The sequence below is a fragment of the Chitinimonas koreensis genome (assembly GCF_014353015.1).
Taxonomy (GTDB): Bacteria; Pseudomonadota; Gammaproteobacteria; order Burkholderiales; family Chitinimonadaceae; genus Chitinimonas; species Chitinimonas koreensis.
In genome coordinates, this window is sequence record NZ_CP060704.1 from 3,315,413 (window position 1) to 3,372,381 (window position 56,969).

45 protein-coding genes, 1 other RNA gene, 2 pseudogenes and 1 riboswitch (1 of these 49 cut by a window edge) are annotated in these 56,969 nt (G+C 70.4%); of the genes and pseudogenes, 16 read left to right on the forward strand and 32 right to left on the reverse strand.

The features are described from left to right. Positions 1-267: the 5' portion of a carboxymuconolactone decarboxylase family protein gene (locus H9L41_RS13970; RefSeq protein WP_028446800.1), read on the reverse strand. Its footprint begins 174 nt before the window's first position; 267 of the gene's 441 nt are visible here — the first part of the coding sequence; the start codon lies at positions 265-267; its stop codon lies off the left edge, out of view. A gap of 116 nt (positions 268-383) precedes the next feature. Here H9L41_RS13970 and pdxR point away from each other — a divergent pair, with 116 nt between their 5' ends. Further along, positions 384-1,811 carry a MocR-like pyridoxine biosynthesis transcription factor PdxR gene (gene pdxR, locus H9L41_RS13975; RefSeq protein WP_028446799.1) on the forward strand — a complete coding sequence of 476 codons (1,428 nt, stop codon included), beginning with the start codon at positions 384-386 and terminating at the stop codon, positions 1,809-1,811. 7 nt (positions 1,812-1,818) lie between these two features. Here the strand turns inward: pdxR and H9L41_RS13980 are convergent, their stop codons facing one another. Together H9L41_RS13980 and H9L41_RS13985 are read right to left on the reverse strand one after the other, a co-directional pair. Beyond that, the gene (locus tag H9L41_RS13980; RefSeq protein ID WP_051319141.1) at positions 1,819-2,034 is read right to left on the reverse strand and encodes a DUF2061 domain-containing protein; all 216 of its coding nucleotides are present in this window, start codon (positions 2,032-2,034) and stop codon (positions 1,819-1,821) included. A 137-nt stretch (positions 2,035-2,171) separates the two neighbouring features. Then, entirely contained in the window at positions 2,172-3,422 is a 1,251-nt protein-coding gene (locus tag H9L41_RS13985) for a citrate/2-methylcitrate synthase (RefSeq protein ID WP_034607377.1), read from the reverse strand. An 88-nt stretch (positions 3,423-3,510) separates the two neighbouring features. On the opposite strand from H9L41_RS13985, the gene H9L41_RS13990 reads away from it, so the two are divergent. Continuing rightward, positions 3,511-4,923, forward strand: a complete 1,413-nt coding sequence (locus H9L41_RS13990) for a CoA transferase (protein WP_028446797.1) — start codon at positions 3,511-3,513, stop codon at positions 4,921-4,923. A gap of 315 nt (positions 4,924-5,238) precedes the next feature. Here the strand turns inward: H9L41_RS13990 and H9L41_RS13995 are convergent, their stop codons facing one another. Continuing rightward, the gene (locus H9L41_RS13995) at positions 5,239-6,144 is read right to left on the reverse strand and encodes a LysR family transcriptional regulator (RefSeq protein WP_028446796.1); all 906 of its coding nucleotides are present in this window, start codon (positions 6,142-6,144) and stop codon (positions 5,239-5,241) included. A 112-nt stretch (positions 6,145-6,256) separates the two neighbouring features. Between H9L41_RS13995 and H9L41_RS14000 the strand changes: the two genes are divergently transcribed. After that, positions 6,257-7,501 carry an MFS transporter gene (locus H9L41_RS14000; protein WP_051319140.1) on the forward strand — a complete coding sequence of 415 codons (1,245 nt, stop codon included), beginning with the start codon at positions 6,257-6,259 and terminating at the stop codon, positions 7,499-7,501. 222 nt (positions 7,502-7,723) lie between these two features. Here the strand turns inward: H9L41_RS14000 and H9L41_RS14005 are convergent, their stop codons facing one another. Next, positions 7,724-8,623 (reverse strand): LysR family transcriptional regulator, encoded by a 900-nt coding sequence (locus tag H9L41_RS14005; protein ID WP_028446794.1) that lies wholly within the window; start codon positions 8,621-8,623, stop codon positions 7,724-7,726. Between the two features lie 102 nt (positions 8,624-8,725). Between H9L41_RS14005 and H9L41_RS14010 the strand changes: the two genes are divergently transcribed. Both H9L41_RS14010 and dkgB read left to right on the forward strand, forming a co-directional pair. Continuing rightward, positions 8,726-9,928 (forward strand): MFS transporter, encoded by a 1,203-nt coding sequence (locus H9L41_RS14010; protein ID WP_051319139.1) that lies wholly within the window; start codon positions 8,726-8,728, stop codon positions 9,926-9,928. Positions 9,929-9,956: 28 nt separating this feature from the next. Then, entirely contained in the window at positions 9,957-10,760 is an 804-nt protein-coding gene (gene dkgB / locus H9L41_RS14015) for a 2,5-didehydrogluconate reductase DkgB (RefSeq protein ID WP_028446793.1), read from the forward strand. 124 nt (positions 10,761-10,884) lie between these two features. Here dkgB and guaA read toward each other — a convergent pair whose 3' ends face one another. The 4 genes from guaA to smpB form a co-directional block, all read right to left on the reverse strand. After that, the gene (guaA, locus tag H9L41_RS14020; RefSeq protein ID WP_028446792.1) at positions 10,885-12,459 is read right to left on the reverse strand and encodes a glutamine-hydrolyzing GMP synthase; all 1,575 of its coding nucleotides are present in this window, start codon (positions 12,457-12,459) and stop codon (positions 10,885-10,887) included. Positions 12,460-12,677: 218 nt separating this feature from the next. Continuing rightward, positions 12,678-13,853, reverse strand: a complete 1,176-nt coding sequence (locus H9L41_RS14025; protein ID WP_028446791.1) for a GGDEF domain-containing protein — start codon at positions 13,851-13,853, stop codon at positions 12,678-12,680. A 21-nt stretch (positions 13,854-13,874) separates the two neighbouring features. Continuing rightward, positions 13,875-14,243, reverse strand: a complete 369-nt coding sequence (locus tag H9L41_RS14030; protein ID WP_051319138.1) for a hypothetical protein — start codon at positions 14,241-14,243, stop codon at positions 13,875-13,877. A 403-nt stretch (positions 14,244-14,646) separates the two neighbouring features. After that, positions 14,647-15,096 (reverse strand): SsrA-binding protein SmpB, encoded by a 450-nt coding sequence (gene smpB / locus H9L41_RS14035; RefSeq protein WP_028446790.1) that lies wholly within the window; start codon positions 15,094-15,096, stop codon positions 14,647-14,649. 114 nt (positions 15,097-15,210) lie between these two features. Between smpB and H9L41_RS14040 the strand changes: the two genes are divergently transcribed. The 5 genes from H9L41_RS14040 (at position 15,211) to H9L41_RS14060 (ending at position 18,731) form a co-directional block, all read left to right on the forward strand. Further along, positions 15,211-16,230: an asparaginase domain-containing protein gene (locus H9L41_RS14040; RefSeq protein WP_028446789.1), complete on the forward strand. Its 1,020-nt coding sequence runs from the start codon at positions 15,211-15,213 to the stop codon at positions 16,228-16,230. Positions 16,231-16,254: 24 nt separating this feature from the next. Then, positions 16,255-17,538 (forward strand): sensor domain-containing phosphodiesterase, encoded by a 1,284-nt coding sequence (locus H9L41_RS14045; RefSeq protein WP_034607376.1) that lies wholly within the window; start codon positions 16,255-16,257, stop codon positions 17,536-17,538. An 85-nt stretch (positions 17,539-17,623) separates the two neighbouring features. Further along, positions 17,624-17,721: signal recognition particle sRNA small type (gene ffs / locus H9L41_RS14050), an RNA gene on the forward strand. A 100-nt stretch (positions 17,722-17,821) separates the two neighbouring features. Then, positions 17,822-18,454, forward strand: coding sequence for a TetR/AcrR family transcriptional regulator (locus H9L41_RS14055; protein ID WP_028446787.1), 633 nt, complete (start codon positions 17,822-17,824; stop codon positions 18,452-18,454). 85 nt (positions 18,455-18,539) lie between these two features. Then, the gene (locus H9L41_RS14060) at positions 18,540-18,731 is read left to right on the forward strand and encodes a YqaE/Pmp3 family membrane protein (RefSeq protein WP_028446786.1); all 192 of its coding nucleotides are present in this window, start codon (positions 18,540-18,542) and stop codon (positions 18,729-18,731) included. A gap of 70 nt (positions 18,732-18,801) precedes the next feature. Here H9L41_RS14060 and H9L41_RS14065 read toward each other — a convergent pair whose 3' ends face one another. From H9L41_RS14065 to H9L41_RS14095, 7 genes are all read right to left on the reverse strand, one after another. Beyond that, positions 18,802-20,412 carry a GMC family oxidoreductase gene (locus H9L41_RS14065; RefSeq protein ID WP_308417326.1) on the reverse strand — a complete coding sequence of 537 codons (1,611 nt, stop codon included), beginning with the start codon at positions 20,410-20,412 and terminating at the stop codon, positions 18,802-18,804. A gap of 4 nt (positions 20,413-20,416) precedes the next feature. Beyond that, a complete protein-coding gene (locus tag H9L41_RS14070; RefSeq protein ID WP_051319137.1) occupies positions 20,417-20,971 on the reverse strand; it encodes a hypothetical protein in 555 nt (184 codons plus the stop codon). Positions 20,972-21,037: 66 nt separating this feature from the next. Then, positions 21,038-22,465: a coniferyl aldehyde dehydrogenase gene (locus H9L41_RS14075; RefSeq protein WP_051319136.1), complete on the reverse strand. Its 1,428-nt coding sequence runs from the start codon at positions 22,463-22,465 to the stop codon at positions 21,038-21,040. A gap of 259 nt (positions 22,466-22,724) precedes the next feature. Next, a complete protein-coding gene (locus H9L41_RS14080; RefSeq protein ID WP_051319135.1) occupies positions 22,725-23,087 on the reverse strand; it encodes a VanZ family protein in 363 nt (120 codons plus the stop codon). Positions 23,088-23,154: 67 nt separating this feature from the next. After that, positions 23,155-23,613: a recombination regulator RecX gene (gene recX, locus H9L41_RS14085; RefSeq protein WP_028446782.1), complete on the reverse strand. Its 459-nt coding sequence runs from the start codon at positions 23,611-23,613 to the stop codon at positions 23,155-23,157. A gap of 170 nt (positions 23,614-23,783) precedes the next feature. Beyond that, positions 23,784-24,830: a recombinase RecA gene (gene recA, locus H9L41_RS14090; protein ID WP_028446781.1), complete on the reverse strand. Its 1,047-nt coding sequence runs from the start codon at positions 24,828-24,830 to the stop codon at positions 23,784-23,786. 313 nt (positions 24,831-25,143) lie between these two features. Beyond that, on the reverse strand, positions 25,144-27,003 hold the full coding sequence (locus H9L41_RS14095) for an ATP-binding protein (protein WP_051319134.1): 1,860 nt from the start codon (positions 27,001-27,003) through the stop codon (positions 25,144-25,146). Between the two features lie 176 nt (positions 27,004-27,179). On the opposite strand from H9L41_RS14095, the gene H9L41_RS14100 reads away from it, so the two are divergent. Then, positions 27,180-28,436 carry a D-amino acid dehydrogenase gene (locus H9L41_RS14100; protein ID WP_028446780.1) on the forward strand — a complete coding sequence of 419 codons (1,257 nt, stop codon included), beginning with the start codon at positions 27,180-27,182 and terminating at the stop codon, positions 28,434-28,436. Between the two features lie 709 nt (positions 28,437-29,145). Continuing rightward, positions 29,146-29,254, forward strand: a riboswitch (yybP-ykoY riboswitch). Between the two features lie 86 nt (positions 29,255-29,340). Next, positions 29,341-29,907 carry a TMEM165/GDT1 family protein gene (locus tag H9L41_RS14105; protein ID WP_028448035.1) on the forward strand — a complete coding sequence of 189 codons (567 nt, stop codon included), beginning with the start codon at positions 29,341-29,343 and terminating at the stop codon, positions 29,905-29,907. Between the two features lie 212 nt (positions 29,908-30,119). Here H9L41_RS14105 and H9L41_RS14110 read toward each other — a convergent pair whose 3' ends face one another. Beyond that, a complete protein-coding gene (locus H9L41_RS14110) occupies positions 30,120-31,529 on the reverse strand; it encodes a mannose-1-phosphate guanylyltransferase/mannose-6-phosphate isomerase (protein WP_028448036.1) in 1,410 nt (469 codons plus the stop codon). 245 nt (positions 31,530-31,774) lie between these two features. On the opposite strand from H9L41_RS14110, the gene H9L41_RS14115 reads away from it, so the two are divergent. Next, positions 31,775-32,215 carry a hypothetical protein gene (locus H9L41_RS14115; protein WP_028448037.1) on the forward strand — a complete coding sequence of 147 codons (441 nt, stop codon included), beginning with the start codon at positions 31,775-31,777 and terminating at the stop codon, positions 32,213-32,215. A 262-nt stretch (positions 32,216-32,477) separates the two neighbouring features. Here the strand turns inward: H9L41_RS14115 and H9L41_RS14120 are convergent, their stop codons facing one another. From H9L41_RS14120 to H9L41_RS14180, 13 genes are all read right to left on the reverse strand, one after another. Continuing rightward, on the reverse strand, positions 32,478-33,467 hold the full coding sequence (locus H9L41_RS14120; protein ID WP_028446176.1) for a glycosyltransferase family protein: 990 nt from the start codon (positions 33,465-33,467) through the stop codon (positions 32,478-32,480). Further along, on the reverse strand, positions 33,464-34,609 hold the full coding sequence (locus H9L41_RS14125) for an acyltransferase family protein (protein ID WP_028446177.1): 1,146 nt from the start codon (positions 34,607-34,609) through the stop codon (positions 33,464-33,466). Before H9L41_RS14125 ends, H9L41_RS14120 begins: the two co-directional genes overlap by 4 nt. A 10-nt stretch (positions 34,610-34,619) precedes the next feature. After that, positions 34,620-35,405 (reverse strand): polysaccharide pyruvyl transferase family protein, encoded by a 786-nt coding sequence (locus tag H9L41_RS14130; RefSeq protein WP_028446178.1) that lies wholly within the window; start codon positions 35,403-35,405, stop codon positions 34,620-34,622. Between the two features lie 217 nt (positions 35,406-35,622). Further along, positions 35,623-37,089, reverse strand: a complete 1,467-nt coding sequence (locus H9L41_RS14135; protein WP_028446179.1) for an oligosaccharide flippase family protein — start codon at positions 37,087-37,089, stop codon at positions 35,623-35,625. Positions 37,090-37,285: 196 nt separating this feature from the next. Continuing rightward, complete coding sequence (locus tag H9L41_RS14140) at positions 37,286-39,076, reverse strand: WecB/TagA/CpsF family glycosyltransferase (RefSeq protein ID WP_084300220.1); 1,791 nt, start codon at positions 39,074-39,076, stop codon at positions 37,286-37,288. Beyond that, on the reverse strand, positions 39,073-40,221 hold the full coding sequence (locus tag H9L41_RS14145; RefSeq protein WP_028446181.1) for a glycoside hydrolase family 5 protein: 1,149 nt from the start codon (positions 40,219-40,221) through the stop codon (positions 39,073-39,075). Before H9L41_RS14145 ends, H9L41_RS14140 begins: the two co-directional genes overlap by 4 nt. Then, positions 40,218-41,336: a glycosyltransferase family 4 protein gene (locus H9L41_RS14150; protein ID WP_028446182.1), complete on the reverse strand. Its 1,119-nt coding sequence runs from the start codon at positions 41,334-41,336 to the stop codon at positions 40,218-40,220. Before H9L41_RS14150 ends, H9L41_RS14145 begins: the two co-directional genes overlap by 4 nt. Beyond that, positions 41,333-42,682, reverse strand: a complete 1,350-nt coding sequence (locus tag H9L41_RS14155; RefSeq protein WP_051318993.1) for a hypothetical protein — start codon at positions 42,680-42,682, stop codon at positions 41,333-41,335. Before H9L41_RS14155 ends, H9L41_RS14150 begins: the two co-directional genes overlap by 4 nt. Positions 42,683-42,915: 233 nt before the next feature. Continuing rightward, entirely contained in the window at positions 42,916-43,791 is an 876-nt protein-coding gene (gene epsG, locus H9L41_RS14160; protein WP_051318994.1) for a chain length determinant protein tyrosine kinase EpsG, read from the reverse strand. After that, complete coding sequence (gene epsF, locus H9L41_RS14165; RefSeq protein ID WP_028446184.1) at positions 43,788-45,188, reverse strand: chain length determinant protein EpsF; 1,401 nt, start codon at positions 45,186-45,188, stop codon at positions 43,788-43,790. The genes epsG and epsF overlap by 4 nt, the downstream gene beginning before the upstream one ends. A gap of 295 nt (positions 45,189-45,483) precedes the next feature. Next, on the reverse strand, positions 45,484-46,395 hold the full coding sequence (locus tag H9L41_RS14170; protein ID WP_051318996.1) for an SLBB domain-containing protein: 912 nt from the start codon (positions 46,393-46,395) through the stop codon (positions 45,484-45,486). A gap of 35 nt (positions 46,396-46,430) precedes the next feature. Next, positions 46,431-47,324, reverse strand: coding sequence for an EpsD family peptidyl-prolyl cis-trans isomerase (locus tag H9L41_RS14175; protein WP_028446186.1), 894 nt, complete (start codon positions 47,322-47,324; stop codon positions 46,431-46,433). Next, a complete protein-coding gene (locus H9L41_RS14180) occupies positions 47,324-48,802 on the reverse strand; it encodes an undecaprenyl-phosphate glucose phosphotransferase (protein WP_084300224.1) in 1,479 nt (492 codons plus the stop codon). Before H9L41_RS14180 ends, H9L41_RS14175 begins: the two co-directional genes overlap by 1 nt. Before the next feature lie 392 nt (positions 48,803-49,194). Between H9L41_RS14180 and H9L41_RS14185 the strand changes: the two genes are divergently transcribed. After that, entirely contained in the window at positions 49,195-50,577 is a 1,383-nt protein-coding gene (locus tag H9L41_RS14185; RefSeq protein ID WP_034606909.1) for a phosphohexomutase domain-containing protein, read from the forward strand. Between the two features lie 599 nt (positions 50,578-51,176). Next, positions 51,177-52,994: pseudogene (locus H9L41_RS14190) on the forward strand (M13 family metallopeptidase); the annotation flags it as partial. Between the two features lie 210 nt (positions 52,995-53,204). On the opposite strand, the gene glyA reads toward H9L41_RS14190, so the two are convergent. Then, on the reverse strand, positions 53,205-54,449 hold the full coding sequence (gene glyA / locus H9L41_RS14195; protein WP_028446190.1) for a serine hydroxymethyltransferase: 1,245 nt from the start codon (positions 54,447-54,449) through the stop codon (positions 53,205-53,207). 1,161 nt (positions 54,450-55,610) lie between these two features. After that, a complete protein-coding gene (locus H9L41_RS14205) occupies positions 55,611-56,162 on the reverse strand; it encodes a hypoxanthine-guanine phosphoribosyltransferase (RefSeq protein WP_211236875.1) in 552 nt (183 codons plus the stop codon). 163 nt (positions 56,163-56,325) lie between these two features. Here H9L41_RS14205 and upp point away from each other — a divergent pair. Beyond that, positions 56,326-56,957 (forward strand): annotated as a pseudogene (upp, locus tag H9L41_RS14210) (uracil phosphoribosyltransferase). Positions 56,958-56,969 lie beyond the last annotated feature (12 nt).

Sequence of the window (56,969 nt, forward strand, 5' to 3'; positions counted from 1 at the left end):
CAGCGCGGCGCGTTCGCGTTCGCTGAAGAACGGCGTCTCGCGCCAGGCGCTCAGCGTGTAGATGCGCCGTTCGCTCTCGCCGCGCTTGCGGGCGTCGGCGGTGTGCATGTCGAGGCAGAAGGCGCAGCCGTTGAGCTGGGAGGAACGGATGCGGATCAGTTCGAGCAGCGACGGCTCCAGGCCGCTGCCGGTCACGGCGTTCTCCAGCGCGATCATGGCCTTGTAGGCGTCGGGCGCGGCCTTGGCCCAGTTCAGTCGTGCGTGCATGGTGCGTTTCCTTTCGCTTGGTGAGTCGGTATGGCCGCCACGATAGCGCCAGGGCGGACTGCCAGGAACGGCCAATTTCCGCATAATCGAGGAGACCAATCTCCCGCCCGCCCCTTATGGATTTCCACCTCGCACTCCACCCGCACGGCGAGCTGACCGCCCAGATCTACGGCCAGCTGCGCGACGCGATCCGTGCCGGCCGCCTGGCCGCCGGCGAACGGCTGCCGCCGAGCCGGGCGCTGGCGGCGCAGCTCGGCGTCTCGCGCAAGACCGTCACCGAGGCCTACGAGATGCTGGCCAGCGAGGGTTTCACCGCGGGCCGCGTCGGCGCCGGCACCTTCGTCGCCGCCGTGCCCGGCCTCGCTGCGCAGGCGGCGCCGGCCAAGCCGGTGGCGGCCATCCCGCTGCCGCGCTGGCAGGCGCTGCCGACGCCCTTCCTGGAGATCGCCAGCGCGCCCCGGCTGCGCCACGACTTCCGCGGCGGCGCCACCGACCGTTCGCTGCTGCCGCAGGCCGAATGGCGCCGCTGCATGATGGAGGCGCTGCGCTGGCAGGTACGCGGCGACGCGGAAGCGGCCACGGTGGACGGCCTGCCGCGGCTGCGCGGCGCGATCGCGCGCCAGCTGGCGGTCAGCCGCGCGGTGCGCTGCGAGTGGTCCGACGTGATGGTGACCAGCGGCGCGCAGCAGGCGATCGACCTGGTCGGCCGGGTGCTGCTGGAGCCGGGCGCGGTGGTGGCGATGGAAGACCCCGGCTATCCGCCGGCCTTCGCCAGCTTCAGCGCCCAGGGCGCGCGCGTGGTGTCGGTGCCGGTCGACGGCGAGGGGATGGTGGTCGAGGCGCTGCCCGACTCGGCACGGCTGGTCTACGTCACGCCCTCGCACCAGTTCCCGCTCGGCATGCCGATGAGCCTGCCGCGCCGGCGCGCGCTGCTGCACTGGGCCGCGCGCCGCGGCGCAGTGATCCTGGAGGACGACTACGACAGCGAATTCCGCTACGAGGGCCGCGCGCTCGAAGCGCTGCACAGCCTCGACGACAGCGGCCTGGTGGCCTACGCCGGCACCTTTTCCAAGACGTTGACGGCCGAGCTGCGGCTCGGCTACCTGGTGATGCCGCCGGCGCTGCGGCCGGCGCTGCGCCAGGCCAAGCACCTGTGCGACTGGTACAGCCAGCCGCTATTGCAGTTCGCGCTGGCGCGGCTGATCGAGCGCGGCGACTTCGCCCGCCACGCGCGGCGCTGCCACAAGCACTACGCGGCCCGCCGCGCGGCCCTGCTGGCGGCGCTGCGCGGACCGCTGGCCGACTGGCTGGCGCCGATCCCGGCGATGGCCGGCATCCACCTGGCGGCGCGGCTGCAGCAGCCGCTCGATCTCGGCGCGCTGGTGGAACGTGGCCGCGGCGAGGGGCTCGGCCTCTATCCGCTCGACGCCTTCCACCGCGAAACGCCGCCGCTCGCCGGGCTGCTGTTCGGCTTCGGCGGCACCGCGCTGGACGAGCTGCAGGCCGGCCTGCAGACGCTGGAACGGCTGCTGCGCACGGCCTGAGCGCGGCTCAGCCGTGGGCGTGCCAGCCGTGCCGCCGCCCCGGTGCGGCCGGCGCGGCGCCGAAGCGCAGCCAGGCCTTCTCGTGGAAGTAGTAGGCCACCGTGTTCACCGCCGGCTCGACCAGGGCCAGCAGGCTGCTCACGCCGATATTGCCGGTCAGCAGGTAGGCCACGCCGAAGGCGACGCTGAAGTGGGTGGCGGCGAAGGTGAGGGTCTTGACCATGGTGCGCTCCTCGCGGGCGAGATCGTCATGGCTGGATGATAGGCATTCTCATCTTCGACATGAAATTGATTGTTTCCAGCCCATCGATAGCCAGATTCAATTCCACCGCCCCCTACGCGTGGCGCCGGCGCCGTTTCTCATGTCCCGGCGGGCGGCGGCCCGACATAAGCCGCACGCGGCCGGATCAGGCCCGGCTCGCCGCGCTGCTCCAGCGCATGGGCGATCCAGCCGGCGGTGCGGCCGGCGGCGAACAGGCCGAAGGCCGCGTCGCGCGGCAGGCCCAGGTGGCGGCGCAGCGCGACCAGCGCGACGTCGATCGAGGGCAGCCCGCCGGTCAGCCGTTCGGCCGCTTCGAGCATGGTCCGCCAGGCCGGCCGCTGCGGCAGGATCTGCGCCAGCAACAGCTGCGCGCGCGGATCGCCGTGCGGATAGAGCGGATGGCCGAAACCCGGCAGCCCGTCGCCGCGCGCCAGCCGGGCATGTAGCGCTACGCCGACGTAGTCGGCGGGGACGGAGTCGGCGGGGACATCGTCGGCAGCGGCACCGCCGGCCCGGTCGAGCTCGTCCCACCAGGCCTCGACGCGCGCCGTGGCGCCGCCGTGGCGGCCACCGGACAGCGCCGCCAGCCCGGCCAGCACTGCCGCCTTGAGGCTGGCGCCGGTCGAGGCCACGCAGCGGGCGGTGAAGCTCGAAGCGTTCAGCTCATGGTCGGCGCACAGCACCAGCGCGCGACGGACCAGCTCGGCGCCGGCCGCGTCGAGCCGCCAGGCTTCGCCGCACTGCAGATGCAGCGCCTCGGCCGACGGCGGACGGCCGAGCACGCAGGCCAGCACCAGGCGCAGCAGCGCGCCGGCGGCCGCGGCCACCCGCTGCGGATCGCGCTGCCAGATCGCGCTGTCGGCATCGCTGGCGGCCAGCGCCAGCAGCGTCGGCAGGCGTTCGGACAGCGGCTGGGCTGCGCGCGCCTCGGCGCAGGCCAGCCAATCGGGCGGCAGCGCCGGCGCCGCCGGCGCGAAGGCCGCTGCGGCGTCGCACTGCCACAGCAGCGCGGCCACCTGCTCGAGCGTGGCGGTGGCGGCCAGCCGCTCGGCCGGCTCGCCGCGGTAGTGGAGCCGGCCATCCTCGATCAGCGTGATCGCCGAGGCCAGCACCGGCAGCCCCCAGTCCAGCGTCGCCCGCGCCACCTCGCGCGGCTGGCGACCGCGTGCGCGGCGGCCGGCGAGCTGCTCGACCTCTTCGCGCGCATAGCGCCGCTCGCGCGGGTCGTCGGCCGGCTGGGCGCGCAAGAGGCCGCGGCTGACATAGGCGTACAGCGTCTGGCGCGAGACGCCGAGCAGCGCGGCGGCCTCGGCCGCGGTGAGATGAGGGGCGATGGCGGGCTCCGGCATGATTCGATGGTTGATTATTCTAATCAATATTGACGATACATGATGCGGACCGTGTAATGGCCCGACCTTCACCCGCCAGGAGCCGCCCATGCCCGCCTCCCCCGCCCAGGCGCTCGCCCAACTGTGGCAAGCCGCCGGCCTCGACCCCGCCGCGCGGGTCCATGCCCGGCTCGACGGCGAGGCGGTGCTGCCGTCGAGCTTCGCCGCCGACCTGGCGGCGCAGGCCGCCATCGCCGCCGCCGGGCTGGCCGCCGCCAGCCTGCATCGCCTGCGCGGCGGCGACTGGCAGGCGGTGCGGGTCGACCGCCGCCATGCCGCGATCGAATGCCGCAGCGAGCGCTACCTGCGCGTCGACGGCCTGCCGGCGCCCGACCCATGGGATGCGATCGCCGGCGCCTACCGCTGCGGCGACGGCCGCTGGGTGCGGCTGCACACCAACTTTCCGCACCACCGCGACGGCGTGCTCGACCTGCTGCGCTGCAGCCACCAGCGCGAGGCGGTGACGCAGGCGCTGCAACGCTGGCGGGCCGAGGAGTTCGAGCAGGCCGCCGCCGAACGCGGCCTGGTGGTGGCGATGGCGCGCAGCTTCGAGCAATGGGATGCCCATCCGCAGGCCGCCGCGCTGGCCGCGCTGCCGCCGTTCACGCTGGAGAAGATCGGCGACGCGCCGCCGTGGCGGCCGACGCGTGCCGCGCGGCCGCTGGCCGGCCTGCGCGCGCTCGACCTGACCCGGGTGATCGCCGGCCCGGTCTGCGGCCGCACGCTGGCGGCCCACGGCGCCGAGGTGCTGCTGCTGTCCTCGCCGAACCTGCCGTCGATCGCGCCGCTGGTGGTCGACACCGGCCGCGGCAAGCGCAGCAGCCATCTCGACCTGCGCGGCGACGGCGGCCCGGCCGCGCTCGATCGCCTGCTGGACCAGGCCGACCTGTTCGTCCAGGGCTATCGCCCCGGCGGCCTGGCCGCGCTCGGCTTCGGTCCCGAGGCGGTGGCGGCGCGGCGGCCCGGCATCGTCTACGTCTCGCTGTCGGCCTATGGCCACGTCGGCCCGTGGGCCGGCCGGCGCGGCTTCGACTCGCTGGTGCAGACCGCCACCGGCTTCAACCGGGCCGAGGCGCAGGCGGCCGGGCAGGACGGCCTGCGGCCCCTGCCGATGCAGATCCTCGACCACGCCTCGGGCTACCTGATGGCGCTCGGCGCCATGGCGGCACTGCACCGGCGCGCGACGGAGGGCGGCAGCTGGCATGTGCGCGTCTCGCTGGCCCAGACCGGCCGCTGGCTGCGCGGCCTCGGCCGGGTGGACGGGCTGGCGCGGCCCGATCCCGGCTTCGACACGGTCGGCGATCTGCTCGAGGAGGTGGATTCGGGCTTCGGCCGGTTGACCGTGGTGCGCCACGCGGCGCAGCTGGCCGCCACGCCTGCGGCCTGGGCCCGTCCGTCGGTGCCGCTCGGCACGCATGCGGCAGCTTGGCCATGTGACGAATTGACCCCTCAGCCGCTGTAGGAACGGCTTCAGCCAAGGCGAGGGCATCACCGCCGCCGCCGACGGCCCTGTAGGAGCGGCTTCAGCCGCGAATGGCCGTGCCAGCCGTGCCAGCCACCATCGCGGCAAACGGCACGATTCGCGGCTGAAGCCGCTCCTATAACACCGTGAGGCGCGGGCGGGGCCGCGAGCGCCCCCGCAGGTCGGACTTCAGGCCGACAGCGATCCGGATTCGCGGCGATGCCGGCCTGAAGTCCGGCCTGCCTCTCGCAGCGGATCGATCGACGAAATAGCGCTGGTCTACGGCATCGTGCCGACGCCACCCCGCATGCGAGGCTAAGCCCGCGCCGCCTCGCCCTCCCAGCGCCGCAGCACAGCCAGGAAATGCGCCACCCGCGGCGGCAGCGCGCCGGCCCGCACCGCGACCGCCAGCGACAGGTGCGCGCCGTCGTCGAGCAGCGGCAGGTAGCGCACGCCGGCCATCTGCACGCATTCGAGCGGCGACGGCAGCACCGCGATGCCGACGCCGGCCGCCACCAGGCCGATCTGGGTGGTGGCCTCGCCGGCCTCCTGCACCACCCGCGGCGCGAAGCCGGCGCCGGCGCACAGCCGCCGCACCAGCGCCGGCAGGCCGGTGCCGAGCTGGCGCGGATAGGTGACGAAGCCCTCCTCGCGCAGCTGCGCCATGTGCAGGCCCGCTTCGCCGGCCAGGCGGTGGCCGGCGTGCAGCACCACCCGCAGCGGGTCGCGGTGGATCTCGCGCAGCACGATGCCCTCGGGCGGCTCGCGGCCGGTGAAGCGGACGAAGCCGACGTCGAGCTCGCCGGCCAGCAGCGCGTCGAGCTGGTCGGCGGTGAACAGCTCGCGCAGGTCCAGCCGCACCTCGGGCCAGGCCTCGCGGAAATCGTGCAGTACGCCGGGCAAGAGGCTGGTGAACGGCAGCGAGGAGGTGAAGCCGACCCGCAATTCGCCCGCCTCGCCGCCGGCGATGCGGCGCGCCTGCTCGGCCGCGGCGGCCGCCTCGGCCAGGATGCGGCGGGCGCGCTCGAGGAAGGCCCGGCCGGCCTCGGTCAGCGCCACCCGGCGCTTGCTGCGCACGAACAGCTCGGCGCCGATCTCGTCTTCCAGCGCGCGGATCTGCTGGCTCAAGGGCGGCTGGCCGATGTGCAGCCGCTCGGCGGCGCGAGTGAAGTGCAATTCCTCGGCCACCGCCACGAAATAGCGCAGGTGTCGCAGCTCCATCGATATCTTTCAGATATGAATTCAGCCTGAAACATATATTGGACCCGCAGTTCAGCCAAGTCATAGCATGACGTCACCCGGTCGCAGCCCGACCATTCCGCAGTCCCGCGCAATGCCAGCCCCCAGCCTCGCCCTGCCCTTCCCGGCTGTTCCTGCCGCGCCAGCCGCACCCCGCCTCGCCGCCGGCACGCCGGATTTCCGCCGCACCGCCTTCGGCGTCTTCGTCGGCGGCTTCGGCACCTTCGCCCTGGTCTACAGCCCGCAGCCGCTGATGCCGCAGTTCTCCCAGGCCTTCGCCGTCAGCCCCAGCGCGGCCAGCGGGGTGGTTTCGGCGACCACCGGCCTGCTGGCGCTCGGGCTGATCCCGGCCAGCCTGCTGGCCGACCGCTGGGGCCGCAAGCCGGTGATGAACGCCGCGCTGGCGCTCGGCGCGGTGCTGATGCTGGCCTGCGCGCTGGCGCCCGATTTCGCCAGCCTGCTGCTGCTGCGCGCGCTGCTGGGCCTGGCGCTGGCCGGCCTGCCGGCGGCCGCCATGGCCTACCTCAGCGAAGAGATGGAGCCGGCCGTGCTCGGCCGAGTGATGGGCCTCTACATCGCGGGCAACGCGCTCGGCGGCATGAGCGGGCGCTTCCTGGCCGCGCTGTTGGCCGAATGGTTCTCCTGGCGGGTGGCGCTCGGCGCGCTCGGCGCCATCGGCGTGGCCGCCGCGCTGGCGTTCTGGCGCAACCTGCCGCCGTCGCGCCATTTCGCGCCGCAGCCGATCGCGCTGGCCGAGCTGTGGCGCGACGCGCGCGCCCACTTCGGCGACGGCGGCCTGCCCTGGCTGTTCGCCACCGCCTTCCTGCTGATGGGCTGCTTCGTCAGCGTCTACAACTACCTCGGCTACCGGCTGCACGAGGCGCCGTTCGACCTCGGCCCCGGCCAGCTCGGCCTGGTGTTCTCGCTCTACCTGGTCGGCATGGGCGCCTCGACCTGGGCCGGCCAGCTGGCCGACCGCATCGGCCGCCGCAACGTGCTGTGGCTGATGGTGGCGGCCATGGCGGTAGGCCTCGTGCTGACGCTGGCGATGCAGCTGGCGGTGGTGATCGCCGGACTGGCGATCTGCACGCTGGGCTTCTTCGGCGCGCATTCGGTCGCCAGCAGCTGGGTCGGCCGTCGCGCGCTGCGTGCCCGCGCATTGGCCTCGGCGCTGTACCTGACCGCCTACTACCTCGGCGGCAGCGTGCTCGGCTCGGCCTCGGGCCTGGTGTGGGAAGCCGGCCGCTGGCCGGCGGTGGTCGGGGTGCTGGCGCTGGGGCTGGCGGTCTGCTTCGCCATCGCGCTCAGGCTGCGGCGGCTGGCGCCGTTGCCCGCTTGAGTCGCCCGTCCTTTCTCGACCGGCGCAGCGGATGACCGGCCCGGGAGATGGTCAGACCGCGCAGGAGCGGCTTCAGCCGCGAATCCGTCGTCGTGGCGCGGTCCCCAATTCGCGGCTGAAGCCGCTCCTACGGCATCGAATTCGCCGCAGCACCTCGGCATGGCGATCGCATCCGCGCTCTGGCCGGCATCCCGGTCTCCGTAGCGCTGCAGCTCCGGGCAGCTACTCGTCGAACGCCCGCTCGCCGAGCGCCTCGACCAGGTAGTCGACGAAGCAGCCGATGCGCGAGGACAGCGCCGTATTGCGGTAATACACCGCGTTGACCGGCTGCCGCAGGTCGAGCGTCCGGTCCGCCAGCAACTGCACCAGCCGCCCCTCCTCGCGGTCGCGCCGCGTCATGAAATCGGACAGGCAGACGATGCCGCCCCCGGCCAGCGCCAGCTGCCGCAGCGTCTCGCCGCTCGACGAGGCGACCGTCGGCTTGATGTGCAGCAGCTCGTCGCCGTCGCGCAGCGGCCAGTCGTTCAGCGACTCGGGCTGGTTGAAGCCCAGCAGCACGTGCCGCGCCAGCTCGTCCGCCGCGGCCGGCGTGCCGTGCTGCGCCAGGTAGGCCGGGCTGGCCAGGACGCGCAGCCGGCTGCGGCCGATCGGCCGCGCATGCAGGGTCGAATCGCGCAGCGCGCCGATGCGGAAGGCCACGTCGGTGCGCTTCTCGATCAGGTCGACGATGCCCTCGTTGCTGTTCAGCTCCAGCTCCACCTGCGGATAGCGGCGGCCGAAGCCGGCCACCAGCGGCACGATCACATGCAGCATGAAGGGCGTGGCGGCGTCGACGCGCAGCCGGCCCGACGGCTGCTCGCGCCGCGCCGCCATCTGCTCCTCGGCCTGGTCGACCGAGGCCAGGATGGCGCGCGCATGGCGCAGGAAGGCCGCGCCCTCCTCGGTCAGCTCCAGCCGCCGGGTGGTCCGCCGCAGCAGCGTGGTGTGCAGCTTGCCTTCGAGCCGGCCGAGCGCGCGGCTGATGCCGGACACGGTCTGCGCCAGCTGCTCGGCCGCGGCGGTGATGGAGCCGCCGTCCACCACCGCGGCGAAGGCCTGCATTTCGTCGAGCGTGATCTTCATTGTTGACTATGAATCAAATATCTATCGCTTATAGCCGGGTTTTTCCGCAAATGTAAAGCCGGCAGACTGCGCGGCATCTCCCACCACCCGCGGAATGCCGCCATGCCCATTGCCCTGCTGGCGCTGACCATCAGCGCCTTCGCCATCGGGACGACCGAATTCGTGATCGTCGGCCTGATCCCCACCATCGCCGCCGACCTCGGCGTCGGCCTGCCCTCGGCCGGCCTGCTGGTCAGCCTGTACGCGCTCGGCGTCGCCGTCGGCGCGCCGCTGTTGACCGCGCTCACCGGCAAGCTGCCGCGCAAATCGCTGCTGCTGGGCCTGATGGCGCTGTTCACCGTCGGCAACCTGGTCGCCTGGCAGTCGCCCGGCTACGAATCGCTGATCGTCGCGCGCATCCTCACCGGCCTTGCCCACGGCGTGTTCTTCTCGATCGGCTCGATCATCGCCACCAGCCTGGTGCCCAAGGAGAAGGCCGCCAGCGCGATCGCCATCATGTTCACCGGCCTGACCGTGGCACTGGTGACCGGCGTGCCGCTGGGCACCTTCATCGGCCAGCACTTCGGCTGGCGCGCCACCTTCCTGGCAGTGTCGCTGCTCGGCGTGATCGCCTTCTTCGGCAGCCTGCTGTTCGTACCGAAGAACGTGCACCACAGCGCGCCGGCGACCCTCCGGCAACAGCTGGCGGTGCTGGCGCAGCCGCGCCTCCTGCTGGTCTACGCCATGACGGCGGTCGGCTACGGCGGCTCCTTCATCGCCTTCACCTTCCTCGCGCCGATCCTGCAGGACATCAGCGGCTTCTCGACCCATGCGGTGAGCCTGGTGCTGCTGGTCTACGGCGTCTCGGTCGCGGCCGGCAACCTGTGGGGCGGCAAGCTGGCCGACCGGCGCGGGCCGATCGCCGCGCTGAAGCTGATCTTCGCGCTGCTGGCCGCGGTGCTGCTGGCGCTGGCCTTCACCGCGCCGAGCAAGGGCCTGATGCTGGCGACCGTGCTGGCCTGGGGCGCCGTCGCCTTCGGCAACGTGCCCGGCCTGCAGGTCTACGTGGTCCAGCAGGCGCAGCGCTACGCCCCGCGCGCGGTCGACGTCGCCTCGGGCCTCAACATCGCCGCCTTCAACCTCGGCATCGCCGGCGGCGCCTGGATCGGCGGATTGATCGTCGACCGGCTCGGTCTGATCCACACCGCCTGGATCGGCGCCCTGGTCGTCGCCGGCGCCTGGCTGCTGACCGCGCTGAGCGGCCGGCTCGACCGCGCCGCCGGCCACACCGACCGCCTCGAGGGCGTGGCCGTGGCCGCCCACTGATTCCATGTCCCATCACAGGAGATTCCCCATGAGCATCCCCGCCTTCGGCCTCGGCACTTTCCGCCTCAAGGGCCAGACCGTGATCGACTCGGTGCGCGACGCGCTCGAGGTCGGCTACCGCGCCATCGACACCGCCCAGATCTACGGCAACGAGGCCGACATCGGCCAGGCCATCGCCGACTCGGGCGTGGCGCGCGACGCGCTGTTCCTCACCACCAAGATCTGGATCGACAAGCTCGGCCGCGACGAGCTGATCCCCAGCCTGCGCGAAAGCCTGGCCAGGCTGCGCACCGACCGGGTCGACCTGACGCTGATCCACTGGCCCTCGCCCGGCGGCGCGGTGGCGTTGCAGGAAAGCCTGGAAGCCCTGGCAGAGGCCCGCGAGCTGGGGCTGACCGGGCAGATCGGCGTCTCCAACTTCACCATCGACCTGCTGCGCCAGGCGATCGCCATCGCGGGCAAGGACGCCATCGCCACCAACCAGGTCGAGATCAGCCCCTACCTGCAGAACCGCAAGCTGGCCGCCTTCGCGCGCGAACAGGGCATCCACCTGACCTCGTACATGACCCTGGCCTATGGCAAGGCCGTGCAGGATCCGCGGCTGCAGGAGATCGCGGTACGCCACGGCGCGACGACCGCCCAGGTGGCACTGGCCTGGGCGCTGCAGCAGGGCTGGTCGGTGATCCCGTCGTCGACCAAGCGGGCGAACCTGGAGGGCAATCTGGGCGCGCTGCAACTACGGCTGGACGAGGAGGACATGGCGCGCATCGCCGGGCTCGATCGCGGCGAGCGGCTGGCGAATCCGGAGGGGATTGCGCCGGTTTGGGATTGAGGAGCAGTGCACCGGCCGAGTTGGCCGGTGATCGCTGCAGGCAAAACAAAACCGTCATGGCCAATACAGCCATGACGGTTTTGTTTGTTGCCTGAGGGCGCTACGGCGTCCTAGGCCGACCGACTCACTCCCACTCAATCGTCGCCGGCGGCTTCCCAGACACGTCGTACACCACCCGGTTCAAACCGCGCACTTCATTGATGATCCGATTGGAAACCTTGCCCAGCAGGCTATACGGCAGCTCGGCCCAGTGCGCAGTCATGAAGTCGCTGGTCACCACCGCGCGCAGCGCGCAGACGTAGTCGTAGGTGCGGCCGTCGCCCATCACGCCGACCGACTTCACCGGCAGGAACACCGCGAAGGCCTGCGAGGTCTTGTCGTACCAGCTCTTGCCGTCGGCGTCGCGGGTGTTGCGTAGCTCTTCGATGAAGATCGCGTCGGCACGCTGCAGCAGCTCGGCGTACTCGCGCTTGACCTCGCCGAGGATGCGTACGCCCAGACCCGGGCCGGGGAAGGGATGGCGGTAGACCATCTCGTGCGGCAGACCCAGCGCCACGCCGAGCTGGCGCACCTCGTCCTTGAACAGTTCGCGCAAGGGTTCGAGCAGCTTGAGGTTCAGCGTCTCAGGCAGGCCGCCGACGTTGTGGTGGCTCTTGATCGTGTGGGCCTTCTTGGTCTTGGAGCCGGCCGACTCGATCACGTCCGGGTAGATGGTGCCCTGCGCCAGCCACTTGGCGCGCGGCAGTTTCTTGGCCTCGCGCTGGAACACTTCGACGAACTCGCGGCCGATGATCTTGCGCTTCTGCTCGGGGTCGGTGACGCCCTCGAGATGGCCCATGAACTCGGCGCTGGCGTCGACCGCGATCACCTTGACGCCGAGGTTGCGGGCGAACATGTCCATCACCATCGCGCCCTCGTTGAGGCGCAGGAGGCCATGGTCGACGAACACGCAGGTCAGCTGGTCGCCGATCGCGCGGTGGATCAGCGCGGCCGCCACGCTCGAATCGACGCCGCCGGACAGGCCGAGGATCACTTCCTCGTCGCCGACCTGCTCGCGGATCTTCTTGACCGCTTCGTCGATGTAGTTGGGCATGGTCCAGCTGGGCTGGGCGCCGGCGATGTGCAGCACGAAACGGTGCAGCAGCTCGGTGCCCTTCTTGGTATGGGTGACTTCGGGGTGGAACTGCACGGCGTAGAAGCCGCGGTCCTCGTCGGCCATGGCGGCCAGCGGGCAGGACGGCGTCTCGGCGATCAGCTTGAAGCCCGGCGGCAGCGCGGTGACCTTGTCGCCGTGGCTCATCCAGACGTCGAGGAAGCCCTCGCCGGCGTCGCCGATGCGGTCCTGCAGGCCTTCGAGCAGCTTGGAGTGGTTGCGCGCGCGGATCTCGGCGTAGCCGAACTCCCGCACCGTGCCGGCCTCGACCTTGCCGCCGAGCACCTGGGCCATCCATTGCATGCCGTAGCAGATGCCGAGTACCGGCACGCCGAGCGACAGGAGGCCGGCGTCGGCCTGGTAGTCGCTCTCGTAGACCGAGTTCGGACCGCCCGACAGGATGATGGCCTTCGGCGCGAAGGCGCGGATCTCGTCCAGCGGCATGTCGTAGGGATGCAGTTCGCAGTAGACGTGCGCTTCGCGAACGCGGCGGGCGATCAGCTGGGCGACCTGGGAACCGAAGTCGAGGATGAGGACCTTGTCCATGGCGGCGGGCTTCCGTGCAAAAACCGGATTTTACCCGAAGCGACGGATTCGGCACGTTTCGTGCGGAGATCGGCGGTCCGATTGCAGTACGCACCGGCAACCCGATGGTTTGCCGAGAGCCAGGGAATCTGTAGGTCGGAATTCATTTCCGACGTCGCCCTCTTCCTACGCCGCGGTCGGAAATGAATTCCGACCGACCAGACATCGGCGCCGGGCGCTCAGCCGTGCACCGCGGCCGCCGCGTAGATCACCCGGTTGCGCCCGGTCGCCTTGGCCTCGCCGAGCGCGGTCTCGGCGTGCTGGCGCAGCAGCAGGTCGAGGTCGTGCTCGCCGTCGGGCAGCGTGGCGGCGCCGATGCTGACGGTGAACCAGCTCGGCCCGGCCGAGGTGTGCAGCACGAAGTCCTCGACCTTGCGGCGCAGCCGCTCGGCCACCGCGCGCAGGCCGGCCGCGTCGGTGCCCGGCAGCAGGACCGCGAACTCGCCATTGCGCAGGCGGGCGAAGGCGTCGAACTCGCGCAGCTCCTCGCGCACCAGCTTGGCGAAGGCGATCAGCGCGCGGTCGCCGGCGTTGTGGCCGAAGCGGTCGTTGAGCGACTGCAGGTAGTCGATGTCGGCCACCAGCAGGGAGGTCGGCGTCCAATGCCGGGCCAGCCGGCGCGACTCGGTACGCAGCGCGTTGGCGAAGCCGCGCCGGTTCAGGCAGCCGGTCAGCGTGTCGCGGCTGGTGGCGTGGATCAGGTCGGCGGTCACCCGCTCGTGCATCAGCAACAGGCAGCCGAGCGCCATCCAGACGCCGAAGAACAGCGCCATCACGAAATAGGCGAACTGCAAGGGCGAAGCGCCGGCCGGGTCGTCGAACGGCGCGAACCAGACCGCGACCAGCCGCAGCACGTTGAAGCCGCCCCAGCTCCAGGCCAGGCCGCGCATCAGCATGAAGCCGAGATGGCGCTGCGCCGGCCGGCGGTCGCGCAGGCCGGTCAGGGTCAGCGCGCAGAAGCCGACCTGCATCAGGCTGAACATCGCCACCCGGACCACCGGGTCGGGCAGGAACCAGATCTGCAGCGCGAAGGCCGCGGTCCAGGCCAGGCAGAGCCTGAGCACCAGCCGGGTGCGGCGCGGCCGCTCGGTGAAATCGTCGAAGCCCAGCAGCATGCCGGCGCAGCCGAGCAGGACCGAGCAGTGCGACAGCATGATCGAAGGCTGGTGGTCGCGCTGGTCCAGCATGGCGAACACGAACTGGCCGGCGGCGAAGCCGAGCAGGCCGACGGTCCACCACGACGGGCCGGCGAACAGGTCGCGCGCGCGCCGCCCGGTGACGTAGACCAGGATCGCCAGCTGCAGCAGCATCAGCGACTGGGCGAGGACCAGGGTTCGGAGATCGGGACTCAGCATGCGGACCGGGCCTCGCCGGGATCAGCGGCCATCGGCCGGTTCATCCCGCGGCGCCTTGCGCAGATCCGGCCCCGGCCGCGGCGGCTCGGGCACCGCCGGCAGCCGCGCCAGCAGCATCAGCAGGCCCAGCGTGATGGTGGCGATCGCGCCGGCCACGCTCAGGCCGATCAGCCGGTGCATCACCGCATAGACCAGGCCGCCGCTCAGCATCCACATCGGGCCGGCCACCACCGTGTTCTTGTTGAAGCCTTCGAGCACCAGCTGCGTCACGCCGACGCCGGCGAGCGCCAGCGCGATCAGGGTGCTGGTGGCAGGCGCCAGGTCGGTCGCCACCAGCAACCACAGCACGCCGACGACGATCAGGACGAGAGGAAAGGCGGTCTGTTTCATTCGGGCTCGCAGGAGGAGTTGGCCGGAGCGGGACCGGTCCCGGCCTGATGCACGTAACGCAGCAAGCGAGACGATCTGCTCGTCATTCTAGCTCGCGATACAAAAACGCGGCCGCGCGGCCGGTTGGTTATTTAGCTCAAGGAGAAGCGAGCGCTTGCACGCCGCATGAGCAGCGCTATCTGGGCACGCCGCGCGCTTGCTCCTCATTTCGCTGCGGTAATTGCGCACATCCGGCGGAGCGACACACAAACGAGCGTCAGCGAGGCTCCTTCGCGGCGGCGCGGGCGGGGGAGTCGGAATGAAACAGGGACTGCCGGATGGTCGAGTACTCGCTGCCTGCAAGCGCCCGGCTCTGCCGGGTGCCCGCACTGCAGGTCGAGGGCAATCCGACGCCGGCTCAACCCTATCGGCGGTTCGTCTTCATGGCCCGCTCGACCTCGCGCTTGGCATCGCGCTCGCGCGACGCGTCGCGCTTGTCGTGCAGTTTCTTGCCGCGCGCCAGGCCTACCGACAGCTTGATCCGGCCGCCCTTGTAATGCATGTCGAGCGGCGCCAGCGTATAGCCGGCGCGCTCGACCTTGCCGATCAGCTTGTTGATCTCGGACTGGTTGAGCAGCAGCTTGCGGAAGCGGGTCGGGTCCGGCAGCACGTGGGTCGAGGCCGAGGCCAGCGGCGTGATGTGGGCGCCGACCAGCCAGAACGCGCCCTTGTGCAGCTGTACGTAGCCTTCCTTGATGGCGACGCGGCCGACGCGGATGGACTTCACCTCCCAGCCTTCGAGCACGAGGCCGGCCTCGTATTTTTCCTCGATGAAGTAGTCGTGGAAGGCTTTGCGGTTATCGACGATGGACATGGTTTGGTAACTTGCAAGGACGCGCGGTAAAGTCCCGAGCCAGGCCCGGGGCCGTTCCTGGCTTCGGAATCCGCTTCAAGAATCGAACCGACAGTCTACCCGAATCGATCCACCATGCCCCACAAGCGCCTTTTCGTGATCTATGCCGGCGGCACCATCGGCATGCAGGCCGGCCCGGCCGGCTTCGCCCCGGCGCCCGGCTACCTGCCGGCCGAACTCGCCCGCATCGCCCGCGCCACGCCCGGCTTCCCGGACTACACGCTGAAGGAATACGCGCCGCTGATCGATTCGTCGAACCTGCAGCCGGCGCACTGGAACGCGATGGCGGCCGACATCGCGGCCCATTACCACGACCACGACGGCTTCGTGGTGATCCACGGCACCGACACGCTGGGCTACACCGCGTCGGCGCTGAGCTTCATGCTGGAGAACCTGGCCAAGCCGGTGATCGTGACCGGCTCGATGGTGCCCCTGGCCGAGCAGCCCAACGACGCCGAGCAGAACCTGGTCGACGCCTTCCGCTGGGCGGCGCAGGACGATCTGCACGAGGTCTGCGTGGCCTTCAACCGCCTGCTGCTGCGCGGCAACCGTGCGCGCAAGCTGTGGGGCGCCGAGATCGGCGCCTTCGGCTCGCCCAACTATCCGATCCTCGGCCGCGTGCAGGGCGACTACGAATTCAACCCGGCGCTGTGCCTGCCGCGGCCGGGCGGCGATTTCGAAGCGCACGCGATCGACCCGTCGCTGGCCATCGTCGGCCTCAAGCTCTACCCGGGCCACAGCGTGCGCATGATCGAACGGCTGCTGGACCAAGACCGGCCGGCCGCGCTGGTGCTCGAAAGCTACGGCGCCGGCAACGCGCCCGACGCCGACCAGCCGCTGCTCGATGCGCTCGGCCGCGCCAGCACGGCCGGCACGCTGATCGTCAACGTCACCCAGTGCGTGTCCGGCAAGGTCGACATGGACAATTACGCGGCCGGCTCGGCGCTGGCGCGTGCCGGCCTGGTGTCGGGCTGGGACATGACGCCCGAGGCCGCCATCGCCAAGCTCTACTTCGTGCTGTCGCAGCCGCGCCGGGTGCTCGGCCCGGAGGAACTGGTCAAGGTCTCGCTGCGCGGCGAGCTGAGTGCGGGCTGAGTGGAGTAAGATCAGCGCCTGCTTATGATCCCGACTGCCGCTCCCTACCAGCTCGACGCCCTGCTCGCCCTGCTCGAAATCGAGGGCGGCCAGCATCTGGCGCGCCACCAGGGGCTGTCGCTGCACAGCTTCTTCCAGCCGATCTACAGCTTCGCCCATCGCCGGGTGGTCGGCCACGAAGGGCTGATGCGGGCCTGGAACGCGGTCGGCAAGGCGCTGTCGCCGGCCACCGTGTTCGCCACCGCCCATACCGAGGCCGAGCTGGTCACGCTCGACCGGTTGTCGCGGCTGCTGCACGCGCGCAATTTCGTCGACCTGGCGCGCGCGGCCGGCGATCCGCCGCACTGGCTGTTCCTCAACGCCGAGCCGAATGCCTTCGCCCACGCCGGCCAGTACGGCCGCTTCTTCCCCGAGATGCTGGCGCGGCTCGGCCTGGCGCCGCAGCGCGTGGTGGTCGAGGTGCTCGAGACGGCCATCGACAACAACCGGGCCCTGGCGCGCGCGGTCGACTACTTCCGCGAGATCGGCTGCCTGATCGCGATCGACGATTTCGGCGCCGGCCATTCCAACGTCGACCGCGTCTGGCGGCTGCGGCCCGACATCGTCAAGCTCGACCGCAGCCTGATCAGCGATGCGACCGACACCGAGGAGGCCCGGCTGATCCTGCCCGGCCTGGTCAGCCTGCTGCACGAAGCCGGCGCGCTGGTGCTGGCCGAGGGCATCGAGACCGAGGCCGAGGCGATCATGGCGCTCGAAGCCGACTGCGACCTGGCGCAGGGCTATTACCTGGCCCGGCCGGCACCGGGACTGGTGTCCGAAGAACCGGTCAACCCGGTGTTCGAGCCGCTGTGGAACCACTTCAACAGCCAGATGCGGCGCGAGATCGAGCACAACCAGCAGCAACTGGCGCCCTACAGTCGCGCGTTGACCGACGGCGCCGCGAAATTGCGCACCGGCGAGAGCTTCGAAGCGGCCGTGCAGGCCTTCATGGACCTGCCCGAGGGCATCCGCTGCTTCCTGCTCGATGCCGACGGCCGCCAGGTCGGCGCCAACCTGTATGGCCCGTCCGGCCATTACGGCGGCGCCGAGGCCAATGGTGCGCGCTACTCGCCGCTGGACAACGCGGACGGCGCGATCTGGTCGCGCCGCCAGTACTTCCGCCAGGCGATGCGGCGTTTCGGCGAGCTGCAGGTGTCGCGGCCCTATCTGTCCATCGTCGGCGAACAGCAGTGCATCACGCTGTCGCTGGGCCTGCTGCTCGACGGCGCGCCGCACGTGCTGTGCGGCGACCTGAAGTGGCATCGCTGAGGGCGTCGCGGCGCGGCGGATTCGACGCGGCCCGGCGCCGGTGTTAGAATGCTTTCGTTCTCGCGCTGGCGGGAATGTTTTCCATGGCGGGTCTCCCCGCATTGCAAAGTCGTGAACCTGGTCAGGTCCGGAAGGAAGCAGCCACAGCGATGCATGCAAGTGCCGGGGGTCGGGCTCGCCACCCTCCCCTCTCGCTCCCTGTGGTAAGTACCTAGTCCGCGCCCCGCGGCTATCGGCACGTTCCCGCGGTAGAATTTACGCGGCCCTTACGTCACCCGCTGCAATGAAAACCTACGACCGCATCGTGCAGGAAAGCCTGTGGCTCTTTAACGAGCACGGCGAACGCACCATCACCACCAACCATATCGCCGCCCATCTCGGGATCAGCCCCGGCAATCTCTACTATCACTTCCGCAACAAGGAAGAGATCGTCTACCAGATTTTCCGGGGCTATCAGGAATACATGCGCGAGCACCTGCGCGTGCCCGAGCACCGCGTGCTGGAGCCGGAGGACCTCGGCCGCTACCTCGACGCGGCGTTCGCGGCGATGTGGCAGTACCGCTTTCTGTTCTACGACCTGCCGGGCCTGCTGGCCCGCAATCCTCAGCTACAGGCCGACTATCACGCCTGGGTCCGGCACGAGCTGAAGCCGCAACTGGCCCACGCCTTCGGCGAATTCGCCGCGATCGGCTTCCTGGCCGCCAAGCCCGAGGAAATCCTGCCGGTGGCGACCAATGCCTGGATGATCGTGAAGTTCTGGTTCGCCTTCCAGCAGACCATCCGCCCCGACGTGCCGCTGACCGAGGAAACCGGCAAGGCCGGTGCGCGCCAGGTGCTGTCGCTGATCAAGCCCTATGTGCAGCCGCAATACATGCCGGTGTTCGAGGGGATCGAGGCGCGCTACCGCAGCCAGTGAACGGATCGGTCGTGCATACGACCCGCGCAGCGGCCATATTCCTGAGTCATAATCTCCAGCCCCATATGATGACTTGAGACTCTCCATGCGCCTGCTGATCGCCCTGTTCCTGCCCTGGCTGCTGTTCTTCACCATCGGCCGCCCGATGGCCGGCATCTTCTGCCTGATCCTGCAGATCACCATCCTGGGCTGGGTTCCGGCCGCGATCTGGGCGGTCTACGCGCTGTCGCAGTACAAGACCGATCGCAAGATCGAGGCCGCGCTGGCCAAGCGCTGAGCCGGCACTTCAAAGCACAACGCCCCGCATATGCGGGGCGTTGTGCTTTGGGGAGCTTGCGGTCCAGCCATCAAGCCGGCCAAGCCACCTCGCGGCCGGTCAGCACCTGCGCCAGCCGGCTCGCATTGCGCGCGGTCAGGCCATAGACCGACAGCTGCGGATTCGCGCCGATCGAGGTCGGGAACACCGACCCGTCCATCACGTAGAGCCCGTCGAGCGCGTGGAACTTGCCGCCGCCGTCGACCACGCCGTCCTCGGGCCGAGCCGCCATGCCGGCGCCGCCCATCACGTGGGCCGACACGATCTTGGCGCGCAGCAGCTCCATCGGCAGCGCCAGGATGCCGGCCTTGGCCTCGGCCCAGCTCGAATAGCCGTCGGCCGCCACATCCTCGTGGATCGGCATCACCCGCGTCGCACCGGCGGCGAACTGCAATTCGGCCATGGTCAGGTAGGACTGCCGCAGCCCCTGCCAGACGTAGTCGCTGATCGGGTAGTCGAGCAGCGGCGTGCCGTCGCCCTTGAGCCCCACCGTGCCGCCCGGGCTCTGTTCGTGGAAGCCGTCGCGCAACAGCGCCAGCACCACCTGCAAGCGGTCGAAGCGCGCCATCACGCTGCGGTGTTTCTCGCCGAAACCGCTCATGGTGATGGCGGTCAGCACCGGGTGCAGCGGCGGCACTTCGAGCTTGTAGCCGATCGCGCCGTCGATCGGCTGGGTGTCGAGGAAGTGGTCGGAATAGATGCTCTGCGGCGCGCCGCTCCAGCCCTCGACCTTGAACGGCATCACCGCGCCCGAGATGTTCACCGGGTGCAGGAAGGTGCGCTTGCCGATCAGCCCGTGCGGATCGGGCAGCTTGGAGCGCAGCATCAGCGCCGGCGTATTGATCGCGCCGCCGGCCAGCAGCACGGTCTTGGCCCGCACCGTGACGCGGATGCCGTTCGGATAGAGCCCGGCGGTATCCATCGCCAGGCACTCGACCCCGACCGCGCGCTCGCCCTCTAGCAGCACGCGTTCGGCGCGCGCATGGGTCAGCAGCGTCGCGCCGCGGTTCAGCGCGGCCGGCACCGTGGTGACCAGCATCGACTGCTTGGCGTTGGCCGGGCAGCCCATGCCGCAATAGCCCAGGTTGAGGCAGCCGTTGACGTTGCGGCGGATCCTGGACCAGTGGATGCCGACCCGGTCGGCGCCGGTCATCAGCACCTTGTTGTTGACGTTGGGCTCGACCTGCCAGTCGATCACGTTGAGCCGCTTCTCGGCGCGGCCGAACCACGGCGCCATCGCGTCCACCGACATGTCGGCCAGGCCGTAGCGCTCGCGCCAGAACTGCAGCGTGGCCGGCGGGGTACGGAAGCTCGAAGTCCAGTTCACCGTGGTCGAGCCGCCGACCGTGCGGCCCTGCAGGATGGTGATGCCCTTGTCGCGCGTCTGGCGGCCGGCCGATTCCTGGTACAGCGTCGGGTAGGCCTCGGCCTCCTTCAGCTTGAAGTCCTTCGAGGCGTAGCGCAGCGCGCCCTCCTCGATCATCACCACCTTGAGGCCGGCCTGGCTCAGGATGTCGGCCGCCACGCCTCCGCCGGCGCCGGTGCCGACGATCGCCACGTCGGCTTCCACCGTCTGCGGCTGCATGAAGCTCGATGCGTCGCGCACATCCCATTTGCCCGAGGCGAGCCCCTCTGCGATCACGTCCCTAGGCATTCCAATAACCTTCCATGAATTTCGGCGGACCGTCGTAACCGATGCCGACCCAGCTTTGCGGATTGCCGTACCAGGCGGCGAACACGATCTGGTGCAGCGCCTGGTAGCCCGAGCGCAGCAGCGACAGCGAGGAGTAGCGCCAGCGGCTGAGGAAATGGGCGATCTCGTCGTCGCCGGCCTGATCCCACGGCGACATCACGCCGACCAGCCAGCGCCGGCTGAGCCGGCCGTTGAGGATGGACAGCAGCTCCTTGACCTCGTCCTGCACCGTGCCGGGCAGGCCGGAAATCGCGGTATCGCAGCCCTGCACCACCGCCTGCAGCGCGGCATCGAACTCGGCCTTGCCCTGCGGCAGCGCGCCCTTGAGCATCACCCGGCCGATCGCGGCCAGCGCGGTGCGGCTCTCGGCGTCGAGCACCTTGAAGCGCGCGACTTCAGGCACCGCGTATTGGCCGTCCGGCACGATCGGCCCGTAGGCCAGCCGGGCGACGCCGAGCAGCGCGGCGCCGGCCAGGCCGGTCTTGAGCAGTTGTCGACGGGTAAGCATGGTTCTCCTTGCGAGGATGCGGAGGAAGGATCGGCGCGCGCCGGCCGCCCACGCGGCCGGCCAGGATCAGCGCAGCATGAACTTGAGCAGCGTCGCCATGCGCTTGCCGTAGGGCGGCCGCATCAGCCACAGGCCGTTGATGCGGCTCTGGGCGAACACCGGTTTCATCTTGGAGAAGGTCTCGAAGCCCTCGCGGCCGTGGTAGTGGCCCATGCCCGAGGCGCCGACGCCGCCGAACGGCAGGTCGTCCTGGCCGACGTGCATCACCGTCTCGTTGAGGCCGACGCCGCCGGAGATGGTGTTGGCCAGCACCTGCTGGATGCGCTGGCGGTCGTAGTCGAAGTAGTACAGCGCCAGCGGCCGCGGCCGCGCGTTGACGTAGTCGATCGCCTGGTCGAGCCGGTCGTAGGCCAGCACCGGCAGGATCGGGCCGAAGATCTCGTCCTGCATCAGCTTCATGTCTTCGGTGACGTCGAGCACCAGCGTCGGCGCCAGCTTGCCGCTGGCCGCATCGGCCTCGGCCAGCGGCACGATGCGGGCCCCCTTCTCCTCGGCATCGCGCAGATAGCCCTGCAGGCGCTGCAGGTGGCGGCTGTTGATGACGGCGCTGTAGTCGGGATTGCGGCCCAGATCGGGATACCAGCTCTGCACCGCGGCGCGCGCGGCATCGACGAAGGCCTGCTCGCTGCCGCGCGGCAGGAACACGTAGTCGGGCGCCACGCAGGTCTGGCCGGCGTTCAGGCACTTGCCGTGCAGGATGCGCTCGGCGGCGGTGGCGATCGCGTAGTCGGGGCCGACCAGGGTCGGCGACTTGCCGCCGAGTTCGAGCGTGACCGGCGTCAGGTTGTCGGCCGCGGCGCGCATCACCTGCTTGCCGACCGCGGTCGAACCGGTGAACAGCAGGTGGTCCCAGGCCACGCCGGCGAAGGCCTGGGCGACGTCGACGCCGCCGTTGATCACGGCGATCTCGTCCTCGCCGAAGTACTGGGCCAGCAGGCGGCGGAAGGTCTCGCCGAAGTGCGGCGTGTATTCGGAGATCTTGACCACGGCACGGTTGCCGGCCGCCAGCGCGGCGGTCAGCGGGCCGACGGCGAGGAACAGCGGGTAGTTCCACGGCACGATGACGCCGACCACGCCGAGCGGCTGCGGCACCACGGTATTGCTGGCCGGCTTGAACCAGATCGAGACGCCGCGGCGCTGCGCGCGCATCCAGCGGCCCAGGTGGGCCAGCGCGTGGTCGACGCCGGCCAGCGAGGGGAAGATTTCCAGCGAGCGCGTCTCGTGGCTCGAGCGGTGGCCGAAGTCGGCCGAGATGGCGGTGGCGATCTCGTCGCCGTGCTGCAGCAACAGGTGGCGCAGCAGGCCCAGCCGCTTGCGCCGCGCCGCCGCGTCCGGGAAGGGATCGCCGGCATGGGCGTCGCGCTGGCGCTGGTAGACGTCGCGCAGCCGGAGCAGTTCGGCCTGGCTGTCGTGCGGTTCGAATCCGGGTTGCATGGCGCGACCTCCTGGAATGGGGGCTGGAATGGATGATTGCGGGCGATTCTAGAGCAAACGCTTGATCGGACCTCGTGCGGCGTGGGCAAGGGCGTGGCAAAAACCCACAGCTGCCCTTCCAGGCCGCGCCGGCGCTGGCGTCGGGCGTGTCGCACCCGCAACAGCCGGCCCGTCGATTATCCGCGTCGACGGCCGTTGCGCGATGGCATCCGGTCGGATCGGTTCGATTGGATGGAGGCGGCCGGCTGGCCCGATCGGTTCAATCGGACCGGCGCACGCGCACGATCCGGCCGAGCGGCCACGACAGCGCGAGACCGATCAGGCAGCCTGCGCCGTTGGCCAGCATGTCGAGCGGATCGAAGCTGCGGTAATCGGTCAGGCCCTGCAGGCATTCGATCAGGATGCCGTAGCCGATCGCGCCGAGCACCAGCGCCAGCCGATGGCGCGGCAAGGCCAGCAGCCAGGCCGAAGCCAGGCAGGCATAGCCGAGCAGGTGGGCCCACTTGTCGCTCTGCGGCACCTCGGGCAGCGGCGGGTTATGCATCAGCGAAGCGTAGGCGACGATCAGCGTGGCCAGCAGGGCGGCGGCCTGCGCGAGGCGGGGATGGAGCAGGATGGGCATGGTGGGTCGATCTGTGGGTTCGAAGGCATTCAGCGCTACAGGCCAAGCCAGGCACGGCGCCCGGGCATCATTCGTCGTCGAGCCCGGCGATCACGCGGCGGATGATCTCGAAGCCGAAACCGCGGCTCTGCAGGAAGCGCGCCTGCCTGGCGCGCTCCTGCGCATCCGCCGGCGGCCGGCCGAACTTCTTGCGCCATAGCGCCTGGGCGCGCTGCAGCTCGTCGCCGGCGTCCGGGTCACGCTGCTCGAGCGCCTCGGCGATCGTCGCCGCATCGATGCCGCGCTCGCGCAAGGCCTGCTCGAGCCGGTAGCGGCCGTAGCGGCCGAGGTGGGCGTCGACGTAGGCGACGGCGAAGCGGCGGTCGGACTGCCAGCCGCGCGCCTCGAAATCGTCGAGCAGCGCTTCGACCGTCTCGGCCGCGGCGTCGCCGCCGGACAACTTGCGGCGCAGCTCGGCACGCGAATGTTCGCGCTGGGACAAGAGGCGCAAGGCCTTGTTGCGTAGATCGGGCGGTGCTGCGCTCATCGTGAACGGAAACCTGGGTGGGTGATGGGACTCCGGCGGACGGGCGAGGGTTCATCGCCGGTCCGCACAACGGACAACGCCATCCCGGCAGGATGGCGTTGTCGTGGCTCGAATCCGGCCGCCGCGGCGCCGGCTCGGGCCGCCATGGCGGCCGGCCGGGCCGTCCGGACTTACGCGTCTTCGGGCATCGGCTCGTCGTCGAGCTCGTCGCTGCCCGGCAGCGGCGCGCTCACGCCGACCGCCTCGCGCACCTTGGCTTCGATCTCGCGGGCGATGGCCGGGTTGTCCTTCAGGTATTCGCGCACATTGTCCTTGCCCTGGCCGATCTTGCTGCCGCCATAGGCATACCAGGCGCCGGACTTCTCGATGATCTTGTGCAGCACGCCGAGCTCGATGATCTCGCCTTCGCGGCTGATGCCCTGGCCGTAGAGGATGTCGAAATTGGCTTCGCGGAACGGGGGCGAGACCTTGTTCTTGACGACCTTGACGCGGGTCTCGTTGCCGACCACTTCCTCGCCCTTCTTGATCGCGCCGGTGCGGCGGATGTCGAGGCGGACCGAGGCATAGAACTTGAGCGCGTTGCCGCCGGTGGTGGTCTCGGGGTTGCCGAACATCACGCCGATCTTCATGCGGATCTGGTTGATGAAGATCACCAGGGTGTTGGTGCGCTTGATGTTGCCGGTCAGCTTGCGCAGCGCCTGCGACATCAGGCGGGCCTGCAGGCCAGGCAGCTGGTCGCCCATCTCGCCTTCGATTTCGGCCTTAGGCACCAGCGCGGCGACCGAGTCGATCACGATGATGTCGACGCCGCCCGAGCGGACCAGCATGTCGGCGATCTCGAGCGCCTGTTCGCCGGTATCGGGCTGGGAGATCAGCATGTCGCTGACGTTGACGCCTAGCTTCTGGGCATAGACCGGATCGAGCGCGTTCTCGGCGTCGATGTAGGCGGCCACGCCGCCGAGCTTCTGCATCTCGGCCACGGCCTGCAGGCACAGCGTGGTCTTGCCCGACGATTCGGGGCCGTAGATCTCGACCACCCGGCCGCGCGGCAGGCCGCCGACGCCGAGCGCGAGGTCGAGGCCGAGCGAGCCGGTCGAGACCACCTGCAGGTCGTTCTGGATCTGGGCCTCGCCCATCTTCATGATCGAGCCCTTGCCGAACTGCTTCTCGATCTGTGCCAGCGCGGCGGCGAGCGCCTTGCTCTTGTTGTCGTCCATGTCGCTTTCCCTCGGAAAAATCCGGAGAACGAACGTTCTCCAAAAGAATGGGCGGACTATAGCACAAGCATTTCGGCTGTGAAGGGGGATGAAGGGGGATGAAGGGCTAAGTGAGGGGTAAGGGGTGAGGAGTGAGGGGTTGACCCCATCCCCGCCCCAGCCCTCCCCTTGAAGGGGAGGGAGCCCATGCAGTGACCTCATGACGATCGCAGGCCTTGGGTGCTTCGCTGCCTACTCCTCCCCTTCAATTAGAGGGAGGTTGGGAGGGGGTCAACCCCTCACGCCTAACGCCTCACACCTCACGTTCGAACGGCTAGCCGTTCGAGGCCCCGCTGCGCTCGGGCGGGCGCGGCAGCGTGAAGTAGAAGGTCGCGCCCTGGTTGAGCGCGCCCTTGGCCCAGACCCGGCCGTTGTGGCGGGTGACGATGCGCTGGACGATGGCGAGGCCGACGCCGTTGCCCTCGAACTCCTGCGGGCTGTGCAGCCGCTGGAACGCCCCGAACAGCTTGTCGGCGTAGGCCATGTCGAAGCCGGCGCCGTTGTCCGATACGAAGAAGGCGTTCTGGCCGTCGATATGGGTCGCGCCGAAGCGGATCTCGGCATGCGGCGCGCGGGCGGTGAATTTCCAGGCGTTGGCCAGCAGGTTCTGCAGCGCGGCGTGGATCAGCTTGGGATCGGCGTCGGTGACCAGGTTGGGCATGATGCTGACCGCCACCTCGCGCTCCGGATCGGCGCTCTGCAGCTCCTGCACGATCTCGGCCGCCACGTCGGACAGGTTGACCGGCTGGGTGTTGATGTCGCTGCGGGTGAGCTTGGACAGGTTGAGCAGGTCGTCGATCAGGCTCGACATGTTCTGGGTGGCCTTGCGGATGCGGCCCAGGTACTGGCGGCCGGCATCGTCGAGCTTGTCGGAATAGTCCTCCAGCAGCACCTGCGAGAAGCCGTCGACACTGCGCAAGGGCGCGCGCAGATCGTGCGAGACCGAGTAGGAGAAGGCCTCGAGCTCCTTGTTGGCGGCCGCCAGCGCCTTGGTGCGCTGCTCGACCAGTTCTTCCAGGTGGTTACGGTAGTGGTTGAGCTCGATCTCGGTCGCCTTGCGCGCCGAGACGTCGATCAGATAGCCCTGCAGGTGGCGCTCGCCGCTCTCGTCGGGGATGGCGGTGGCGACCAGCATCACCCACACCACGTTGCCGTCGGCGCCCAGCATGCGGCATTCGAACTCGATGGTCTGGTCCTTGCCCTGGGCCTCGGTGAACAGCTTGTAGGCCAGGTGGCGGTCGTCCTGGTGCAGGTAGCTGGTGAGGAAGCCCTCGCTGTACCAGATGTGCAGCGGGTAGCCGAGCAGCGTCTCGGCCTGCGGGCCGACGTAGGTGAAGCGCCATTCGGCCGGGTTGGCTTCCCACGGCACCACGTTGGTCGATTCGACCAGCCGGCGGTAGCGGTCCTCGCTGGCGCGCAGCGCCTGCTCGATCTGCTTGCGCTGCTGGATGTCGGCCTCGAGCTCCTGGTTCTTGTGCTCCAGCTCGCCGAACAGGCTGTGCAGCGACTGGCGGGTGATCTCGAGACTCTGGCCGAGCTTGCCGATCTCGTCCTGCCGCTTCCATTCGAACGGGATGGACAGCTCGCGCCGCGCCAGCCGGATCGATTCGGCCATCAGCCGCTGCAGCGGGTTGAGCACGCGGCTCTGCAGGATCACCAGGATCAAGGCCAGGCTGGCGATCAGCTGGATCGCGGCGGTCAGGAAATAGTAGCGCTGGTACTGGTGGATCGAGGCGAGCGCAGCGCCGTCGTCCATTTCGACGGTGACCTTGCCGATCACGTTGCCCTGCTTGGTGACGCTCTGCGACAGCGTCTTGAGCTTGCCCTGGCGGCGTTCGGGGCTGTTCTTCTCGAGGAAGGTGCCGAGCGTGGCGTCCTGCACGATCACGCGCACGATGCGCTCGTCGCTCATCACCGAATCGAGCAGCGGCTTACCGGTATCGGGCGACAGGTTCCACAGCGGTTCCTGCATGCCCAGCACCAGGATCTCGGTGATGCGGCTGTGATCCTCGTTCAGACGCTTGATCAGGGAATCCTGCTGCCGCTGCAGCGTCAGATAACTGATGAAGATGCCCGGCACCAGGAGGCCCGCCAGGATCGCGAGTACCACGGCGCGGCGCAGGGTAAGGGTCATGTGGAGGGTTCCCCGGCTTTTTATTGGATAATGGTTCTGAGTGGCGTCGAAGGCTGGCTAGACAGCTTACGGCCGAATGTATCCCGGCGGCGCATTCTTATTATTAAGCCTCGCTCAAATTCGATGCAAACGGGGCCTTGGCGGCGCAGTGCCGCCACCGACAAGGAGTAGCGGGTTTGAACGTCATCGTGCTCGGTGCCGGTATCACCGGCGTAAGTTCGGCCTGGTTCCTGCGCCAGGCGGGATTCGACGTGACGGTGGTCGACCGCCAGCCCGAGGCGGCGCTGGAGACCAGCTTCGCCAACGGCGGCCAGATCTCGGTCTCGCAATCGGAACCGTGGGCCAATCCCGGCGCACCGCTCAAGGTGCTCAAATGGCTGTGGCGGGAGGATTCCCCGCTGCTGTTCCGGCCACGGCTGGAACTGCGCCAGTGGCTGTGGGGCGCGCGCTTCCTGCGCGAATGCATGCCGTCCGCGCATCGCCGCAACATCGTCAGCATGGTCAACCTCGGCCTCTACAGCCGCGACACGCTGCGCGCGCTGCGCGCCGATACCGGCATCGAATACGACCAGCTGAGCCGCGGCATCCTGCAGCTCTATTTCGACCGCGCCAGCCTCGACGCGGCGGCCGAGGCGACCGAACTGATGCGCGAATTCGGCTGCGAGCGCTATGCGATCGACCCCGAGCGCGCCATCGCGATCGAGCCGGCGCTGGCCGGCCAGCGCGGCCGGCTGGTCGGCGCGGTCTATGCCGCCGACGACGAGTCGGGCGATGCGCGCAAGTTCACCCAGGCGCTGGCGGCGCGCGCCGCCGAGCAGGGCGTGGAATTCCGCTACAACACCTGCATCCGCGCGCTGGAGCACGAGGACGGCGCCATCACCGGCGTGAAGATCCGCGACTGCGAGGGCCGCGAGGCGGTGCTGCGGGCCGACCACTACCTGCTGTGCATGGGCAGCTACAGCCCGCTCCTGGCCGCGCCGCTCGGGCTCTACCTGCCGATCTATCCGACCAAGGGCTACTCGGCCACGCTGTCGACCGAGGGCTTCGAGGGCGCGCCGACGGTGAGCCTGACCGACGACGGCTACAAGATGGTCTACACCCGGCTGGGCGAGCGCATCCGCATCGCCGGCACGGCCGAGCTCGACGGCTACAGCACCGAGCTCAACGATGTGCGCTGCGAGGCGCTGACGCGGCGCTACTTCGAGCTGTTCCCCAACTCGGCCGACCCGAACTCGGTGCAGTACTGGACCGGGCTGCGCCCGTCGACGCCGTCCAACGTGCCGCTGATCGGCCGTACGCGCTACCGCAACCTGTTCCTCAACACCGGCCACGGCACGCTGGGCTGGACCGAGGGGCCGGGTTCGGGACGGGCGGTGGCGGAGATCATCGCGGGGCGGCAGCCGGAGCTGGCGTTCGATTTCTGCGAGGCGTGAGGCGTGAGGCGTGAGGCGTGAGGCGTGAGGCGTGAGGCGTGAGGCGTGAGGCGTGAGGCGTGAGGCGTGAGGCGTGAGGCGTGAGGCGTGAGGCGTGAGGCGTGAGGCGTGAGGCGTGAGGCGAGGCGTGAGGCGTGAGGCGTGAGGCGTTCTCAGTATGGAAGTTGGTTGCTCACCGAACGCAAGCGCTGATTCACGTCGTGCAATCAAACCGCAGGCTCGCCAGTCCGCGCTGCCGTCCCCTCTCCCACCGGGAGAGGGCTAGGGTGAGGGAGCGACCGTGGAGCGCTCACCGACCTGCAGTACGTCCTGAACCGGCGCTCCCTCACCCTGCCCTCTCCCGGAGGGAGAGGGTCGCTGCAGTTCGACATCGCACGGCGCATCTCTTCAGCACGCTGCACAGCTCGCCCTTCGCCCTTCGCCCTTCGCCCTTCGCCCTTCGCCCTTCACCCTTCACCCTTCACCCTTCACCCTTCACCCTTCACCCTTCACCCTTCACCCTTCACCCTTCACCCTTCACCCTTCACCCTTCACCCTTCACCCTTCACCCTTCACCCTTCACCCTTCACCCTTCACCCTTCACCCTTCACCCTTCACCCTTCACCCTTCACCCTTCACCCTTCACCCTTCACCCTTCACCCTTCACCCTTCACCCTTCACCCTTCACCCTCACCCCGCAGTGACATCCCGCCCCGATCCCGCTAGACTGCGCGCCGTCCTTGGGGAGTAGCCGTTCCGCCGCCCCGGCGGAAGCCCGCGTCAACATGCTTGATCGTTTCCGATCATGGCGCAGGCAGCAGGATCGCCCGATCCCGCCTGGCAAGACCACGGACGCACCCGACCGGCAAGGGGCCGCGGCGGGCTGCGTCCATGGTTCGTCGCCGGCCCCGGAAAAAATCCCGTCATGGAAGCCTTCCTCGTTTCGACCGGCGTGGTCGCCCTCGCCGAAATCGGCGACAAGACCCAGTTGCTCGCGCTGCTGCTCGCCGCCAAATTCCGCAAACCCGTCCCCATCGTGCTCGGCATCCTGGCCGCCACCCTGGTCAACCACGCGCTGGCCGGCGCGGTCGGCAGCTGGCTGATGGCGCAGCTGGGGCCGGCGGCGATGCGCTGGATCCTCGGCATCTCCTTCATCGCCATGGCCGGCTGGATGCTGATCCCGGACAAGCTCGACGACGCCGACGCCAGGGTGGCCGAGCGCTTCGGCGTGTTCGGGGCGACGCTGATCGCCTTCTTCCTGGCCGAGATGGGCGACAAGACCCAGTTCGCCACCGTGGCGCTGGCGGCGCGTTTCGACCAATACACCTGGGTGATCGTCGGCACCACGCTGGGCATGATGCTGGCCAATGCCCCGGTGGTCTGGATCGGCGACCGGGCGGCGCAGGCATTGCCGGTGAGGCTGGTGCACGGGATTGCGGCGGCGCTGTTCGCGGTGTTGGGCGTGCTGGCGTTGCTGGGCGTCGGGATGTGAGGGGTGAGGTGGGAGGGGTTAGGCGTGAGGTGTAACCCCATCCCCACCCCGCCCCTCCCCTTGAAGGGGAGGGAGCAGCGCAGTGACCACGTCACGATCGCAGGCGATGGAGCCATCGCCGCACGGCCCCTCCCCCTTCAAGGGGGAGGCTGGGAGGGGGATGGGGTCAACACCTCACCCCTCACGCCTTACCCCTCACACGGCCGGCGCGGCTAGCGCCGCCCGTACGTATCCTCGAACCGCACGATATCGTCCTCGCCGAGGTAGGCGCCCGACTGCACCTCGATCAGCTCGAGCATCAGCTTGCCCGGGTTCTCCAGCCGGTGGGTGGCGCCGAGCGGGATGTAGGTCGACTGGTTCTCGGTCAGGAGGCTCACGCTGTCGCCGCAGGTGACGCGCGCGGTGCCGCGCACCACGATCCAGTGCTCGGCGCGGTGATGGTGCATCTGCAGCGACAGCGAGGCGCCGGGCTTGACCTCGATGCGCTTGACCTGGAAGCGCGCGCCCTGGTCGATGCCCTCGTAGCTGCCCCACGGCCGGTAGACCCGGCGATGGAACGCGCATTCGCTGCGGCCGGCGGTCTGCAGCCGCTCGACGATCTTCTTCACCGCCTGCGCCTGGGTCTTGTGGGTCACCAGCACCGCGTCGGCGGTCTCGACGATCACCAGGTCGGCCACCCCGACCGCCGCCACCATGCGGTGGCTGGCATGCACCAGGCAGTCGCGGCTCTCTTCCAGCACCACGTCGCCCTGCAGCGCGTTGCCCTCCTCGTCCGACTCCAGCACCTCGGCCAGCGCCGGCCAGGAGCCGATGTCGCTCCAGCCGATGTCGGCCTCGACCACCGCGCCCAGCTGGGTGCGCTCCATCACCGCGTAGTCGATCGAATCGCTCGGGCAGGCCTCGAAGGCGTCGCGGTCCAGCCGCATGAAGTCCAGATCGTCGTCGGCGCCGGCCAGCGCGGCCTCGGCCTGGGCCACGATGGCCGGGGCGAAGCGGCGCAGCTCGGCCAGGAAGACGTCGGCGCGGAACAGGAACATGCCGCTGTTCCAGTAATGGCCGCCGAGCTCGAGCAGCGCCTGGGCGCGCGCCGCGTCGGGCTTCTCGATGAAGCGCTCGATGCCGTAGTGCGGGCCGCGCGGATCCTTCACGCCACGCTGGATATAGCCGTAACCGGTGTGCGGCGAGGCCGGCACGATGCCGAAGGTGACCAGCCGGCCGGCCTGGGCCACCGGCAGCGCCTGCGCCACGCAGTCGCGAAAGGCGGCCACGTCCTGCACCACATGGTCGCTGGCCAGCACCAGCAGCACCGCGTCGGGGTCGGCCGCCTGCGCCAGCAGCGCGCCGATCGCGATCGCCGGCGCGGTGTTGCGCGCCGCCGGCTCCAGCACGATGCGGGCCGGCCGCACGCCGGCGGCGCGGCACTGCTCGGCCACCAGGAAGCGGTGATCGTCGTTGGTGACGATGATCGGCGCGGCGGCCTGCGGCGGGATGCGCGCCAACGTCTGCTGCAGCAGCGACTGTTCGCCGGCCAGGGCGAGGAACTGCTTGGGATAGGCGCTGCGCGACAGCGGCCACAGGCGGGAGCCGCTTCCACCGCACAGGATCAGGGGCGTCAGGGACATGGTGTTTTCACTCCGGCTGGTTATCTGCTTCGGCACTTATGCACAGCAATATGCCGACTCTTTAACGGTCAAAAAATTCACTACAACTCATTGATAAATTTAAATTTACATTCATATTGCATTGCAGCAATTTCACTTTACACCAAACCTACAATCATGCAAACATCATGGAAACGGAGGCCACCGCCCAAGCGGCGGCCCGCCCTGGAGGGGCGCCCTGCATCCATTGCCGCCGGAGGATTTCCATGACCCGCATCGCAACCAACTTCATCGCCACGGCCCTGGCCGGCCTCGCCTCGCTGGCCGCGCCGGCCGCCGTGGTCGACGCCGACCTGCCGGCCGCGCCGCGCACCGACGGCTACGGCGCCTTCGTCGAACAGCGGCTGTTCGCCCTGCCGCGCAGCAGCGGCCATGCGCTGCTGCAGGACGCCACGGTGCGCACCGCCGCGCCGGCCGCGGCCGAGGGCTTCCTGCAGCTCGGCCGCTTCGCCGACAGCGGCCCGGCAGGACGCTTCATGCGCATCGGCGCCGGCCAGGCGGACGGCACGCTGGCGGTCGCAGGCCGCCTCGACGCCGGCCTGCGCACGCTGCCGGGCCGGGTGCTGGCGCCCTCGCACTCGTTCACCGGCTTCGCCGTGCTCGGCATCGGACTCACGCTGCTGCTGCTGCGCCGCCGGCGCGGTTGAATCGGCCGGGCACGGATCTTGACCTAGCCGCGAGAGCGGCCTTTGTAGGAGCGGCTTCAGCCGCGAATGGCCGTAGTGGATGCGGCCGCCATTCGCGGCTGAAGCCGCTCCTACAAAAGCGACATCCCAAGCGCGCGGCGAACCACGGCCATTCGCGGCTGAAGCCGCTCCTACGCGGCGATCAGGCGCCGCCGGGCCGCAATGGCCCGGATCGGCGTCCGCGGCGCCGGAACGCCCAACCCATCCCTCTGCCCAGCCCTGGTCAGAACAGCGCTTGATAAGCACGCGCGATGCCCTCCCACGACAGCTGGCGCGCATGGCGCATGCCGGCCTCGGCGACGGCGCGCCAGGCGTCCGGCTCGGCCAGCACCGCCTCCAGCCGGCGCGCCAGCCGGTCGATGGTCGGCTCGGCCAGGCAGATGCCCTCGAACAGCGCCGGGTCGTCCTGCGACGGCGTCGACAGCACCAGCGCGCCGTTGCCCATCGCCGCCAGCGCCGAGCCGCGGCGCTGGCTGATGCCGTCCGGAAACGGCAGCAGCGCCACCCGCGTGCGCGACAGCAGCCCGGCCACCTCGTCGGGCGAGCGGTTCGGCACCATTTCGCCGCCGAGCGCGGCCAGTTGCGCCGCCACCGTGTCGGCATAGGCCTCGAAGCCGTCGACCACCTGGCCGATCAGCCGGATGCGGGTGCCGCCCGGCAGCTGCGCGGCGGCCAGCACGGCGAGGAATTCCTCGATGCCCTTGCCCGGCCGGATCAGGCCGAAATAGGCGATGTCGGTCTCGGCCGGCCGCGGGTCGTGCATCGGGATGTTGCTGCCGATCGGGATCACCGCCGCCTTGCGCCGCAGCCAGGGTGCGACGCGCAGCGCGGCGTCGCGCTCGAATTCGGAGGTGAACACCACCCGGTCGGCGAAGGCGAAGAACAGCTGGGCGATCAGCTTGCCGGCGCGGCCCTTGCGCGTGTACTCGTGCAGCGTGACCACCTTGCGCGCCTTCAGCGGCAGCGCGCACAACAGGTAGGGCACCGCGCTGCCGCCGTAGCCGGCGGTCGGGTGCTGGATGTTCAGCACCGCGGCCGAGCCGCGCAGCGCGCGGTAGTGGCCCGGCAGGCTGGCCAGCCGCCAGTCCTTGCGGCAATACACCTCGGCGCGCCAGCCGGCGGCGTCGAAGCCCTGCCGCAGCGCATGGCTGTAGTCGCCGACGCCGCAGACGTCGGGCGGATAGGCGCCGGTCACCAGCCGCAGCGTGCTCATGCCCTGCCCTCCGCCGCCACCGCTTGCGGTTCGCAGCCACCGGCGCGGCGCTCGGCCAGCTTGCGGCCGCGGGCGATCATCGGCTCCTCGACCGTCCGGTTGAGCACGGCCGCCAGCGCCAGGTTCAGCGCCAGCGAGCCGGCCGCCAGCGCCAGCGCATAGACCGGGTGCGAATCGATGCGCAGCGGCACCAGCAGCAGCCAGGCGACCAGGTAGATGCCGACCATGTGGCAGCAATAGAAGCTGTAGGACACCCGGCCCAGCCACAGCGCGGCGCGGTTCTCCAGCAGCGCGCGCAGCGGCGCGGCGAAGCGCAGCGCGGGCTCGCTGGCGGCCAGCAGCACCGGCAGCCACAGCGCGAAGGCGGCGGCCTCGGCGCCGGTCGGCAGCAGCGCCAGCCATTGCAGCAGCAGCGCGGCCACCATCCGCCGCAGCGGCAGCCGGCCCTGCCGGTAGGCGGCGTGCAGCCGGTAGCCGAAGTAGCCGACCGCGAAGAAGCACAGCTGGCCGAGCAGGAAGGACGGCTGGGTGAGCACCCGGTTGAGCAGCGCCAGCGCCAGCACGACGGCGAACTGGTGCGGCAGGCTCAGCGCGTGGCGGCGCGCGGCGCGCACCAGCAGCGGCGCCAGCAGGTAGAACTGCCATTCGAGCGTCAGGCTCCAGGCCTGGCCCATGAAGGCGTAGGAGGTCGACGGCAGCAGCGCGTCGGGCACCAGGCCGTGCAGCAGGCCGGCGTGCAGCAGCAGGTGGGGCCAGAACCAGGCCTGCGTGTCGGCGAAGATCCGCAGCCGGTCGGCCGCCCGCGGCGACGGCCAGGGCAGCGCCTGCAGGGCCTGCACCGACAGGTCGAGCGCCAGCACCGAGGCGGCCAGGCAGGCCAGGTAGACCGGGAACAGCCGGAAGCCGCGCCGCAGCATGAAGGCCGGCCACGGGTCGGGCCGCTCGCGCGACAGCAGCATGCCGATCACGAAGCCGCTGAGCAGGATGAACACCGTGACGGCGAAGCTGCCGTTGGCCAGCAGCCAGCCGGCGCCCGCCTGCTTGTCGAGCGCCAGCGCCGCCATGGTGCTGACGTGGGTGACGAACACCCACAGCGCCATATAGCCGCGCAGGCCTTCGAGGGAGCGGATCTTGTCGGTCATCGCCCTGGCCTCACAGTACCGGCAGCGACGGCGCTTCGCGCAGCGCGGCGATCAGGCGGGTGCAGTCGAACGGCGGCGGCTCCTCCACCTCGCAGGCCAGCGCATCGGCCAGGCTGTAGCGCGGGTCGACCGCGCGGCCGGTGCCGAGGTAGTAGTCGGCGAACTTGACGAAGCCCTCGCTGCCGCTCTCGCGCAGCCAGACCGCCGGGATGCCGTAGGCCTCGGCCACGATCAGGCCGTGCAGCGAGGTCGACACGATGCGCTCGCAGGCGGCGATCTCGCTGACCACCGTCTGCCAGTCCTGCCGCACGTCGATCACCGGGAAGCCGCAGTCGCGGTAGCGCTCGAGGTCCTTGTAGTGCGGCACCAGGCCGACGCGGTGGCGGGTCTCGCGCGGCGGCGAGAAGAACCACGGCAGGATCAGCGCCGGATCGCCGAACAGCGGCGGGCAGTCGATGCCGTTGGCCAGCAGCACGTCGCGGGTGAACGGGCCGCGCACCGCCAGCACGCGCAGCTCGGGTACCCGCATGCGCGGCTTGAGGAAGGCCAGCTTGCCCGGCTTGGCGTAGTAGGCGTCGTAGAAATGCGGGTGCACGCCGGTGCCCCACACCACGTCGCCGTCCAGCCCCTTGTCGAGCACCGAGCCGACCGCCAGCAGCTTGCCGCGGCGGTCGGCGGCGGCGCGCACCACCGGCCGGCCGGTGACCCAGGCCACCACGGCGGCCGACAGCTGGTCGCCGAAATTGCTGACGTCGTTCCAGTAGTACAGCGGGAGTGCGGATTCTGAGACGGACATTTTTTACTTACTCCTGGAAACCAGTCATCGAGGTGAATACCCCTGCCTTGCGATATGCGGCGGCCCATGCGCAGGGAAAAACCAGGCTCACCGCGGAGGACGCGAAGGACGCCGAGGCAAGCTCGCCGGCTTGCAGGGCCTGGCCCCTCCGCCGCGTCCTCGGCGTCCTCCGCGGTAAAGGCCGTTGCCTTGCCAGATCGATCTGCATGCCGCGCGCCTAGGACCGGGCCGCGCCCGGCCGCGCGCCGAGCCCCTCGGCCAGCGCCCGCTGCAGCCCGGCCAGGAGGCCGCGGCGGAACAGCAACAGGAACAACCCGTAGGCCGCCACGCCGGCCGCCACCATCGCCGGCAGCCGCAGCCCCGGCGGCCAGGCCGCCAGCGCCAGGCCCAGCGCGTAGACGATCGCCGCCATCGCGCCGGCGCCGAGCGCGGCCTGCGGCACGCCGCGCCACTGCGCGGCGAGGCCGATGCCGCTGGCGCGGCGCAGCGCCAGGCAGTCGACCGGGGTGGCCGGCAGCAGCCGCAGCGCCCATACCGCGGCGGCCCAGGCCAGCGTCGGCTGCGCCGGCAGCAAGAGGCCGGCCAGCACCATGGCGAGCTGGATCGCGGCGTTCCACACCATGCCGGCCGGCCGGCCGACCGCGTTCATGGCCGGCGCGGCGAACATGCGCGGGAAGAACTGGAAGGTGAGCAGCGAGAGCAGCGCGATCAGCGGCACCGCCGCCAGCCAGCGCTCGCCGAAGGCCAGCCGCACCACCTCGTCGGCGCAGGCGGCCAGGCCGGCGAACAGCGGGAACAGCAGCGCGCAGCAATAGCCGACCGCCTGGTGATAGCGCTGGTGCAGCGCGACGCGGTCGTCCTGCACGCGCGAGAACAGTGGCAGCGCCAGCTGGCCGACCGCGCCGGCGAATACGTCGCGCAGCACGTCGACGGTGCGGAAGGCCAGGTTGAAATAGCCGGCCGCCTGGCTGCCCAGCAGCGCGCCGACCAGCACGACGAAGCTGCGCTGCACCGCCTGCACCAGCAGCAGGTTGACGGTGGAGAAGCCGCCGAAGCCGGCCAGGAAGCGCAGCGCCGGGCCGTCGAGCCGCAGCCGCGGCCGCTCGGCCACGCTGAACCAGATGCAGGCCGAGGCCAGGCCGGTCATCAACAGCTGCTGCGCCACCAGGCTCCACGGCCCGGCGCCGACTATCGCCAGCGCGATGCCGGCCAGGCCGCCGGCCAACCGGCCGACCAGGGTGCGCACGGCGATCGGGCGGAAATCCATCGCCCGCCGCTGCCAGGCCGCCACCGCGCTGGTCGCCGCCGACAGCGGCAGGCTCAGCCCCATGGCGCGCAGCAGCGGCGCCAGGCCCGGCTCGCCGAGCTGCGCGGCGAAGGCGTCGGCGCCGAACCAGCACAGCGCGCACAGCAGGCAGCCGAGCAGCAGCGTGCCGGTATGGGCGCTGTCGTAATGGGCCGCGCCGGCGTCGCGGCGCTGGATCAGGCCGACCTGCAGCCAGCTCTCGATCGGCACGTTCAAGAGCTGCACCACGCCGAGCGCCATGGCCGCCAGGCCGAGCTCGGACGGGGTCAGGTGATGGGCGTAGACCGGCAGCGCGGCCAGCGCGACGCCGAACACGCCGACGCTTTCCAGCGTGGTCCAGGCCAGCGAACGGACGACCTTGCCCTGCGGCGCGTTCATCGCGGTGCCTCCTGCTGCGTGATCTGCGCATGGGGCGATAGGCGACGCGCCCACGCCCTCCCCTTCGAGGGAAGCGCCGGGGTGGGGATGGGGTATGCGAATCCGCTCCCCAGCCGACCCCATCCTCCTGCCTGAGCCGGCCGCCCCGACCTCCCCCTTGAATGAGGAGGAGCAAGCATTTGCAATGCGTCGCAAGTCATCGCGGCCTCGCCTTGAAGCGCAGGCAGTAGTAGAGGAAGACCGCGATCTCCAGCGTGTAGCGGCGCGCCAGCCGGCGCGGCTCGCACAGCAGCCGGTAGCTCCATTCGAGGTGGGCGGCGCGCATCCAGGCCGGCGCGCGGCGCGCCTCGCCCGACAGGAAATCGAACAGCGCGCCGACCGCGAAGGTCGCCGGCACGGCCAGCTGCGCGCGGTGGTCGAGGATCCAGCGCTCCTGCAGCGGATTGCCCAGCGCCACCAGCAGCACGTCGGGCTTGGCCCGGGCGATGTCGGCCAGCACCGCGACCGGGTCGGCCATGCCGCCGTAGCCGTCGCGCACGCCGACCACCCGCTGGCCGTGGCGCGACTCGATGACCGCGGCGGCGCGGCGCGCCACGCCGGGCCGGCCGCCGAGCAGGTAGACGCGGCGCGGCGTGGCGGCGAAGAAGGCCGGCAGGAAGTCGGTGCCGTTGAGGTTGGCGGCGAAGCGGCGGCCGTGCAGCAGCAGCGCGCCGAGGTCGATGCCGATGCCGTCGTTGAAGATCAGCAGCCCCGGCGCCGCCATCTCGGCCCGCAACGGCTGGCACTTGACGATGAAATTGGTGTTGGCGAAGAACACGCAGCTGGGCTGGCCGGCCGCCATGCGCCGCTCCAGCAGCGCGATCGCCTGGTCAGTGTCGGCGCTGGCGACCGCGAAGCCGGCGATGGCCAGCGTGCCGTCGGCGGCCGGTTGCGGCCGCGCCCTGCCCCGCCCGGCCGGGCCGCGGCCGAACACCGCCGGCCACAGCCGCCGCAGCAGCGCCGCCAGCGGCATCAGCAGCAGCACGGCGCCGACGGTATAGGCCAGGCCGAACAGCGGCGAGGCCGACTTGAAATCGTGCGGCAGGCCGAACAGCTTCACGCCGATCCCGGTGAACAGGCTGAAGGCCAGCACGTGCAGCGGGAACAGCACCAGGCTGTCGCGCGCCAGCCGCCGCGCCAGCGCGCTGTCGGGCAGGCGGCGGGCCACCGCGGCGACCAGGCCGATGCCGGCGAAGGCGGTCGGCAGGTAGAGCGCCGGCCAGCGGCCGAACACCAGGTAGTTGAGGTCGACCCGGCCGTTCAGCGCGGTCAGCGCCGCCACCGCGCCAGCCAGCGCCAGCGCGGCCGGCCAGGCCCAGCGCGGCGGCGGCGGCTCGACCAGCCGGGCCGGCCGCTGCTCGCTCCATTGCCGCAGCAGGGCGCCGGCGGCGTAGAAGCCGAGCGCGACCAGCGCGTTGTCCAGCCCCCACGGCAGCCGCGGCCAGGACGGCTCGCGCAGCAGCACCACGGCCAGCGCCAGAGCGAGCGCCGCGGCGCAGGCCGGCCCGGCGTCCAGCCGGCGGCGCAGCAGGTGATGGAGCAAGGCGGTGGCGAACAGCGCCGGGAAGAACCACAGCGCATAGTTGACCGTCAGCGCCTCGCCGTAGCCGAGCGCGAGGCCGGCCAGCGGCGCGTACCAGGCCTGGGCCGCGTCGCGCGCGGCATGCGCGCTGCCGTCGCGGGTCAGCAGCCACCAGGCCCAGGACAGCGCGAAGAACAGCGCATAGGGCAGCAGCAGCGTGCGGCCGAGCCGGCGCGCGGCGGCGGCGGGCGGCTGCGCCAGGCGCTCCGGCGCCAGCAGGAAGCCGGCCAGCAGGAAGAACAGCGGCACGTGGAAACCGTAGACCGCGTACTTGAAGAAGGCCGGCAGGCCCGGCGCATGGCCGAGCAGCACCAGCACGATGCCGATGGCCTTCATATTGTCGACGGTGGCGGACCAGGACTTCATCGCGCCGCCTCCTGGCCGGGCAGATAGGGCCGCAGCACGCCGAACTGCGGCGTGTCGCCGGCGCCGGCCGCCTGCACGCCGGGCCGGCCATTGCCCGAGGCGGGCCGCCCGCCCTGCGACGATCCGGCCTTGCCGCGCGACCGGACGCCGGCGCTCCCGCCGGGCTGCAGGTTCAGTCCCGCCCTGGGCTGGATGCCCAGCGGGTAGTTGCCCATCCACGGCCCGCCGGCCCAGTAGGCCCAGCCCTTCCAGGCCGGCGCGTCGCGCAGCGCGACCAGCATGGCCTCGAGCGCCGCCAGGCAGCCGGCGCTGGCCGGCACGCCGAATTCGCCGAGGAACAGCCGCTGGCCGCTGGCGCCGGCCCAGGCGGCGAGGCGGTCGAGCATGGCGCTCAGGCGGGCCGGCTCGACGCATTCGCTGCCGGTGCCCGAGTAGCCCGGATCGGCGTACTGGTGGATCTCGACCAGGCTGCGCTGCAGCCGGTCGCTCAGCGGCGCGAAGGCCTCGGCGTTGGACAGGTCGCCGACCGGCGCGCTGAACCAGTCGTGCGCACCGCTCCAGCGGCCGCCCGACACCAGCAGCAGGTGGCCGGCGCCGGCCTTGCGCAGCTTGTGCACGGTGCGGCGGGCCAGCGCGCTCCAGGCCCGGGTGCTCAGCAGGTTGGGCTCGTTCATCAGCCCCAGCGCCGCCAGTTGGGCGTCGGGGAAGCGGGCCGCCATGCGCTTCCAGAAGTCGATGAAGGCCTCCTCCGGCACACCCTCGCCGCCGATCGCGGTGCCGCGGTACTGGCCGTGGTTGTGCAGGTCGAGGATCACGCACAGCTCGAGCGCCGCCGCCTGGGCCAGCACGGTGTCGACGGCCGCGGCCACGGTCGGGTCGATCGGCTCCCACAGCGCCGGCTGCAGCCGCTCCCAGCGCAGCGGCAGGCGGATGACGTTGGCGCCGGCGGCGGCGAAATAGGCCAGGTCGGCCTGGCGCGGGTAGACGAAATCCTGGTTGACCACGCCGGGCAGCCGGTTGCCGTTGAACTCGGGCCCCGACAGGTTGACGCCGCGCAGCGGGTCGTCGCCGAGGCAGCCGGCGCGCGCCGCGCACAGGCAGGCGCCGGCCAGCAGCGCGCCGATCCACAGCCAGTGGGCGCTCATGCCGCGGCCCTGCCGAGCGCGCGCGCATAGGCGGCGGCGTAACGGCCGGCGGCCGAGCGCCAGCCGTAGGCCTGGGCGGCCCGGCGCAGTTGCGCGCGCACCGTGGCCGGGCCGCCGGCGGCGTGGTCGGCCACCAGCTCGCGCAGCGCGGCCGCCTGGCCGCCGTCCGCCACCAGGATGCCGGCGCCGGCATGGCCGAGCAGGCGGCGGAACGGCGGGATGTCGGCCAGGACCGGGGTGAGGCCCGCGCTCATCGCCTCGACCGGCGCCATGCCGAAGCCCTCGTGCTCGGACAGGCCGATGAAGTAGCTGGCCCGCCCCATCAGCTGCGCCAGCTCGGCATCGCTCGGGTTGGCCGCCAGCTCGACCGCGTCGGCCAGGCCGCGCTGCGCAGCCTCCTTGCGCAGCCGGGCCAGGTCGTAGTCGTACTCGCGGCCGGCCACGATCAGGTTCCAGCCCGGTTCCTGCCGCCGCAGCGCGGCGACGAAATCGAGCGCGGCCAGGATGCCCTTGTTGACCGACCAGCGGCCGAAGTAGAGCAAGGTGCGGGTCGGCGCCGGCGCGGCGCGGTCGGCGAACTTGTCGATGTCGACGCCGTTCTCGATCACCTCGAGATTGCGCTGCGCCACCCGGCCGAACAGCGCGCCGTCGTTCTCGCTGGTGGCGACGATGCGGGCGTACTGGCGCGCCGTGCCGCGGGTGACGGTGTGGAAGTAGAGCTGCTTGAGCCGGCGGGCGAAGCGGGTGTGGAAGAAGCCGCCGTGGGTCGAGGCGATCAGCGGCCGGCGGTGCAGCGGCCGGGTCAGCGCCAGGTAGTCGAAGAAGAAGTCGACGCCATGCACGTGCACCAGGTCGGCGTCGCGCACCTCGCGCAGCACCGCCGGGCACAGCGGGTAGCGCTCCGAGCCGCGATAGGGCAGCCGCAGCACCGGCGTGCCGTCGACCAGCGACTGCGCCGGCAGCGCCGCGCCGTCGCCGCGGAACAGCCGGTCGAGCGTGACGATGCGCGGCGACTGGCCGAACTCCTCGCGCTGGAAGCGGGCGATGTTGCGCACCACGTCCTCCATGCCGCCGAGCGAGGGGTAGTACTGCCTGACCACGTGCACGATCTTCATTCGCGTCCCCTTCCCATTTCATCGATTACCTTGTTCTTCAGCGCCCTACCCAGATCTCCGAAAGATCGCGTCCCCTCCCCTTCAAGGGGAGGGCTAGGGTGGGGATGGGGTTGGCCGACAGGCCTCCCGTCGAACCGCATCACGCACCCGAACAGGAACCACAGCACCCCGGCGGTCTTCAGCGCGAACAGCGAAGTGCCGCTCACGCACAGGATCAGCGCGGCATACAGCGCGAGGTAGAGACGGAAGCGGCGCGCCCGGTCGCCGGCCAGCGGCACCAGCCACAGCGCGGCCCACAGCGCGGCGGCCAGCACCAGGCCGAAGCGCGACAGCACGTAGGCGTAGCCCATGTCGCCGTACAGCGGGGTCGGGCCGTCGAGGCCGAGCAGGGTCGGCACGTCGAAGGACAGCAGCGCGCGGCCGCTGGTGGCCAGCCGCGCCAGCACGTTGTCGGCGGCCGGGCCGGCATAGGCCAGCGCCGCGCCGATCACGGCGGCCACGCAGGCCAGCGGGAACAGGGCGCCGAGCGCGCTCCAGGCCGGCGGCACCGCCAGCCGCAGCACCAGCAGCAGGCCGACGGCCAGCATGCCGTAGCGCGAATCGGCCAGCGCGATCATGACCAGCGCCGCCAGCATGAAGCGCCAGCCGTCGCGCAGACGGTCGCGCGCCAGGCCCCAGGCGAAGGTGATCACCGCGAAATTGCCGAGCGACACCGGCTCGAGGAACAGCGAGGACATGCGGTGGTTGCCGAACAGCCAGGGCAGGATGGTGCGGCCGATGCCCTCGGGCCTGAAGCCGTTGAGCTGCAGCTTCTGGCCGCTGTACATGGCCGCGTTCTCGACGATGCCGCCGATGCCGACGTAGTAGGAAAACACGTCGAACAGCCGGGTATAGGCGTCGACGAACAGCCATTCGAACAGCGCCACCGCGATCACCGCCGCGGCCAGCCGGCCGAGGATGCGGTCGGCCGCCTCGAACGAGCCGACGTTGCTGCCGAGCGCGACGAACACCAGCGGCAGCAGGAGGTCGCGGAAGGCCTTGACGTCGAAGCCGCCCCAGGCGAGGCCGGTGGCCAGGAAGGAGATCGGCAGCGCCAGCATCAGCGCGATCAGGCCGGGCCGCAGCGTGCGCAGCGCCCACGGCAGGCAGGCCAGCAGCACCAGGCCCTCGAGCGCGGCGACCTGGCCCTGGCCCATGCGCAGCGCCCAGGTGTGCAGGAAGCAGGCCAGCGCGGTGTAGAAGGCGGCAGCGGCCAGCAGCAGGCCGAGCCCGCGCGGCGTCGCGGCGGCGGCCTCGGCGGGGACGGATGGCGCGAACGGCGGCGCGCTGGACAGGCTGGCGTTCATCGAGCTGCGCCCCCGACCGAAAGGTCCACGCCCGAGCAAAGCGAGGCCCCCTCCGGCCCGCCCCACCAAGTCTTCGACTTCGCGGGGACCCCGGTGCGGCGAAGGCGGGGGAGTCGGAATCAATCAAGGTGACGCCGTTGGTTGCGCATGCGCAGCCCGCAAGCGCCCGGCTTGGCCGGGTGCCTGCGCAGCGGATTGAACACAAACGACGGTCACCACAGCTCATAAGGCGCTCAGTACTCGTTCATGACCGCGCCGACCGGCGTAGCGCCGGCGGCGCGCAACTGATCGACCAGCCGGCGCGTGTCGGCCAGCTCGCTGGCGTGCCGCTGCGCCAGCAGCAGCGCGCCGCCGGCCTGCGCCGCCACCGTCAGCGCGTCGGCGCAGGGCCGCGCGGCGGCGGTGTCGACGATCACCACGTCGTAATGGCTGCGCGCCCAGTCGAGCAGCCGCGGCGTGAAGGCGCGCGTCAGCAGCTCCTGCGGATTGGGCGGCGTCGGCCCGGCCGGCAGCACCGACAGGCCGAGCAGGCCCGGCACGCGCTGGACCGCCTCGGGCAGCTCGCGGCCGGCCAGCAGCGCGGCCAGGCCCTGGCGGTCGTCGCAGCCGAACAGCTTGTGCTGGCGCGGATGGCGCAGGTCGGCGTCGACCAGCAGGGTGCGTTCGCCGAGCTGGGAGAACACCACCGCCAGGTTGGCCGCCATGAAGCTGCGGCCCTCGCCGCGCTGGCTGCCGACCACCGCCAGCGCACGCCGCTCGGACCGGTCGAACCAGCGCAGCAGCAACTGGCTGCGCAGCGCGCGCAGCTGCTCGACCACCGCGCCGTGCGGCTCGAAGGCGGCCACCACCTCGGCCGCCACGCGCGGGTCGCCGGGCAGCAGGCAGGGATAGTCGAACTGGCGCGACAAGGCCTGGCGGATGTCGGCCTCGGCCACCACGCCCAGCTGCAGCGCCGCCTCGCCGAAGCGCAGGCCGGTGAGCCGCTGGTGGCGCAGCACGCGTTCCGCGTCGGCCGGGCTGAGCTTGCCGCTGTCGATCAGCAGCGCGCCGATCGAGGCGAGCGCAGCACGTTCGCGCTCGGCGGCGTCGGGCAGGGTTTCGTTCTTCATGGGCGTGCCCTCGCGGCCTGGCGGTGAGTGGGCGCGGCGCGGCGCGGCGCCGGCGGCCGGGCCGATTCGATGCTGGCCAGCACCGGCAGGCCGAGCGGCAGCAGGTCCTCGGCCGAGCGCACCCGGCGGCGCGCCAGCTCGCGGCCCAGCGCCACGGCGACGCCGACGAACAGGCCGAGCGCCAGCGCCAGCAGCGCGTTCAGCGCCGGCCGCGGGCTCGACGGCCGCGCCGGCGGGCTGGCCGGGTTGAGCACGGCGATGTCGGTCTGCGCCATCTGGCCCTGCATGCGGTTCTGCGCCGCGCGTTGCAGCGCCGCGTCGTAGGCGTGCTGGGCGCTCTCGACGTCGCGCGCCAGCACCGCCATGCGGTCGCGCTGGCGCCGCAGCTCGAGCACCCGGGTCTTCTGCGCCGCGGTGGCCTGGCGCAGCGCGTCCTCGCGCCGGGCGCCGATGCGGGCGTTGCTGGCCAGGCTCCTGCCGGCGGTGGCGATCTCGCTCGCCAGCCGGCCGCGCAGCGCGTCGGCCTCGGACTTGGCCTGACGGTATTGCGGATGGCGCTCGCCCAGCCGTGCCGACAGCTCGGCCAGCTTGGCGTCGGCGCGCGCCAGATCGCCCTTCAGGGTCTGGATCAGCGGATTGGCCAGCACGTCGGGAATCGCGTCGACCTGCTCGCGGCCGAGCTGGCCGCTGCGGCTCTGCGCATCGGCGCGCTGGCCTTCGGCGGTGACCGCCAGCGTCGACAGCTCGTCCAGCCGGGCATTCTCGACGTCGATGCGCTCGTCGCCGGCGACGATGCCGCTCTGCTGCTGGAAGGCCGACAGCCTGGCCTGGGCCGCCTCCAGCGTCTGCCGCAGCGTGGCCAGCTGGCCGTCGAACCACTGCGCCATCTGCCGCGCCGGCTGGGTGCGCAGGTCGAGGCTGGCCTGGACGTAGGCCTCGGCCACCGCGTTGGCCAGCTCGGCCGCTTCCTTCGGATCGCTGCCGCTGCACTGGATGGTGATCACGTTGCTGTCGCGCGCCGGCTTCACCTCGAGCCGCCGCCGCACCGCCTCGGCCAGCCATTCGCGCGCCTCTCCCCTGCCGCCGCCGGCGCGGAACTGCGCCAGCCAGGCCGGCCGCTGCGCCAGCTGCAACCGGTCGACCACCCGGCGGGCGACGTTGCTGCTGGTGATGATGTCGACCTGGGTGGCCAGGTAGCCGGGCAGCATCTGCGCCGGCAGCGTCAGCCCGGTCACCGGATCGGTGGCCTTGCTGTCGACGATCAGCTGGGTGGTGGCGGTGTACTGGCGCGGCAGCAGCAGCGTGACGCCGAGCACCACGGCGACGGTCGCCGCGGTGCAGATCGCCACGGTGCGCCAGCGCGCGCGCAGGGCGCGCAGGATCTGGGACGGGGTCATCGGCATGGCGGCGTACCCCCACGTGGGCGCAGAACCCGCAGGAGCGGCTTCAGCCACGAATGGCCGAAGCGTCCGCGACCCCTATTCGCGGCTGAAGCCGCGCCTACGGGCGATCCGGCCGAAGGGGTGGATTCCGCGGCCGATTTTTCACCGCGGAGGACGCCGAGGACGCGGAGGAACGCTGACTCGGACGAACGAGGGAATGCCCCCGGCGCCCTTCTCCGCGTCCTCAGCGTCCTTTGCGGTAAAAGGGATTCCACGGCAGGGCTCCGATCGTAAAAAGCGGCACACATCGTCAGAACCAGCTTTCGCGGATGAACAGCACGTCTTCGTCGACGATCGCATCGGTCGGCTGCAGCTCGCGCTCGCGCACCTGGCCGTCGGCGTCGCGCCGGTAGACGATGAAATGGCGGGTGTTGGCGCGCGGGCTGAAGCCGCCGCTCATCGACAGCGCCTGCATCACGCTGGTCGGCCGGTCGAGCCGGAACACGCCGGGCTTCTGCACCTCGCCGTGCACGTAGAACTGCTCGGCGCGCGGCACGAACACCACGTCGCCGCCGCCGACCGGCACCGGCGGCTGGCCGGCGGCCGAGCGGTCGAGCAGCTTGCTGATGCGGTATTCGCTGCGGCTCTGGCGGCCGTCCGGCGCGGTGCGCAGCAGCACCACCCGGTCGCCGCCGCCGGGCGCCACGCCGCCGGCCAGCGCCAGCGCGTCGGCCAGCGTGGCAGCGCCGTCGAGCGCCAGCCGGCCCGGCTGGTTGACCTCGCCGAGCACCGACAGCCGGCGGCTGCGGAACTGGGTCAGCAGCAGCGTCACCGTCGCCTCGCGCAGGTAGCCGCCCTTGACCAGCCGCTCGCCGATGCGGCGCTCGGCCTCGCCGAAGCTGAGCCCGCCGACCGGCACCGCGCCCAGCAGCGGGAAGCTGATGCTGCCGTCGCTGCCGACCTGGGTCTCGGTGGCGAGGTCGGGCTGGTTGTGGACGGTGATCTTGACCACGTCGCCCTCGCCGAGCACGTAGTGGTCGTCTGCCGCCGGCACGGCGGCGGTCGGAACGGCGGCGGTCGGCACGGCGCTGGCCGGAACGGCGGCGGCCGGTACAGAGCCGTTCGGCACGGCAGCGGCCGGGACGGTGGCCGCAGCCGTCGCCGACTTCGCGGCCAGGGCCGGCAGGGGCAGCAGCAGGAACAGGCAGAGCAGGTTTTTCATCGCATCCGGTCCTCGGAGTTCGATCGGGGCGGCCATCACGACGCCGGCGTGGCGGGCAAGGCCGCCTGGCCGCGTCCCGGCTGGCTCACCAGGTATTCGACGCGCGCCTCGCGCCGCAGCCGCGCCAGCTGTTCAGCCAGCTGGCGCTCGCGCTCGGCGCTGGCCAGGTATTGGCGGATCAGCGTCTGCGCGGCCTCGAACTGCACCGGCGCCGGCGCGCGGTCGATCAGCTGGTAGATGGTCTCGTCGCCGCCCTGGCCGACCAGCAGCACGTCGCCGACCGCCAGCCGCACCAGTTGCTCGGCCAGCGCCGGCGGCAGCTGCTCGGGCACCAGCTCGACCGGCCGCTCCTGGAAGGCCACCCGGCCGGCCGCCAGCGCGGCGCGCGTGTCGCCCGGCCGGTGGCTGCGCGCCAGCGCGCGGCGCAGATTGCCGTCGAGCCGGCCGGCCAGCACGGCGAAGGCCTGCATGCGGTAGATCTGCCGTTCGGCGAAGAAGGCCGGGTGCTGTTCGAAGTAATGGCGCACCTCGGCCACGCCGGGCGGGCGCGGCGGGCCGGCCAGCCATTCGGCGGCGGCCTGGGCCAGCACCTGCTGGCGCGCCATGTCGAGCCGCAGGCTCACTTCGGGATTGCGCTCGAGCTGGGCGTCGAGCGCGCGCCGCGCCAGCAGCTGGCGGTCGATCAGCCGCTCGAGCAGGCGCGCCTGCGCCTCGATCGCCGGCTGCTCCTCGGCCAGCCGCTGCAGTTGGCGCTGGGTGATCGACTCGCCGTCGACGCGCGCCAGCACCTTGGCGTCGCGGTCGGGCGCGGCGGCAGCCGGGGCGGCGCCGCCGGGCAGGTCGGCCTCGCAGGCGGCCAGCGCCAGCACGCCGAAGGTCCAGGCCCAGGGCGGCAGGTGGAACGGGCGACGATTCGTGGCGCGCGGCATCAGTAGGCCGCCTTGTCGCCGCCGACCATCATCCGCGCGGTGCGCACGATGATGCGAAGGTCGAGCCAGAGGTTCCAGTTGCGCAGGTAGTCGAGGTCGAAGGCGACCCGGCCTTCCATCTTGTCCAGCGTGTCGGTCTCGCCGCGGAAGCCGTTGACCTGCGCCCAGCCGGTGATGCCGGGCCGCGCCTTGTGCCGGACCATGTAGCCGCGGATCAGCTTGCGGTACTGCTCGTTGTGGGCATTGGCGTGCGGCCGCGGCCCGACCACGCTCATGCGGCCCTGCAGCACGTTGAGGAACTGCGGCAGCTCGTCGAGCGAGCTGCGCCGCAGGAAACCGCCGATCGGCGTCAGCCGCGGATCGTTGCGGGTGGCCTGCTGCACCACCGGGCCGTTGTCCTGCACCGTCATCGAGCGGAACTTGTAGACCAGGATCTCCTCGCCATCGAGGCCGTAGCGCTTCTGCCGGAAGATCACCGGCCCCGGCGAGGTCAGCTTGACCGCCAGCGCCACCGCCAGCATCACCGGCCACAGCAGCAACAGCGCGATCGCCGCCAGCACGCAGTCCGAGGCGCGCTTGAGCACGCCGCCGACGCCGAAGAACGGCGACTCGCACACCGACAGGAGCGGCAGGCCGCCGATATGGTCGACCTGGGCCTGGATCGTGTCGTAGACGAACAGGTCGGGCATGAAATAGATCGAGGCGGTGGTGTCGCTGAGTTCGGCCAAGAGCTCCAGCACGCGCGGCTGCGAGCTCAGCGGCAAGGTGATGTAGACGCCGCGCACCTTGTGCTCGCGCACGTAGTCGGCCAACGCCGACAGGGGGCCGAGCCGCGCCTCGGGCGGCACGCCGGTGCGCTCGGCCGGGCGGTCGTCGAAATAGCCGAGCAGCTCGAAGCGCAGCCAGGGCTGGCGCGCCATCTCCTGCGCCAGCGCCTGGCCCGACGGCGTAGCGCCGACGATCACCGCCCGGCGCGCGGCGCGGGCGCTGCCGCCGTGCAGCAGCGCGAACAGCGTGCCGACGTGGACTGCCAGCAGGCACAGCGGGGTGAGGATGGCCCACTCGATCACCAGCCGGGTCTCGACGTAGTCGTGCAGGCCCGACCAGCGCCCGAGCAGCAGCATGATGCCGACCAGCAGCAGCCAGCCGGCCGCCATCGCCAGCACGTCGCGGCCGCGGCGGCGATCGGGCAGGAACAGCAGGGAACCGTCGAACAGGTAGCCGGCCAGCAGGAAGGCGACCACCGCGATGGAGAGGTCCAGGCCGCCGAGGCGGCCGTAGTGCGCGAGGCACAGCAGCAGGTAGACGGCCGCCACCACCAGCGGATCGACGATCGACTTGAACAGCGTGGTGCCGGGCGAGACCTTGGCCAGGAGACCCAGCCGGCCCCATGGCGTGGGGCTGAGCCGGGCGGCGCCGAGTGCGGCGCCGGGGTTATCGGACGGCTGCGGCGTAGGTGCGACGTACTCCAGTTTCATTTTTCCACCTCGACGGTCGTGTGGCTCTGACCGGCCCACTCGATATCCTCGACGCAGGCCATCCTAGGCCTGGAAAATGACGTTGTCAAAGCCATTTTTGTGCTTTGCAACATCTATAAAAGCTAATAATTATTTGGTTCTGTAACTTTTTTTGTGCAACGTGTCATAGCTGACAAGCTGTGTTTCGGACAAGTTCGCGCGACACTCCTGAATTTTCGATGACAAATGGTTCAGTCCGCTTCAGGATGTGTTTCAAGGGGCCGGATGTTGTCAAATTTCCAGTAGTCGTGCAAACATTAAATGACATTTGCATAGACAGTCGACCATACCGAGACCGGCCTCCTGGGCCGTTTCCGGGCCGGTGACCACCACTCGAGCGAGGAATCACTGCCATGACCGCCCCCCTGACCTGCTTCAAGGCCTACGACATCCGTGGCCGCCTCGGCGATGAGCTGAACGAGGACGTCGCCTACCGCATCGGCCGCGCCTACGGCGAGTACCTGCTGCCGGCGCGGGTGGCGGTCGGCGGCGACGTGCGGCTCAGCAGCGAGGCGCTCAAGCGCGCGCTGGCCGAGGGCTTGATGGACGCCGGCGTGGACGTGATCGACCTCGGCCTGACCGGCACCGAGGAGGTGTATTTCGCCGCCTTCCATCTCGACGTCGACGGCGGCATCGAGGTGACCGCCAGCCACAACCCGATGGACTACAACGGCATGAAGCTGGTGCGCCGCGGCGCGGCGCCGATCAGCGGCGATTCGGGCCTCGACCAGATCCGCCGGCTGGCCGAGGCGGACGACTTCGGCCCGGCCGCCGAGCGCGGCACGCTGAGCCGGCACGACGTGCTGGCCGACTACGTCGACCACCTGCTCGGCTACGTCGAGCCGGCCGCCCTCGCGCCGCTCAAGCTGGTGGTGAACGCCGGCAACGGCGCCGCCGGCCACGTGATCGACGAGATCGAGCGCCGCTTCGCCGGGCTCGGCGTGCCGATCGAATTCATCAAGCTGCACCACGCGCCCGACGGCAGCTTCCCGCACGGCATCCCCAACCCGCTGCTGCCGGAGAACCGCGCCGACACCGCGAACGCGGTGCGCGCCGCCGGCGCCGACATGGGCATCGCCTGGGACGGCGATTTCGACCGCTGCTTCCTGTTCGACGAGCGCGGCGATTTCATCGAGGGCTACTACATCGTCGGCCTCTTGGCCGAGGCCTTCCTGCACCGCCATCCGGGCGCGCGGGTGATCCACGACCCGCGGCTGACCTGGAACACCATCGAGGTGGTCGAGCAGGCCGGCGGCACGCCGGTGCTGTGCAAGACCGGCCATGCCTTCATCAAGGAGCGCATGCGGCAGGAGGACGCGGTCTACGGCGGCGAGATGAGCGCCCACCACTACTTCCGCGATTTCGCCTACTGCGACAGCGGCATGATCCCGTGGCTCCTGGTCGCGCAGCTGCTGTCGATCAAGCGCCAGCCCTTGTCGGCGCTGGTGCGCGACCGCATCGCGCGCTTCCCCTCGTCGGGCGAGATCAATCGCCGCCTGGCCGATCCGGCGGCCGCAATCGCCCGCGTGCGCGCCACCTACGAGCGCGACGCGGCCAGGCTCGACACGGTCGACGGCATCAGCCTGGAATTCGCCGACTGGCGCTTCAACCTGCGGCTGTCCAATACCGAGCCGGTGGTGCGGCTCAACGTCGAATCGCGCGGCGACGCGGCGCTGATGGAACGCAGGACCGCCGAGATCCTGGCGCTGCTCGACGGCGAGGCCGCGGCGCACTAGCGCCGGATCGCGTCGCGCACGCCCGGCGCGATGTCCACTGGCGATGTCCACTGGCGATGCTCCCTGGCATGCCCTATGGTGATGCCCCTGTAGGAGCGGCTTCAGCCGCGAATGGTTGAGGCAAGCGCTGAGCCCATTCGCGGCTGAAGCCGCTCCTACATGGATCGGCGCTGCCGGCGCCCCGCGCCTCACTGCGTAGGTCGGACTTCAGTCCGACAGCGGCCTTGGCTGGCAGCGCCGTCGGGCTGAAATCCGACCTACACCCGTGGCGGACACCATCGGCAAGCGACTCCAGCCCTGCCAGCCGTCGCATCCCCCATCGACCGCTGACCGGCCCGGAACCCGCCTGGCGCAACGGCTGAGCGGCCATTACGCACCGGCCGCGCAACAGATCGGCGCAGCCCGTCGCATCGCCGTTGCCGCATCCGGCAGCGCCCCTACAATGCGCGACTCGCTGCGGGGAGGCCGCGGCCGCAATCAAGAATACGGAGACGAGAACGATGCAATTGCGCCAAATCGCGCTGGCCCTGCTGTCCGCAGCCACGCTGGCCGCGCCGCTGTCCGGCGTCGAGCCCAAGCATTTCGACCCCACCATCCGCATGCAGGACGACCTGTTCGGCGCCGTCAACGGCGGCTGGGACAAGACCGCCGAAATCCCGGCCGACCGCAGCTCCTGGGGCATCACCGGCGAATTGCGCGCGCTGTCGGAAAGCCGCGTGCGCGAGCTGATCGAGCAAGCCGCCAAATCGGCCGGCGGCCAGGCCGACACGCTGCGCATCGCCAACTTCTACCAGAGCTTCATGGACGAGGCCGCCGTCGAGCGGCTCGGCCTCGCGCCAGTGAAGCCGATCCTCGACCGCATCGCCGCGATCGACGGCACCGCCGCGCTGACGCGCGAATTCGGCAGGCTGCAGAAGCTCGGCGTCGACCAGCCGTTCGCGCTGGGCCGCGACGTCGACGCGCGCGATTCGCGCAACTACCTGCTGCAGATCTACCAAGGCGGCCTGGGCTTGCCCGACCGCGACTACTACCTGCAGCGCGACAAGCGCATGACGGCCTCGCGCGCCGCCTACCAGCAGTACCTCGCCACGCTGTTCGCGCTGAACGGCGCGCCGGCCAAGGAAGCCGGGCGCCGCGCCCGCGCCGTGCTGGCGCTGGAAACGCGGCTGGCCCGCATCCAGTGGAGCCAGGAGGACATGCGCGATCCGATCAAGACCTACCACAAGCTGAGCCCGGCCCAGCTAGCCGACGCCACGCCCGGCTTCGACTGGGCGCTGCTGATGCAGCAGGCCGAGGCGCCGGCCGTGGCCGCCGTCAACCTGAACCAGCCGAGCTACGCCGCGGCCGCCGCCAAGCTGATCGCCAAGGAGCCGATCGCCGTCTGGCGCGACTACCTCACCGTGCGCGTGCTCGATCATTTCTCCGCCGTGCTGCCGCGCGCCCACGTCGAAGCCGCCTTCCGCTTCCACGGCCAGGCACTGAGCGGCGCCCAGGAAATGCGCCCGCGCTGGAAGCGCGCCGTCGCGCTGATCGAGCAGGACCTCGGCGAAGCGGTCGGCAAGCTCTACGTCGAGCGCTACTTCCCGCCCGAGACCAAGGCCAAGATCGACGCGCTGGTGCGCAACCTGCTCGAGGCCTACCGGATCAGCATCGACCAACTGAGCTGGATGAGCCCGGCCACCAAGGTCAAGGCGCAGGAAAAGCTGGCCAAGTACGCGGTGAAGATCGGCTACCCGGACAAGTGGCGCGACTTCGGCGGGCTGGAGATCAAGGCCGACGACCTGGTCGGCAACGTGATCCGCGCCGCCGAGTTCAACCACCGCTACGAGCTGGCCCACCTGGGCCAGCCGGTGGACCGCAGCGAGTGGGGCATGACGCCGCAGACGGTGAACGCCTACTACAACCCGAGCATGAACGAGATCGTGTTCCCGGCCGCCTATCTGCAGCCGCCCTACTTCGACCCGGCGATCGACGACGCGGCCAACTACGGCAACATCGGCGCCACCATCGGCCACGAGATCAGCCACGGCTTCGACGACAGCGGGGCGCAGTTCGACGGCGACGGCAACCTGAACGAATGGTGGACACCGGCCGACAAGAAGGCTTTCGAAGCGCTGAGCGCGAAGCTGGTGGCCGAATTCAACGGCAAGGAGGCGCTGCCGGGCCGCTTCGTCAACGGCAAGCTGACGCTGGGCGAGAACATCGCCGACCTATCGGGCCTGCAGGTGGCCTACAAGGCCTACCGCCTGTCGCTGGGCGGCAAGGAAGCGCCGGTGATCGACGGCTACAGTGGCGACCAGCGCTTCTTCATCGGCTACGCCTCGTCCTGGCGCGAGAAGGTGCGCGGCGAGATGCAACTGCAATACCTGATCGGCGACCCGCACGCCCCGGACCGCTTCCGCGCCAATGCGCCGGCGAGCAATACCGATGCTTTCCACGCGGCGTTCGGGACCAAGGCCGGGGACAAGATGTACAAGCCGGCGGGGATCGCATCAGGATCTGGTGACTTTCCGCACACGGCATGTAAAAGCCCGGACCAGGTCCGGGGCTTTTTTGTGCGGCAACCGCAGCCGGAAACGAAAACGGGAGGGTTTCCCCTCCCGTCCGTCGGCAGCGATGGCGCCGTCTTACTTCGAGTACACCGGGAACCGGCTGGTCAGCGCATGCACCTTGGCCTTCACCACTTCGAGGTTGGCCTCGTCGTTCGGCTGGTCGAGCACGTCGGCCACCAGGTTGGCCACCTCGACCGCCTCGGCTTCCTTGAAACCGCGGGTGGTGATGGCCGGCGAGCCGATGCGGATGCCCGAGGTGACGAAGGGGCTTTCCGGGTCGTTCGGGATCGCGTTCTTGTTCACCGTGATGTGGGCGCGGCCCAGCAGCGCGTCGGCCGCCTTGCCGGTCAGGCCCTTGGCGCGCAGGTCGACCAGGAACACGTGCGACTCGGTGCGGCCGGACACGATGCGCAGGCCGCGCTCGGTCAGCGTCTTCGCCATGATCGCGGCGTTCTTCAGCACCTGCTGCTGGTAATCCTTGAACTCGGGCTGCAGCGCTTCCTTGAAGGCCACCGCCTTGGCCGCGATCACGTGCATCAGCGGGCCGCCCTGCAGGCTCGGGAAGACGTTGCTGTTGAGCATCTTCTCGTGCTCGGCGCGCGCCAGGATGATGCCGCCGCGCGGGCCGCGCAGCGTCTTGTGGGTGGTCGAGGTGACGAAGTCGGCGTGCGGCACCGGGTTGGGGTAGACGCCGGCGGCGATCAGGCCGGCGTAGTGGGCCATGTCGACCATGAAGTAGGCGCCGGCCTTCTTGGCGATGGCGGCCATGCGCTCGAAGTCGAAGCGCAGCGCATAAGCGGAGGCGCCGCCGATCAAGAGCTTCGGCTTGGTCTCGAGCGCGATGCGCTCCATCTCGTCGTAGTCGATCTCTTCCTGCTCGTTGAGGCCGTAGGGGACGATGTTGAACAGCTTGCCCGACAGGTTGGCCGGCGAGCCGTGGGTCAGGTGGCCGCCGTGACCGAGGTTCATGCCCATCACGGTGTCGCCGGGCTTGAGGATCGAGAAGTAGACCGCCTGGTTGGCCTGCGAGCCCGAGTGCGGCTGCACGTTGGCGTATTCGGCGCCGAACAGCTGCTTGATGCGGTCGATGGCCAGCTGCTCGACCACGTCGACGTATTCGCAGCCGCCGTAGAAACGCTTGCCCGGGTAGCCTTCGGCGTACTTGTTGGTCAGCTGCGAACCCTGCGCTTCCATCACGGCCGGGCTGGTGTAGTTTTCCGAGGCGATCAGCTCGATGTGCTCGTGCTGGCGTACCACTTCGCCGCTGATGGCGGCGGACAGTTCGGGATCGTACTGCGCGATGGAAAGCGGCTGGAACATGACGAAGCTTTCATTGTTGGGGGAAAGGAAGGCCGCGATTTTATCATGGCGGCCTGCGCGGGCCAGTTGAGCGGCTTGCATGTTTACCCTGACGAGAATCATGTCCCACCCGCCCCTCCCCATCGCAGCCATTGCCCCAAATGCGGCCGCGCGCTCGGCGCCGCGGCCGCGGCGGCCGAATGCCCGCATTGCGGCGTCGTGTTCGCCAAGTACGTCCAGCACCTAGCCGACCGCGCCGCCGACCGTCGGCCCGCCACCAGCCGCCGGACCGATCCGGCCGGAACCGACGACGGCGAGGACTGGCCGGCCCGCCTGCGCGCCCTGCTGCTGCCGGAGCCGCAGGCGGCCGACCCGGCCGGGCTGGCCGGCGAGGCAGCGCTGCTGGCCGCGCTGGCGATCTGGGGTATCTGGTTCGCCGGCTGTGATTGGCGCGACGGCGAGGCCGGCACGTCCTTCCTGCACAACGCCGACCTGGCCTTCCACGAATTCGGCCACCTGCTGTTCAGGCCGTTCGGCGAATGGCTGATGTACCTCGGCGGCAGCCTGTTCCAGTGCCTGGTGCCGCTGCTGCTCGGCGCGGTGTTCCTGCTGCGCGAGCGCAAGCCGTTCGGCGGCGCGGTCTGCCTGTGGTGGTTCGGCCAGAACCTGGTCGACGTGGCGCCCTACGTCGGCGATGCCCGCGCGCTGGCGCTGCCGCTGATCGGCGAATGGAACGAGGAGATGGTCGAGGTGCGCCCGCTGCGGCACGACTGGCACAACATCCTCGATGCGGTCGGGCTGCTGAACTGGGACGCGCGCCTGGCGGCGCTGGCGCATTGGGGCGGGGTGCTGGCGATGCTGGCGGCGATCGGCTGGGGCGGGACGCTGCTGTGGCGGTCTTGGCAAGCATCGCGGCGCTAGCCATGCCGGCCTACGGGGCCGACATGCGCACATCTACCGCGGCGCTCGACCGAAGAGGCCGATGGGTAGGTCGGGATTTACTCCCGACGGCGCCCTTGGCCGACGTCGCTGTCGGGAGTAAATCCCGATCTACGAAATGAATCCCGACCTGCGAAATGAATCCCGGCCCGCGAAGCCGGAACGAGCAACCGGAACGTACGAACGAAAAGAGCGGCTCGCGCCGCCCTTCCATCGCCGCCGCCGGATGCCGGCAGGCGCGGGTCAGAGACCCTTCACCGCATAGATCCCCAGCGTATTGCGCCAGAAACCCTTGTAGTCCATGCCGCAGCCGAACAGGAAGCGGTCCTCGACCTCGAGGCCGACGAAATCGGCCTTCATGCCGGGGAAGGCCTTGCGGTCGTGCTTCTTGTTGACCACCACCGCGCTCAGCACCTCGCTGGCGCCCTGCGCGCGGCAGTATTCGATGATGGCGGCCAGCGTGTTCCCCTCGTCGAGGATGTCGTCGATGATCAGCACGCTGCGGCCGGTCATGTCCTCGGTCGGCTTCACCTTCCAGTTGAGCCGGCCGCCCTGGGTCTTGTCGCCGTAGCGCGTGGCGTGCAGATAGCTCACCTCGAGCGGGAAGCGCAGCCGCGGCAGCAGCTGGCCGGCGGCGATGATGCCGCCGTTGAGCACCACGTAGCACAGCGGGTTGCGGTGCTTCATGGTCTCGGCGATGTCGGCCGCCATCCGGTCCAGCGCGGCGTGGACCTCGGCATCGCCGTGCAGGCAGTCCGCCTCCTGCATCACGTTGAGGATTTCATCCCGGTTCATGTCCATGTCCGACACCCCTGCCGCTCGAGAAAAGGCGCGAAGATACGCATTCGCGTCCGTGTTTTCAAGACCTTGCGACCAGCATAGACCAAGCCGGCGTGCGGGCAGGCCGATCATCGTCTAACCTTCGCGCCGTCAAGCCTTACAAGGGAGTTACAAGACCATGGCTATTCACGAGATCCGCCATCCGCTGGTCAAGCACAAGATCGGCCTCGCCCGCGAAGCCGACATGAGCACCAAGAAATTCCGCGAACTGACCGCCGAGATCGGCCGCCTGCTGGCCTACGAGGCCTGCCAGGACTTCCCGCTCGAGAAGGTGACCATCGAGGGCTGGTGCGGCCCGGTCGAGGTCGAGCGGATCAAGGGCAAGAAGGTCACCGTGGTGCCGATCCTGCGCGCCGGCATCGGCATGCTCGACGGCGTGCTCGACATGATCCCCAACGCCAAGATCAGCGTGGTCGGCCTCGCCCGCAACGAGGAGACGCTGCAGCCGGTGCCCTACTTCGAGAAGTTCGTCGGCAACCTGGCCGAGCGCACCGCGCTGATCATCGACCCGATGCTGGCCACCGGCGGCTCGATGGTGGCCACCGTCGACATGCTCAAGCGGGCCGGCTGCAGCCATATCAAGGCGCTGGTGCTGGTCGCCGCGCCCGAGGGGCTGGCGCTGATGCAGGACAAGCATCCCGAGGTCGAGATCTATACCGCGGCGATCGACAGCCACCTGAACGAGCACGGCTACATCATTCCGGGCTGGGCGACGCCGGCGACAAGATCTTCGGGACCAAGCAGGGCTAGACCGCCAACCGC

Coding starts and splice junctions, on each gene's coding strand:
- H9L41_RS14135 (WP_028446179.1), bottom strand. CDS start 37,089: ATGAACGCGCCGCAGGGCAAGGTCGTCCGTTCGCTGGCCTGGACCACG.
- H9L41_RS14110 (WP_028448036.1), bottom strand. CDS start 31,529: ATGTCCCTGACGCCCCTGATCCTGTGCGGTGGAAGCGGCTCCCGCCTG.
- H9L41_RS13980 (WP_051319141.1), bottom strand. CDS start 2,034: ATGGTCAAGACCCTCACCTTCGCCGCCACCCACTTCAGCGTCGCCTTC.
- H9L41_RS14150 (WP_028446182.1), bottom strand. CDS start 41,336: ATGAAGATCGTGCACGTGGTCAGGCAGTACTACCCCTCGCTCGGCGGC.
- H9L41_RS14010 (WP_051319139.1), top strand. CDS start 8,726: ATGCCCATTGCCCTGCTGGCGCTGACCATCAGCGCCTTCGCCATCGGG.
- recA (WP_028446781.1), bottom strand. CDS start 24,830: ATGGACGACAACAAGAGCAAGGCGCTCGCCGCCGCGCTGGCACAGATC.
- H9L41_RS14000 (WP_051319140.1), top strand. CDS start 6,257: ATGCCAGCCCCCAGCCTCGCCCTGCCCTTCCCGGCTGTTCCTGCCGCG.
- H9L41_RS13990 (WP_028446797.1), top strand. CDS start 3,511: ATGCCCGCCTCCCCCGCCCAGGCGCTCGCCCAACTGTGGCAAGCCGCC.
- epsF (WP_028446184.1), bottom strand. CDS start 45,188: ATGACCCCGTCCCAGATCCTGCGCGCCCTGCGCGCGCGCTGGCGCACC.
- pdxR (WP_028446799.1), top strand. CDS start 384: ATGGATTTCCACCTCGCACTCCACCCGCACGGCGAGCTGACCGCCCAG.
- H9L41_RS14185 (WP_034606909.1), top strand. CDS start 49,195: ATGACCGCCCCCCTGACCTGCTTCAAGGCCTACGACATCCGTGGCCGC.
- H9L41_RS14125 (WP_028446177.1), bottom strand. CDS start 34,609: ATGACCGACAAGATCCGCTCCCTCGAAGGCCTGCGCGGCTATATGGCG.
- H9L41_RS14155 (WP_051318993.1), bottom strand. CDS start 42,682: ATGAACGCCAGCCTGTCCAGCGCGCCGCCGTTCGCGCCATCCGTCCCC.
- H9L41_RS14180 (WP_084300224.1), bottom strand. CDS start 48,802: ATGAAACTGGAGTACGTCGCACCTACGCCGCAGCCGTCCGATAACCCC.
- H9L41_RS14030 (WP_051319138.1), bottom strand. CDS start 14,243: ATGAAACAGACCGCCTTTCCTCTCGTCCTGATCGTCGTCGGCGTGCTG.
- guaA (WP_028446792.1), bottom strand. CDS start 12,459: ATGGACAAGGTCCTCATCCTCGACTTCGGTTCCCAGGTCGCCCAGCTG.
- H9L41_RS14025 (WP_028446791.1), bottom strand. CDS start 13,853: ATGCTGAGTCCCGATCTCCGAACCCTGGTCCTCGCCCAGTCGCTGATG.
- H9L41_RS14055 (WP_028446787.1), top strand. CDS start 17,822: ATGAAAACCTACGACCGCATCGTGCAGGAAAGCCTGTGGCTCTTTAAC.
- H9L41_RS14005 (WP_028446794.1), bottom strand. CDS start 8,623: ATGAAGATCACGCTCGACGAAATGCAGGCCTTCGCCGCGGTGGTGGAC.
- recX (WP_028446782.1), bottom strand. CDS start 23,613: ATGAGCGCAGCACCGCCCGATCTACGCAACAAGGCCTTGCGCCTCTTG.
- H9L41_RS14115 (WP_028448037.1), top strand. CDS start 31,775: ATGACCCGCATCGCAACCAACTTCATCGCCACGGCCCTGGCCGGCCTC.
- epsG (WP_051318994.1), bottom strand. CDS start 43,791: ATGAAGAACGAAACCCTGCCCGACGCCGCCGAGCGCGAACGTGCTGCG.
- glyA (WP_028446190.1), bottom strand. CDS start 54,449: ATGTTCCAGCCGCTTTCCATCGCGCAGTACGATCCCGAACTGTCCGCC.
- H9L41_RS14095 (WP_051319134.1), bottom strand. CDS start 27,003: ATGACCCTTACCCTGCGCCGCGCCGTGGTACTCGCGATCCTGGCGGGC.
- H9L41_RS14170 (WP_051318996.1), bottom strand. CDS start 46,395: ATGAAAAACCTGCTCTGCCTGTTCCTGCTGCTGCCCCTGCCGGCCCTG.
- H9L41_RS14040 (WP_028446789.1), top strand. CDS start 15,211: ATGCCCCACAAGCGCCTTTTCGTGATCTATGCCGGCGGCACCATCGGC.
- smpB (WP_028446790.1), bottom strand. CDS start 15,096: ATGTCCATCGTCGATAACCGCAAAGCCTTCCACGACTACTTCATCGAG.
- H9L41_RS13985 (WP_034607377.1), bottom strand. CDS start 3,422: ATGCCGGAGCCCGCCATCGCCCCTCATCTCACCGCGGCCGAGGCCGCC.
- H9L41_RS14045 (WP_034607376.1), top strand. CDS start 16,255: ATGATCCCGACTGCCGCTCCCTACCAGCTCGACGCCCTGCTCGCCCTG.
- H9L41_RS14075 (WP_051319136.1), bottom strand. CDS start 22,465: ATGCAACCCGGATTCGAACCGCACGACAGCCAGGCCGAACTGCTCCGG.
- H9L41_RS14145 (WP_028446181.1), bottom strand. CDS start 40,221: ATGAGCGCCCACTGGCTGTGGATCGGCGCGCTGCTGGCCGGCGCCTGC.
- dkgB (WP_028446793.1), top strand. CDS start 9,957: ATGAGCATCCCCGCCTTCGGCCTCGGCACTTTCCGCCTCAAGGGCCAG.
- H9L41_RS14130 (WP_028446178.1), bottom strand. CDS start 35,405: ATGTCCGTCTCAGAATCCGCACTCCCGCTGTACTACTGGAACGACGTC.
- H9L41_RS14205 (WP_211236875.1), bottom strand. CDS start 56,162: ATGAACCGGGATGAAATCCTCAACGTGATGCAGGAGGCGGACTGCCTG.
- H9L41_RS14175 (WP_028446186.1), bottom strand. CDS start 47,324: ATGCCGCGCGCCACGAATCGTCGCCCGTTCCACCTGCCGCCCTGGGCC.
- H9L41_RS14060 (WP_028446786.1), top strand. CDS start 18,540: ATGCGCCTGCTGATCGCCCTGTTCCTGCCCTGGCTGCTGTTCTTCACC.
- H9L41_RS14120 (WP_028446176.1), bottom strand. CDS start 33,467: ATGAGCACGCTGCGGCTGGTGACCGGCGCCTATCCGCCCGACGTCTGC.
- H9L41_RS14140 (WP_084300220.1), bottom strand. CDS start 39,076: ATGAAGTCCTGGTCCGCCACCGTCGACAATATGAAGGCCATCGGCATC.
- H9L41_RS14105 (WP_028448035.1), top strand. CDS start 29,341: ATGGAAGCCTTCCTCGTTTCGACCGGCGTGGTCGCCCTCGCCGAAATC.
- H9L41_RS13995 (WP_028446796.1), bottom strand. CDS start 6,144: ATGGAGCTGCGACACCTGCGCTATTTCGTGGCGGTGGCCGAGGAATTG.
- H9L41_RS14080 (WP_051319135.1), bottom strand. CDS start 23,087: ATGCCCATCCTGCTCCATCCCCGCCTCGCGCAGGCCGCCGCCCTGCTG.
- H9L41_RS14070 (WP_051319137.1), bottom strand. CDS start 20,971: ATGCTTACCCGTCGACAACTGCTCAAGACCGGCCTGGCCGGCGCCGCG.